55 protein-coding genes and 2 pseudogenes (2 of these 57 only partly in view) are annotated in these 55,482 nt (G+C 61.9%); 33 read left to right on the top strand and 24 right to left on the bottom strand.

All coding sequences use genetic code 11. From position 1 onward, the window contains the following. The 4 genes from V5B44_RS12460 to V5B44_RS12475 all read right to left on the bottom strand — a co-directional run. Positions 1-689, bottom strand: the 5' portion of a protein-coding gene (locus tag V5B44_RS12460) for a 2-phosphosulfolactate phosphatase (protein ID WP_332359340.1). It extends 88 nt beyond the left edge of the window; only the first 689 of its 777 coding nucleotides appear in the window; its start codon is at positions 687-689; its stop codon lies beyond the left edge, outside the window. Then, positions 665-1,522, bottom strand: coding sequence for an alpha/beta hydrolase (locus V5B44_RS12465; RefSeq protein WP_332359341.1), 858 nt, complete (start codon positions 1,520-1,522; stop codon positions 665-667). The genes V5B44_RS12460 and V5B44_RS12465 overlap by 25 nt, the downstream gene beginning before the upstream one ends. A 104-nt stretch (positions 1,523-1,626) precedes the next feature. Next, the gene (locus V5B44_RS12470) at positions 1,627-2,253 is read right to left on the bottom strand and encodes a glutathione S-transferase family protein (RefSeq protein ID WP_332359342.1); all 627 of its coding nucleotides are present in this window, start codon (positions 2,251-2,253) and stop codon (positions 1,627-1,629) included. Positions 2,254-2,318: 65 nt separating this feature from the next. Continuing rightward, entirely contained in the window at positions 2,319-3,026 is a 708-nt protein-coding gene (locus V5B44_RS12475; protein ID WP_332359343.1) for a glutathione S-transferase family protein, read from the bottom strand. A gap of 257 nt (positions 3,027-3,283) precedes the next feature. Between V5B44_RS12475 and V5B44_RS12480 the strand changes: the two genes are divergently transcribed. Beyond that, on the top strand, positions 3,284-5,857 hold the full coding sequence (locus V5B44_RS12480; RefSeq protein WP_332359344.1) for an extracellular catalytic domain type 1 short-chain-length polyhydroxyalkanoate depolymerase: 2,574 nt from the start codon (positions 3,284-3,286) through the stop codon (positions 5,855-5,857). A 79-nt stretch (positions 5,858-5,936) separates the two neighbouring features. Here the strand turns inward: V5B44_RS12480 and V5B44_RS12485 are convergent, their stop codons facing one another. Together V5B44_RS12485 and V5B44_RS12490 are read right to left on the bottom strand one after the other, a co-directional pair. Next, entirely contained in the window at positions 5,937-6,713 is a 777-nt protein-coding gene (locus V5B44_RS12485; RefSeq protein ID WP_332359345.1) for an enoyl-CoA hydratase, read from the bottom strand. Positions 6,714-6,953: 240 nt separating this feature from the next. After that, positions 6,954-8,420, bottom strand: a complete 1,467-nt coding sequence (locus V5B44_RS12490) for a metal transporter (protein ID WP_332359346.1) — start codon at positions 8,418-8,420, stop codon at positions 6,954-6,956. Between the two features lie 467 nt (positions 8,421-8,887). Between V5B44_RS12490 and V5B44_RS12495 the strand changes: the two genes are divergently transcribed. Beyond that, a complete protein-coding gene (locus tag V5B44_RS12495; RefSeq protein ID WP_332359347.1) occupies positions 8,888-10,426 on the top strand; it encodes a class I adenylate-forming enzyme family protein in 1,539 nt (512 codons plus the stop codon). Between the two features lie 152 nt (positions 10,427-10,578). Here the strand turns inward: V5B44_RS12495 and V5B44_RS12500 are convergent, their stop codons facing one another. Next, a complete protein-coding gene (locus tag V5B44_RS12500) occupies positions 10,579-12,273 on the bottom strand; it encodes a PHA/PHB synthase family protein (protein ID WP_434735453.1) in 1,695 nt (564 codons plus the stop codon). Positions 12,274-13,125: 852 nt separating this feature from the next. Between V5B44_RS12500 and V5B44_RS12505 the strand changes: the two genes are divergently transcribed. From V5B44_RS12505 to V5B44_RS12535, 7 genes are all read left to right on the top strand, one after another. Then, positions 13,126-13,893: a 3-hydroxyacyl-CoA dehydrogenase gene (locus tag V5B44_RS12505; RefSeq protein WP_332359349.1), complete on the top strand. Its 768-nt coding sequence runs from the start codon at positions 13,126-13,128 to the stop codon at positions 13,891-13,893. Between the two features lie 62 nt (positions 13,894-13,955). Further along, positions 13,956-15,137, top strand: coding sequence for an acetyl-CoA C-acyltransferase (locus V5B44_RS12510; protein ID WP_332359350.1), 1,182 nt, complete (start codon positions 13,956-13,958; stop codon positions 15,135-15,137). Between the two features lie 58 nt (positions 15,138-15,195). After that, positions 15,196-15,636: a MaoC family dehydratase N-terminal domain-containing protein gene (locus tag V5B44_RS12515; RefSeq protein ID WP_332359351.1), complete on the top strand. Its 441-nt coding sequence runs from the start codon at positions 15,196-15,198 to the stop codon at positions 15,634-15,636. Positions 15,637-15,646: 10 nt separating this feature from the next. Continuing rightward, positions 15,647-16,066, top strand: coding sequence for a MaoC/PaaZ C-terminal domain-containing protein (locus V5B44_RS12520; RefSeq protein WP_332359352.1), 420 nt, complete (start codon positions 15,647-15,649; stop codon positions 16,064-16,066). A gap of 143 nt (positions 16,067-16,209) precedes the next feature. Next, positions 16,210-17,283, top strand: a complete 1,074-nt coding sequence (locus tag V5B44_RS12525; protein ID WP_332359353.1) for a poly(R)-hydroxyalkanoic acid synthase subunit PhaE — start codon at positions 16,210-16,212, stop codon at positions 17,281-17,283. Positions 17,284-17,345: 62 nt separating this feature from the next. Then, positions 17,346-18,452, top strand: coding sequence for a class III poly(R)-hydroxyalkanoic acid synthase subunit PhaC (phaC, locus tag V5B44_RS12530; protein WP_332359354.1), 1,107 nt, complete (start codon positions 17,346-17,348; stop codon positions 18,450-18,452). 153 nt (positions 18,453-18,605) lie between these two features. Then, the gene (locus V5B44_RS12535; protein WP_332359355.1) at positions 18,606-19,844 is read left to right on the top strand and encodes an HD-GYP domain-containing protein; all 1,239 of its coding nucleotides are present in this window, start codon (positions 18,606-18,608) and stop codon (positions 19,842-19,844) included. A gap of 48 nt (positions 19,845-19,892) precedes the next feature. Here V5B44_RS12535 and glpK read toward each other — a convergent pair whose 3' ends face one another. Beyond that, positions 19,893-21,407 (bottom strand): glycerol kinase GlpK, encoded by a 1,515-nt coding sequence (gene glpK / locus V5B44_RS12540; protein ID WP_332359356.1) that lies wholly within the window; start codon positions 21,405-21,407, stop codon positions 19,893-19,895. 40 nt (positions 21,408-21,447) lie between these two features. Continuing rightward, entirely contained in the window at positions 21,448-22,050 is a 603-nt protein-coding gene (locus V5B44_RS12545; RefSeq protein WP_332359609.1) for a TetR/AcrR family transcriptional regulator, read from the bottom strand. Positions 22,051-22,270: 220 nt separating this feature from the next. Here V5B44_RS12545 and V5B44_RS12550 point away from each other — a divergent pair, with 220 nt between their 5' ends. From V5B44_RS12550 to V5B44_RS12580, 7 genes are all read left to right on the top strand, one after another. Continuing rightward, on the top strand, positions 22,271-23,020 hold the full coding sequence (locus tag V5B44_RS12550) for an electron transfer flavoprotein subunit beta/FixA family protein (protein ID WP_332359357.1): 750 nt from the start codon (positions 22,271-22,273) through the stop codon (positions 23,018-23,020). Between the two features lie 2 nt (positions 23,021-23,022). Beyond that, a complete protein-coding gene (locus V5B44_RS12555) occupies positions 23,023-23,955 on the top strand; it encodes an electron transfer flavoprotein subunit alpha/FixB family protein (protein WP_332359358.1) in 933 nt (310 codons plus the stop codon). A gap of 24 nt (positions 23,956-23,979) precedes the next feature. Beyond that, the gene (locus V5B44_RS12560; protein WP_332359359.1) at positions 23,980-24,645 is read left to right on the top strand and encodes an energy-coupling factor ABC transporter permease; all 666 of its coding nucleotides are present in this window, start codon (positions 23,980-23,982) and stop codon (positions 24,643-24,645) included. 43 nt (positions 24,646-24,688) lie between these two features. Then, complete coding sequence (locus tag V5B44_RS12565; RefSeq protein WP_332359360.1) at positions 24,689-26,443, top strand: type IV pilus assembly protein FimV; 1,755 nt, start codon at positions 24,689-24,691, stop codon at positions 26,441-26,443. Positions 26,444-26,470: 27 nt separating this feature from the next. Next, the gene (locus tag V5B44_RS12570) at positions 26,471-28,264 is read left to right on the top strand and encodes an acyl-CoA dehydrogenase (RefSeq protein ID WP_332359361.1); all 1,794 of its coding nucleotides are present in this window, start codon (positions 26,471-26,473) and stop codon (positions 28,262-28,264) included. Positions 28,265-28,379: 115 nt separating this feature from the next. Continuing rightward, positions 28,380-28,787, top strand: a complete 408-nt coding sequence (locus V5B44_RS12575; protein WP_332359362.1) for an acyl-CoA thioesterase — start codon at positions 28,380-28,382, stop codon at positions 28,785-28,787. Positions 28,788-28,808: 21 nt separating this feature from the next. Beyond that, positions 28,809-30,785: an acetoacetate--CoA ligase gene (locus tag V5B44_RS12580; protein WP_332359363.1), complete on the top strand. Its 1,977-nt coding sequence runs from the start codon at positions 28,809-28,811 to the stop codon at positions 30,783-30,785. A gap of 348 nt (positions 30,786-31,133) precedes the next feature. Here the strand turns inward: V5B44_RS12580 and V5B44_RS12585 are convergent, their stop codons facing one another. Further along, the gene (locus V5B44_RS12585) at positions 31,134-31,739 is read right to left on the bottom strand and encodes a helix-turn-helix domain-containing protein (RefSeq protein ID WP_332359364.1); all 606 of its coding nucleotides are present in this window, start codon (positions 31,737-31,739) and stop codon (positions 31,134-31,136) included. A gap of 62 nt (positions 31,740-31,801) precedes the next feature. Between V5B44_RS12585 and V5B44_RS12590 the strand changes: the two genes are divergently transcribed. The 12 genes from V5B44_RS12590 to V5B44_RS12640 all read left to right on the top strand — a co-directional run bounded on the left by V5B44_RS12590 (position 31,802) and on the right by V5B44_RS12640 (position 42,387). Next, positions 31,802-32,023: a DNA-binding protein gene (locus V5B44_RS12590; RefSeq protein WP_287632703.1), complete on the top strand. Its 222-nt coding sequence runs from the start codon at positions 31,802-31,804 to the stop codon at positions 32,021-32,023. Then, positions 32,016-32,228: a hypothetical protein gene (locus V5B44_RS12595; protein ID WP_332359365.1), complete on the top strand. Its 213-nt coding sequence runs from the start codon at positions 32,016-32,018 to the stop codon at positions 32,226-32,228. Before V5B44_RS12590 ends, V5B44_RS12595 begins: the two co-directional genes overlap by 8 nt. Next, positions 32,225-34,489 (top strand): transposase domain-containing protein, encoded by a 2,265-nt coding sequence (locus V5B44_RS12600; RefSeq protein WP_332359366.1) that lies wholly within the window; start codon positions 32,225-32,227, stop codon positions 34,487-34,489. Before V5B44_RS12595 ends, V5B44_RS12600 begins: the two co-directional genes overlap by 4 nt. A gap of 10 nt (positions 34,490-34,499) precedes the next feature. Further along, on the top strand, positions 34,500-35,561 hold the full coding sequence (locus tag V5B44_RS12605) for an AAA family ATPase (protein WP_332359367.1): 1,062 nt from the start codon (positions 34,500-34,502) through the stop codon (positions 35,559-35,561). Positions 35,562-35,563: 2 nt separating this feature from the next. After that, positions 35,564-36,010, top strand: coding sequence for a phage protein GemA/Gp16 family protein (locus tag V5B44_RS12610; RefSeq protein WP_287632693.1), 447 nt, complete (start codon positions 35,564-35,566; stop codon positions 36,008-36,010). Beyond that, a complete protein-coding gene (locus V5B44_RS12615; RefSeq protein ID WP_332359368.1) occupies positions 36,003-36,257 on the top strand; it encodes a hypothetical protein in 255 nt (84 codons plus the stop codon). The genes V5B44_RS12610 and V5B44_RS12615 overlap by 8 nt, the downstream gene beginning before the upstream one ends. After that, the gene (locus V5B44_RS12620; RefSeq protein WP_287632688.1) at positions 36,254-36,583 is read left to right on the top strand and encodes a hypothetical protein; all 330 of its coding nucleotides are present in this window, start codon (positions 36,254-36,256) and stop codon (positions 36,581-36,583) included. The genes V5B44_RS12615 and V5B44_RS12620 overlap by 4 nt, the downstream gene beginning before the upstream one ends. A gap of 532 nt (positions 36,584-37,115) precedes the next feature. Continuing rightward, positions 37,116-37,505, top strand: coding sequence for a Mor transcription activator family protein (locus tag V5B44_RS26670; protein WP_434735454.1), 390 nt, complete (start codon positions 37,116-37,118; stop codon positions 37,503-37,505). A 200-nt stretch (positions 37,506-37,705) separates the two neighbouring features. Beyond that, the gene (locus V5B44_RS12625) at positions 37,706-38,359 is read left to right on the top strand and encodes a hypothetical protein (RefSeq protein WP_332359369.1); all 654 of its coding nucleotides are present in this window, start codon (positions 37,706-37,708) and stop codon (positions 38,357-38,359) included. After that, positions 38,356-39,048 (top strand): phage protease, encoded by a 693-nt coding sequence (locus V5B44_RS12630; RefSeq protein ID WP_332359370.1) that lies wholly within the window; start codon positions 38,356-38,358, stop codon positions 39,046-39,048. Before V5B44_RS12625 ends, V5B44_RS12630 begins: the two co-directional genes overlap by 4 nt. A 908-nt stretch (positions 39,049-39,956) precedes the next feature. Then, positions 39,957-40,841: an alpha/beta fold hydrolase gene (locus V5B44_RS12635; RefSeq protein WP_332359372.1), complete on the top strand. Its 885-nt coding sequence runs from the start codon at positions 39,957-39,959 to the stop codon at positions 40,839-40,841. 97 nt (positions 40,842-40,938) lie between these two features. Continuing rightward, on the top strand, positions 40,939-42,387 hold the full coding sequence (locus tag V5B44_RS12640) for a 3'-5' exonuclease family protein (protein ID WP_332359373.1): 1,449 nt from the start codon (positions 40,939-40,941) through the stop codon (positions 42,385-42,387). Here the strand turns inward: V5B44_RS12640 and V5B44_RS12645 are convergent. Genes V5B44_RS12645 through mltG form a run of 6 tightly spaced genes read right to left on the bottom strand, consistent with a single transcriptional unit; the run spans position 42,379 to position 46,883 of the window. Then, on the bottom strand, positions 42,379-43,035 hold the full coding sequence (locus V5B44_RS12645; protein ID WP_332359374.1) for an ankyrin repeat domain-containing protein: 657 nt from the start codon (positions 43,033-43,035) through the stop codon (positions 42,379-42,381). The genes V5B44_RS12640 and V5B44_RS12645 overlap by 9 nt on opposite strands. Beyond that, entirely contained in the window at positions 43,032-43,814 is a 783-nt protein-coding gene (locus V5B44_RS12650; protein WP_332359375.1) for a TatD family hydrolase, read from the bottom strand. Before V5B44_RS12650 ends, V5B44_RS12645 begins: the two co-directional genes overlap by 4 nt. Positions 43,815-43,824: 10 nt before the next feature. Beyond that, entirely contained in the window at positions 43,825-44,205 is a 381-nt protein-coding gene (locus V5B44_RS12655) for a PilZ domain-containing protein (RefSeq protein ID WP_332359376.1), read from the bottom strand. Positions 44,206-44,212: 7 nt separating this feature from the next. Continuing rightward, positions 44,213-45,253 carry a DNA polymerase III subunit delta' gene (gene holB, locus V5B44_RS12660; protein WP_332359377.1) on the bottom strand — a complete coding sequence of 347 codons (1,041 nt, stop codon included), beginning with the start codon at positions 45,251-45,253 and terminating at the stop codon, positions 44,213-44,215. Next, positions 45,250-45,885, bottom strand: a complete 636-nt coding sequence (gene tmk, locus V5B44_RS12665; RefSeq protein WP_332359378.1) for a dTMP kinase — start codon at positions 45,883-45,885, stop codon at positions 45,250-45,252. Before tmk ends, holB begins: the two co-directional genes overlap by 4 nt. Next, positions 45,882-46,883: an endolytic transglycosylase MltG gene (gene mltG / locus V5B44_RS12670; protein WP_332359379.1), complete on the bottom strand. Its 1,002-nt coding sequence runs from the start codon at positions 46,881-46,883 to the stop codon at positions 45,882-45,884. The genes tmk and mltG overlap by 4 nt, the downstream gene beginning before the upstream one ends. 207 nt (positions 46,884-47,090) lie before the next feature. On the opposite strand from mltG, the gene V5B44_RS12675 reads away from it, so the two are divergent. Continuing rightward, complete coding sequence (locus tag V5B44_RS12675) at positions 47,091-48,122, top strand: YgfZ/GcvT domain-containing protein (protein ID WP_332359380.1); 1,032 nt, start codon at positions 47,091-47,093, stop codon at positions 48,120-48,122. A 12-nt stretch (positions 48,123-48,134) separates the two neighbouring features. Next, complete coding sequence (locus V5B44_RS12680) at positions 48,135-48,917, top strand: NRDE family protein (RefSeq protein ID WP_332359381.1); 783 nt, start codon at positions 48,135-48,137, stop codon at positions 48,915-48,917. Here the strand turns inward: V5B44_RS12680 and V5B44_RS12685 are convergent. Both V5B44_RS12685 and tadA read right to left on the bottom strand, forming a co-directional pair. Next, the gene (locus tag V5B44_RS12685) at positions 48,887-49,369 is read right to left on the bottom strand and encodes a L,D-transpeptidase (protein WP_332359610.1); all 483 of its coding nucleotides are present in this window, start codon (positions 49,367-49,369) and stop codon (positions 48,887-48,889) included. The two genes, V5B44_RS12680 and V5B44_RS12685, sit on opposite strands and share 31 nt — an antisense overlap. Before the next feature lie 2 nt (positions 49,370-49,371). Next, a complete protein-coding gene (gene tadA / locus V5B44_RS12690; RefSeq protein WP_332359382.1) occupies positions 49,372-49,833 on the bottom strand; it encodes a tRNA adenosine(34) deaminase TadA in 462 nt (153 codons plus the stop codon). Between the two features lie 192 nt (positions 49,834-50,025). Between tadA and V5B44_RS12695 the strand changes: the two genes are divergently transcribed. Beyond that, positions 50,026-50,643 carry a cyclic nucleotide-binding domain-containing protein gene (locus tag V5B44_RS12695; protein WP_332359383.1) on the top strand — a complete coding sequence of 206 codons (618 nt, stop codon included), beginning with the start codon at positions 50,026-50,028 and terminating at the stop codon, positions 50,641-50,643. 21 nt (positions 50,644-50,664) lie between these two features. Here the strand turns inward: V5B44_RS12695 and V5B44_RS12700 are convergent, their stop codons facing one another. The 3 genes from V5B44_RS12700 to V5B44_RS12710 all read right to left on the bottom strand — a co-directional run bounded on the left by V5B44_RS12700 (position 50,665) and on the right by V5B44_RS12710 (position 52,335). Continuing rightward, positions 50,665-51,063 (bottom strand): CZB domain-containing protein, encoded by a 399-nt coding sequence (locus tag V5B44_RS12700; RefSeq protein ID WP_332359384.1) that lies wholly within the window; start codon positions 51,061-51,063, stop codon positions 50,665-50,667. A gap of 269 nt (positions 51,064-51,332) precedes the next feature. Continuing rightward, a complete protein-coding gene (locus V5B44_RS12705; protein WP_332359611.1) occupies positions 51,333-51,803 on the bottom strand; it encodes a YbhB/YbcL family Raf kinase inhibitor-like protein in 471 nt (156 codons plus the stop codon). Positions 51,804-51,933: 130 nt separating this feature from the next. Beyond that, positions 51,934-52,335, bottom strand: a complete 402-nt coding sequence (locus tag V5B44_RS12710; RefSeq protein ID WP_332359385.1) for a cupin domain-containing protein — start codon at positions 52,333-52,335, stop codon at positions 51,934-51,936. A 112-nt stretch (positions 52,336-52,447) separates the two neighbouring features. Between V5B44_RS12710 and V5B44_RS12715 the strand changes: the two are divergent. Together V5B44_RS12715 and V5B44_RS12720 are read left to right on the top strand one after the other, a co-directional pair. Beyond that, positions 52,448-52,645, top strand: a pseudogene (locus V5B44_RS12715) (hypothetical protein); the annotation flags it as partial. 453 nt (positions 52,646-53,098) lie between these two features. Then, a complete protein-coding gene (locus V5B44_RS12720; protein ID WP_332359386.1) occupies positions 53,099-53,704 on the top strand; it encodes a plasmid pRiA4b ORF-3 family protein in 606 nt (201 codons plus the stop codon). On the opposite strand, the gene V5B44_RS12725 is transcribed toward V5B44_RS12720, so the two are convergent. The 3 genes and pseudogenes from V5B44_RS12725 to V5B44_RS12735 all read right to left on the bottom strand — a co-directional run. Then, a complete protein-coding gene (locus V5B44_RS12725) occupies positions 53,697-53,882 on the bottom strand; it encodes a hypothetical protein (protein WP_332359387.1) in 186 nt (61 codons plus the stop codon). The genes V5B44_RS12720 and V5B44_RS12725 overlap by 8 nt on opposite strands. 166 nt (positions 53,883-54,048) lie before the next feature. Then, positions 54,049-54,783, bottom strand: a complete 735-nt coding sequence (locus V5B44_RS12730; RefSeq protein ID WP_332359388.1) for a c-type cytochrome — start codon at positions 54,781-54,783, stop codon at positions 54,049-54,051. Between the two features lie 390 nt (positions 54,784-55,173). Continuing rightward, positions 55,174-55,482, bottom strand: a pseudogene (locus V5B44_RS12735) (hypothetical protein); its annotated part runs 120 nt beyond the window's last position; the annotation flags it as partial.

Here is a 55,482-nt window from a genome sequence, read left to right on the forward strand (position 1 = left end):
GACCGGTTGAGCTGCAGGTGACCGTCCGAGTGCGAGGCCCGCAGGGCGAAGTCGAAACGATCCGGCTGAGCGCAAAGAGCGAGATCGCCCGGTGGCAGGTTGGGGTTGTTGCCGGCCTGAAAGCGGCGACCGAAATCGGAGTCGCGCACGCGCGCTGCGTAGTGTTCAGGATCGGGGTCCTGGCCGTGCAGCAGCGCATCGAGATAGTCCGCGCAGGCCACATCTTCATCGCCGTCACGATCGACCCATTCGCCGGTGATCACGAAGCACACCTCGTCCGGCTGGAAATCGAGCAACGCCGTGGCGGTGGCCCGACCAAGGACAAGGCTGCCGGCAAAGAGCGCGCGCGCGTGGCGAAAACGGGTCAGGCCGCGCACGCCGGCTGCAGTCGTCTGAATCAGCGGCCGGCCGGCGAGACTGGCGCCCTGCAGCGCCGACGGCGAGTTGCCGAAATCGAAACCGGGTATGGGGTCGCCACCGCCGACGGCGCCGGTGGTCACTGCATCGGGCAAGCGCCGCTGCAGGCGGAAGGCGCCGGCGATCGTTTCCACCGGATAGATGGTGCTGGCGCCGGCGGCGAAAGCGTAGGCCGCGGTGGTGAAGGAACGCAGGACGTCGATCACCACCACGGCATCTTGCGGCTCGTGCGCCGGATCAAGGCGATTCAGGAAGATGCGGCGAGTGCGCATTCTGGCTCCAATCGCGTTACCGGCATCGGTTGCGGTCCTTCGAGTCGCTCCAGCCAGTCGACGATGCAGGCCGCGCAGGCTCTCCAGTGCTGATCGAGGATCATGGCGTGGCCGGCTTCGGGGATGATCTGCAGTTCGGCTTGCCAGCGTCTGGCGACACGCCGGACCATGTGCGGCGGAAACACGGCATCGAGCTCGCCGCCGACCACCAGCACTGGTCGGTCGGGCACCTTCGGCAGCCAGCGCCAGCAGAGCAGTGCCATGTCGCAGATGGCGCGCAGGGATTCGGGTTGCACCAGTTGGGCCAGACGCAGGACCACTTCGGGCCTTGTTGCGGGCGTGAAGTAGACTTCCTTGAGGACGCGAAGGCCGTCCGAGTCGAAGGCTCCCCGGGTCATCCTGGAGACTTCACGGAGGAATTGCGGGTAGCGGATGAGGAGATTCATTGCCGATTCGAGCGTGCCGTGCGGCGGCACCGGCGACATCAGGACGCCAGCGCTGGCCAGTGACTGCTCGAGCACGCGCTCGGCGAGGAAGGCGCCCATCGAGTGCCCGATGACCACCGGTGTCCTGCCGAGATCCGCGACCACCTGCAAGACGTCGGCCAGGTAATCGTCGAGGCTCAGCGTGTCGAGAGGCGCGCGCGCCTCGCTGTGGCCGTGCCCGGAAAGGTCCAGTGCGTAGCAGTCAAAGCCACGGCTGGCAAAGTAGGGAAGGAAGTGGGCCTGCCAGCACCTGGCGTCGACATAGCCGCCGTGCACGAAGAGCAGCGGTGGTCGGTTCGAGGGGGCGACTGGCGCGTGATGGAAGGTGTGAACTTGACGTCGGACCATGAGGGGTCTCCGGGAGGGGGCAGTAACGATCAGTCAGCCTGAGCGAGGTCTGGACTTGAACCTGCGGCCGTATCAGCTCGCCGGCTGCAGGTCCTGCCGGTGGGTCAGGTACCCTCGCTGGCGCTGGCGCGCCCGGCCACGCGGTCGCGCCAGGCCTGGAGATGCGGCATGCCTTCCTGGGCGGGCTGAAATCTCATCAGGCCGCGCGCAAATTCGACGGCACAGAAAGCAGTGATGTCGGCGATGGTGAAGCGTTGGCCGGCAACGAAGGGGTGATCGGCGAGTTCGCTGTCAAGCCAGCGCGCCACTTCGCGCACCTTTTCTCCCTGCGAGCGGCCGAAGTCCGGAAACTGGGGTTGTTCGAGCGGCGCCAACCCCGGGTGGGTGTGCCGGATCCAGTTGGCGATGCCTCCGAAAAGGTACAGTTCGACTCGCCGGTCCGCCATCTCGATGAAGGCACGTTCTTCAAAGTCGCTGCCCATCAGGTTGGGCAGCGGCGCCAGGCCCTCGAGATAGGTACAGATGGCGCGCGTTTCACCGAGCACGCGTCCGTCGTCCAGTTCGAGAACCGGGACTTTGGCCATTGGGTTGCGGGCGAGAAAGGCCTCGTCGCGGTGCTGACCCTTGCCAAGGTCGATGACCTCGCGCTCGATGCCGGACAGTCCCTTCTCGGCAATGAACATCAGTACCCGGCGTGGGTTGGGCGCCCGTGGTGAGACGAAAAGTTTCATCTGGTTCTCCTGGCTTGAGAATTTGCTGGATGAGCGCGGTGGGCGGGCGGTGGGGTGGGGCAGGCTCAGACGCCGCCCTGGCGCGACTGGCCCATCTCGACCATCTGGCGTGCCTCTTCGGCGAACTGCCGTGCCTTGTCGTCGTCGGCGTCGCGGTCGATCGCCAACGGGGGCGTGTTGATGCCTTTCTGCACCGCCGGGCGGGCGCGAATCTGGCCCAGCCAGCGCTGCAGGTGCGGCAGGTCATCGACGTCCACTCCCGACCAGCGATGTGTGCGAACCCAGGCCCAGTTGGCAATATCGGCAATCGAATAGTCCCCCGCCAGGAACTCATGCTCCCGGAGATGGCTGTCGAGGACGCGGAACAATCGCCTGCACTCGCCCTGGTAGCGGTCGATCGCCGGCTGGATTTTTTCGGGGAAATAGCGGAAGAAGACGTTCGCCTGCCCCATCATTGGCCCGATGCCTCCCATCTGGAACATCAACCACTGGATGACCTGCGAACGACCCCTGCGGTCTTGCGGCATCAGGCGGCCGGTCTTTTCGGCGAGATACATCAGGATGGCGCCCGACTCAAAAACGGCAAAGTCGTCCTCGGCGCGATCGACGATCGCTGGAATGCGACCGTTGGGGTTGATTGCCAGGAACCAGGGCTGCTTCTGCTCGCCCTTCGACAGGTTCAGCGTGTGCGCCGTGTAGGGCAGGGCGAGTTCCTCCAGGGCAATGGAGATCTTGTGCCCGTTAGGGGTGGCGGCGGTGTACAGGTCGATCATTGGCTTGGGTTCCCGGGCGCGACCGATGAGATCGGGTTGGGTAGCAAAAGCGGGGCAGGCGGCAACGAATCTTACCGCAATCACCCGGTCCTGGTGAGGCACACCGGGCAAGCGGCGGGTCCCGAGTGTTCGCCGCTGTCGTCCTCGGCAGCCCCGGAATCGGGCCTGGCCGGACGCAGGCCGCGGTACAAAATGATTTGTTGTCACTTACTCAATAAATACGTGCACATTTCACGGAGGCGTGTTATCGTTGCCTCATGGTAAATGGACTTGCACGCTACGATTTCAGCGAACGACTGGCCGACATTCTCGGTGAGTCGCGTCGGGACCTGCGCTTTCGGGTGACGCTGATGGTCACCGGGGGCTTGATGCTTCCCGGACCGCGGGGGCGGGGTTCGCCACCAGCGACCCCTGAGTACGCCGCGCAGCTGCTGATCGGGACGATGGCCGCGCCGCAACAGTCGCAGACGGTCGAGGCGATCAGCTGCTATGCCGGCTTGCAGCCGACGGTGGTCGCGGCGGGAGACAACAGCCCGCGGGTGCTCTTCGGCCCGGCGGTGACCGCCGCGAATGCCGAGCAGTGTGCCACCTCGTCGATCCGGCTGGAAGGGCTGTCCTTCGGTGAGGCGCTGGCCGCCTTGCTGCAGTTGGCCTGTGCCGAGGAGACGCGGCCGATAGTCGCCAGCGAACTGTTCGGCGTCTGGATCAACCGAGGCTGCCCGGTTGCCTCGCTCCAGTTCAGCAGCTGGTGGCAGGGCCGGCGGGCCGTCATCAGTCACACCTATGGCCTGGGCCCGGACGCCGCTCCGCCGGCCTGGCTTGATCCCCAGCGTGGTGGCGTGGTCGCCCCAGGCCTGTTCCACTCCGTTTTCTTGCCGGTCCGGAAGTTGATCGAGATCGGTTTGCTCACTACATTGTCCGACGACAGGAGTAATCCAATGCTGAATAAACTGGGCCATAAAGTGGCCGCCATCGCCAAAATGGCAAAACTCGCGGCGAAGACGCCGCACGGTAGCCGCTGGGAGAAACTCCTGTCGGCACTGACTGCGGTGCAGGCCTGGTCAGAACAGGTGGATTCGCAGGAGAACCGCTTGCGCGAAGTCACCAACTTTGGCTCCAACCCGGGCGAATTGCGGATGTATAGCTACGTCCCCGAACGGCTGCCGGCCAACGCACCGCTGGTCGTCGTGCTGCACGGCTGTACGCAGAGCGCCGCCTCCTACAACAAGGGCAGCGGCTGGTCGACGGTGGCCGATCGTTACGGTTTTGCGCTCTTGTTGCCGCAGCAGAACTGGAACAACAATCCGCTGCGCTGCTTCAACTGGTTCAAGCCGGAGGACAACGAGCGCGAAAAGGGTGAGCCGCTGTCGATCAGGCAAATGGTAGACAGAATGGTCGCGGATCATGGCCTTGATCGCCGCCGGGTGTACGTGACCGGGACGTCATCGGGCGGCGCGATGACGACCATCATGCTGGCGACCTATCCAGAGGTGTTTGCCGGCGGCGCTGTGCTCGCCGGGGTTCCCTACCGTACCGCCAGGGGCTTGCAGGAGGGCCTCGAGAGCATTTTCCAGGGGCGTTCCCGTTCGGCCCGGGAGTGGGGCGAACTGGTGCGGGCAGCATCGCCGCACCAGGGATCCTGGCCGAAGCTTTCGGTCTGGCACGGCGACGCCGACACCACCGTCAAGCCGGTCAACGCGGACGAAATCATCAAGCAATGGACCGACCTGCACGGCCTGGATCTGCAGCCGACCGTGCAGATGACGGTCGACGGGTATCCGCGCCGCGTCTGGCAGGGGCCGGACGGCGATGAACTGATCGAGTCCTACACGGTGACCGGCATGTCGCACGGTGCCGCGCTGGACCCGGGCGCCGAACCGCATCAGTGCGGTACGGCCGCGCCGTTCTTCAATGCGGTCGGGATTTCGTCGACACACCGGATCGCGGATTTCTGGGGCCTGCTGGCCGAACGTCCGGCCAGCGCGAAAGAGCCGGCGGCAGCCGAGCAAGCTGGGAGGAGTGCGGCCAGTGCAGCGGCTGCCGAGAGCATCGGTGGCGCGAACCGATTCAGCGGTGGCGAGCGGGTGGTCAACGACGAGAATGCTGCGGATGCTGGTCAGGGCTACGCTTCCGGACCGAAGGATCAGCGCGCTGCGACCAACCGGCCCTTCGGCCTCGACGTGCATGGCATCATTTCGGCCTCTCTGGCGGCCGCAGGACTGCTGAAGGCCGGGCGGAGCCGTCGCACGGACAGCACGGCGCCGCTCGGCATCGACGTGCCGGGGATCATTTCGACGGCGCTGGAGGCAGCTGGAGTGCTGAAAGGCGTCGGCCAGCGCGCCGGTTCGGCGGCGTCCGCAGGCAGCCTGAAGGCTGCTGGCTGGGAGGGGTCCGGCTGGGAGCTGCTGCTCGACGACCCGCGTGCCTTCCGCGGCGGCTCGATGCTCCATGGCCACGCCTCGTCAGGTGACCGTGGCGCCCTGGGAGCAAGGGCGCAGTCGATCTCGCGGCAGGTCAAACTGGGTCCGCAGCCGGAACTGAGTTACGTCCGGCGGCTCGATCTCAGCGCCGGAGTCAATGATTACACCAGCGCGAGTTTCCGAGTCCTGATCGATGGCCAGGTCGTCGACGAGGTGACGGCCCTCGGCATGGTCCACCAGGAAACCGAATGGCTGCGCCAGTCGGCGATTGATCTGTCGCGCTTTGCCAACCGCACGGTGACGCTGACCCTGGAAGTGGCAGCGTGTTCAAACATCTACAGTACGGTTCACGCCAAGGCCTGGGTGGACCAGATCACGGTTCACAACGCGGTCGATCTGGCCCACTGCTGAGAGCACTGCTACTCCGCCACTCAGCGCCGGCTCACCGGCGTCCTTGCTGGGCGCCGGTCGAAGCGGTAGCAGCCGAGGGTCAGCGGTTGGTGAAGGCGGCTTTGCGCTTTTCGACGAAAGCCGCCATACCCTCTTTCTGATCGTCGAGGGCAAAGGCCGAGTGGAAGGTGCGACGTTCGAACAGCAGGCCTTCGGACAACGAGCTTTCGTAGGAGCGATTGATGCATTCCTTGATCATCATCACGACCGGCAGCGAGAAGCCGGCGATGCGCGTGGCAGTGGACATTGCTTCGTCGAGCAGCTTGTCGGCCGGAACGACGCGTGAAACGAGGCCGGCGCGTTCGGCTTCGACAGCGTCGATGTTGCGCGAGGCAAGGCACATTTCCATCGCCTTGGCCTTCGAGATGGCGCGCGGCAGACGCTGCGTGCCGCCTGCGCCGGGAAGGATCCCCAGGCGGACTTCGGGTTGACCAAACTGGGCATTGTCAGCCGCCAGGATGATGTCGCACATCATCGCCAGTTCGCAACCGCCACCCAGGGCATAGCCGGCGACAGCCGCGATGACCGGCTTGCGGCAGTTCTTGAGCGTGTCCCAGTTGCGCGTGATGAAATCGCCCTTGTAGGCTTCCATGTAGCTGAGTGACTGCATCACGGTGATGTCGGCGCCAGCGGCGAAAGCCTTGTCCGAGCCGGTGATGACGATCGCCCCGATGTTTTCGTCAGCCTCGAAGGTGCCAAGCGCCTTGCCGAGCTCGTCCATCAGGTCATCGTTCAGGGCATTCAGCTGCTTCGGGCGGTTGAGAGTGATCAAGCCGACTTTTCCGCGCACTTCGACGTTAATGTTGTCGTAGCTCATAAAGGATCTCCGGAGTAAAAATGGGTTGATGCAAGCGCCCGCCGGGCGGGAGCTCGTCGGTGTTCTGGTCGGAACTGGCGCCGAGGACGCTGTCCTGGATGACTGATTGTTCCCAGCTCCGTACCTGGAAGAAAGCGTCGCCGGCCTGAATGCGGGATCTCAGGCCGGCGACGCCGATTGACGGCTATGGTGCGGCAGTTAGCGATGCCGCTTCGTCAGCCGCCAGGTGACTCCTGCCAATCAGGAGATGTCCATCTGGAACTTCACTGGTCCGCGGGAATCCTTGCCGTTGGCGTCCTTGAACGTGCCATTGACCGGCGCCTTCTTGCCGTACGGGCTGGTCAGGATGGCGACGTGACCGCCGAAGAAGGCAACCGACTCAAGACCATTCCAGCCCTCGAGGAACTTGTTGCCGGCGGTGGCACAGGGCGGCGTGACCAGGTCGTCCTTGATCGCGTAGTTCTGGTACCAGGGAACCTTGAGATCGATCAGGCTCTTGATGTTCAGCGGCTGGTCAAAGAGTTTCACCGGCAGCGTGCCGTCATCGCCAATCGGATCCTGGAAGGTGTGCGAACTCATGTTGGCGATCGCGCGCGGCAGGTGCACCCGTTCCTTGAGCAGCCAGCGGAAGAGGGCGGCCGGCGTCTTGCCCGGGTTCATGTCGGTGGCACGTTGCAGTGAAGCCTGGTCGAGAACCTTGACCAGCGGCGTCTCCCGGTCGATGGCGACGAAGCGCATCCCGAGACTCAGCAGGTAGCCGTTGGCGACCTTGTTGCCGCTCGGCAGCGTCGTGGTGGTGAAGTCGTGGTGCATCGTCGGCATGCCGCTGATCGCCTCACTATAGGTTCCGTCAACCGGCGTGACGTTGGTAATGAGTGCGTCGCAGACGTCCTTCAACTTGCCCGACAGGATATTCATCAGCGAGATGTAACCGCCCTGGCAGGTGCCGTTCAGCGTCACTTTCTTGCCGTCGTTGAGTTCCATGACCTTGGCGCAGAGCTGGCGTGTCTGTTCGCAGTCCTCTTCGGGCGTCATCGTCTGGACTTTCTCGTTGGTCATGATGTCCTTGACGACGCGGACGTAGGTCGGAATGCCCTCATTGGCAAACGAATGGGCATAACTCTTGTTCTCGTACGGCAGGAAGGCCAGGATGTGTACGCCCAGCATGTACGGTGGTACGAGAATGACCGGCTTGAGATGCTCATTCACCTTGACGCCTTCCTTGAGCGGTAGCACTTGGTAGAGCTCGAAGGCGTCCGTTTCGTGTACCAGCTTGTAGGCAGAGGTGTTGAAGTGGAACCCGAACTCGTCGCCGATCGCCTCGATCTGCTCGTGGAAGTTCGCGACTGCTTCCATGATTTCGGCTTCGCGCCGCATGTAGCCGCCGAGCTTTTCACCTTCGGAGTTCAGGACCGTGTTCAGGAAGGCGCGGGTCGCTTCTTCCATCTGGTCGAAAGCGTAGTCGGCCATCTTGCCTTGCGCGCCGGCCATCCCCTTGCGCATCATGCCCACGTTGTGTTCCATGATCTCGAAGGTTTCCAGCATGCTCAGCGGATTGTCGCGTGCCGCAGTCATGGCGATGTGAGCGGCAATGAAGAGATTGTCATTGAACTCGTTAATTTCTCGGTTCGATGAGCGCATCATCGCCAATGTGTAGCGCATCCAACTGGCCGTGAAATCCGGCATTTCCTTCAGCAGTGCAAACATTTTCCAACCTCCAACAATTAACGTCAGCCAAAACGGGTCAGCCCGCAGGGGCAACCCACGATTACCGTGGTTCCGCCTGGAAGGCGGATACCGGTGATTCCTCTAGAATTCCTCGCGCGACTTTGGCCACCGAAAATCGCCCTTTTGAAACCCATTCACTCGGGCACTATTGCGCGCCGCACAATGCATTCTACTCCTCCGCGCGAGATTTGTTCACATCGCTTGACGGTTCTTGACGGGATTGTTTCGATTGTGGCTGGAAGGGTTGTCATTCATGCCGGGCGGACCGTCTCGATGGTCTGGCGCGGGTCGTTGTCAGGGGGCCGTGGGGGGGTCACCAGAGGCTTGTGCCGCGGCGCAGGTCAACGCGGTATAGTAGCGCTTTGCTGCGCTGCGATGAGCCAGGGCACCTGGCTGGAGCGCGCAACCGGCAAGGTGGGGCGCAGCTATCCTGGAGGGAGAGAACGATGCTGCAACTAGCGACACTGACCAGACATCACGCGAAGTTCCGACCGGATCAGACAGCGGTCGTTTTCGAGGAGGAGCGACTGAGCTGGCGCGAGTTCGATGCGCGTGTCGGTCGTTGCGCCTGCCTGCTGCAGTGGCTCGGTGTGCGCAAGGGCGACCGGGTGGCGACCGTTCTCGCCAATTGCCGCGAACTCCTCGAGGTTTACTGGGCAGTGCCGTCAATCGGTGCGGTACTGGTGCCGTTGAGCCCGCTGCTGATGGCTTCCGGCCTGGCCAGCTTGTTGCGCGACTCGGGGGCAGTCTGTCTGATCACCCAGAGCTCGATGGCGCCGCTGGTCGACCAGGTTCGCGAGGAGCTTCCGGGCCTGCGTGCCGACCACGTGCTGATGGTCGATGGGCCAACAGCCGACTATCCTGGGTACAAAGCGCTCCTCACGATCTGTCCCGAAGGCCGGGCAAGGCCGGTCGCGCTGACCCAGGACGATCTGTTCAACGTCATGTATACCAGTGGTACCACCGGGCTGCCAAAGGGCATCATGCACAGCCACTTCGTGCGCTCGATGTACTGCACCCTGTTTGCCGCGGCCTGGCGGATGCGGCCGGAATCGGTGGTGCTGCACACCGGTGCGATCGTCTTCAACGGCGCCTTCGTGACCCTGATGCCGTGCTTCTACCTCGGCGCGCGCTACGTCCTGCAGCGGCAATTCAACGCCGAGGAGGCGATCGAGATCATTGCTCGCGAGCGGGTGACACACACCATGATGGTGCCAGCGCAGATCATTGCCTTGCTTCACTCGCCAAATTTCTCACCCGACAAGCTTGCCTCACTCGAGATGATCCTTTCACTCGGAGCCCCTCTCTACCAGGAACACAAGGACCTGCTCAACCGCCTCTTGCCGGATCGCTTTTACGAGCTCTACGGCCTTACGGAAGGTTTCTGGACCATCCTCGACAAGACCCAGTCGCTACGCAAGGCCGGCTCGGTCGGGTCGCCGCCGTGCTTCTACGAGATGCGTATCGTACGCGAGGACGGCCGCGACGCGGCAACCGGGGAAGTCGGCGAAATCGTCGGGCGTGGGCCGTCACTGATGCTCGGCTACTACGGTCGCCCGGACCTCACCGAGCAGGCAATCCGCGATGGCTGGCTATTTACCGGTGATCTCGGTTACGCCGATGGCGAGGGCTATCTCTACCTGGTTGACCGCAAGAAAGACATGATCGACAGCGGTGGGGTCAAGATCTACCCCAAGGACGTCGAAGAAGTCGCGGCCCGCCACCCGGCGGTGAGGGAAGTCGCCGTCTTCGGCGTCGCCCATGAGAAATGGGGTGAGACGCCGGTCGCGGCGGTGCTTCTGCGCGCCGGCGCGGCGGTCAGCGCGGGCGAACTGCTTGACTGGATCAACGAGCGTGTCGGTGCCCGCTACCAGCGCCTGCACGCGGTCCAGATCATGGACGACTTTCCACGCAACGCCGCTGGCAAGACGCTAAAGCGGGAAATGCGGGACGCCTACCAGATCGAACACCGGGATAGTCACTGACGGCAACTGGCAGGCACGGCCGAAACCGGCGGTGCCGCCGAAATCGATGTTCTGCCGGCGGGAAGTGCGGTGCAGAGATGAACGTGTGATCGGGGGGAACGAGTGCGAAGCGGCTCGGTCACCGTTGGCGGCGACCGAGCCAGTGCTGGTTGTCACTGTTGATGGATGTAGGTCCCCGGCGCGTCGCAGATCGGCTCGTAGCCCTTGTCGGGAGCGCCCATCGCCGGTGCTGCTTCGGCGCCAGTGGAGTGCCGTTCGAGCCATTTTTGCCAAGCTGGCCACCAGGACCCCTGGTACACTGGCGTCGTTTGCTTCCAGGTCTCGGCGTCAAGAAAACGTTCGCCTTCGCGGCAGACGCTGAGCTGGTACGACCGGCGCGGGTGGCCCGGTTCATTGACGATGCCGACGTTGTGCCCACCGCTGGTGAGGACGAAGGTGAGTTCGGTCGCGTCGCTCTGCAGGTGCAGCTTGTAGACCGAGTGCCACGGCGCCACGTGGTCGGCGCCGGCCGCCACGGCAAACATCGGCGCATGGATGTTGCTGATTGAAATCGCGCGCCCGTCGACCATGTACTTGCCCTGGAACAGCTGGTTATCGACATACAGGCGACGCAGCACCTCGGAGTGCTGACGATAGGGCATGCGCGTGCCGTCGGCATTCCAGGCCATCAGGTCGAACATCGGCTCGCGATGGCCAAGGTAGTACTCGCGGACCATTTTCGACCAGATCAGGTCGGCTGACTTGAGGAGCTGGAAGCCACCCGAAACCTGCTTGTGCCCCAGGTAACCCTTCTCCCACATCATGTCTTCGAGCAGGGTAACCTCGCTGGCATCCATGAAGACGTTGATCTCGCCGACATCGGTGAAGTCGGTCATGGTGGTGAACAAGCTGATGCTGGCCAGACGGTCGTCGCCGTCGCGAGCCATCGCGGCGGCGGCGATGGTCAGCAGGATTCCGCCCAGGCAGTAGCCAACGGTGTGAATCCTGCGTCCCGGCAGGATGTCGGAAATGGCGTCGATTGCCGCCATGGTTCCCAGCTTGCGGTAGTCCTCCATGCCCAGGTTGCGGTGCTCCGCGCGCGGGTTCATCCAGGAGATCATGAACACGGTGTGGCCCCGATCGACCAGGTACTTGACCAGCGAGTTGTGCGGCGACAGGTCCAGGATGTAATACTTCATCATCCACGCGGACTGCATCAGCACCGGTTCGCGCTGGACGGTGTCGGTGGTCGGCGAATACTGGATCAGCTCCATCAGCAGATTGCGATAAACGACCTTGCCCGGGGTAACGGCGAGGTTCTCGCCTACCCGGAAGGCCTCAATGCCGGCTGGCTTCTCGTCGCGCAGCGAACGACGGACATCCTCGCCATAGAACTCGGCCCCGCGCGCCAGGTTGGCGCCGCGCTCCTTGGTCGTCGCCTCGACGATCTCGGGGTTCAGGAAGGGGACATTGCACGGCGCCGACATGTCGAGAATCTGCTTGGCAGTAAACCAGACGGCGGCTTCGCCGTGCTTGGAAACGCCGCGGACGCCGGTGGTCGCGTTGTGCCACCACTGCTGATTGAGCAGGAAACCCTGGTAAACCACGTTGTAGGGAAAACGCTCCCAGCCCGGATGGTCGAAGCGATGGTCACCAGGCAGTGGCTTGATGCACGGTTCGGCGGTGCCGGTGACCGCGGACGAAAGGGCGTACGCTCCGAGGCGCATCGCCTTGCGCGCCGCTTTCGCCGCCAGTTGAAACTGCTTGCCGGGAGAGGCAGCCAGGTGAACTGTCCAGTCCAGATAGGCCATCGCCAGCGAGGCCGGCGACACGCCGCCACTGAACTGGCCGAGCGCGATGTTGGTCATGCGATCGATGTCTTCCAGAGCGCCGGAGTCCAGCAGGTGCCGGTCGCCGAGGCGGCGAGAGAAGTCGCCGTGGGCGTGGGAAGCCGGCGTTGCTGCAGGGGAGGGCGGCGGTGCCACTGCTGCCGGAGTTGCGGGGGGCAGATTGGCAGCGCGTTGCTCCGTTACGGGGGCGGCTGGAGTGACGGCTGCTGCTGCAGGGGCTGCAGCCTCGACGGGCTTCTTGCGACGCGCTGTACTCTGCCTGCTGCGCCGCTTCGCTGTGTCAGCAGCTCCCTCGGGGAGGGCTGCATCGGCCGTGGGGGGTTCCGGGAGTTCTTTGAGCGTTTCGACCATGGGGATTCTCCTTTTTTGCGCTGACTCAGTTCAGCCGTGGGCGCATGTTCGCCCGCATCATTGGCCATCCTAAGCCATCGGCCAGGCCAATTCCTGATCCATGTCAACAGCTTGTGCGAGACCATCGATCGTCCCGTGGTAGGGATCGGGCGGCGGCGTCTCCGCCTCGCCTGCGGTCATCCCGGGATCGGTCGAGGCGACCGGCTTTCGAATGCCATGCTGCAGTGCGTCTGGTGCTTGACTCGGCAGTGCTCCGCATTCGACAATGCCGGCACTGCTCGCAGCCTTCCGCGGCTTGCCTGGAACTCGTCTCTGTGACGATGCGTGCCGGGTCAGGGCAGCCAATCGATACTGTTGCGGGGCAGCACACCCGGGGCCTTCGCCTGATCCAGAGGAGCCTCCTCGAATCAGCACGGAGCGCGCGATTTTCTGTGACGATGTGAGTTCTCATCAATCGCCGTCGGCACAGGCCAGGAGCGCGGCATCGCGTGATGTCGCGATATTTTTTTGGGGGTAATCATGCAAATCAATGGCAGTGTGTTTGTGGTAACGGGAGCAGGATCCGGACTCGGAGCGGAAACGGCGAGCGGCCTGGTCAATGCTGGTGGGAAAGTGGTCATTGTCGACGTCGACGCCGCTGCCGGCGAGGCGCAGGCAGCGCAGTTGGGGGCCAACGCGCGCTTTGCCAAAACCGACGTGACCGATGAAGCGAGCGCACGTGCTGCCATCGAAATGGCTGTCAGTGAATTTGGCGCGCTGCACGGACTGGTCAACTGCGCCGGCGTGGCGCCACCCAAGAAGGTGCTTGGCCGGGATGGTCCGCATGACCTGGCGACCTTCTCGCGCGTCGTCAGCATCAATCTGATCGGTACCTTCAACATGATTCGTCTCGCCGCCGAGGCGATGAGCAAGAACGAGCCGAACGAAGGCGGTGAGCGTGGCGTGATCGTCAATACGGCGTCGATCGCCGCTTTTGACGGTCAGATTGGCCAGGCCGCTTATGCCTCTTCGAAGGCGGCCGTGGTAGGACTGACCCTGCCGGTGGCGCGCGAGCTGGCCGCGCACGGCATCCGCGTCGTGACGATCGCGCCGGGCATATTTGGGACACCGATGATGAAGGGATTGCCACAGCCCGTTCAGGATACCCTGAGCAAGATGGTGCCGTTCCCGTCACGCCTCGGCTATCCTGCCGAGTACGCGGCGCTGGTGCGGCATATCTGCGAGAACACCTATCTCAACGGTGAAGTCATCCGCCTCGACGGTGCCATCCGCATGCCTGGGAAGTAGTTGCCGGCAAGCAGGACACATCCAAACCGGCAGTATCCGTTGTTTTCAAGGAGTGCTTAATTATGAGTGAATCAGTTGTTATCGTCGGCGCCAAGCGTACGCCAGTGGGCGCCTTCCAGGGGCAGTTTGCGGGGATGACCGCGCCGCAGCTGGCCAGCGTTGCGATCAAGGCGGCGGTCGAACAGGCGGGCGTCAAGGGCGAAGATATCGACGAAGCGTTGATGGGTTGCTGCCTGATGGCAGGTTTGCGTCAGGCGCCGGCGCGCCAGGCGGTGCTCGGCGCCGGCCTGCCGAAGTCGGTGCCGTGCGTCACCTTGACCAAGATGTGCAGTTCGGCCCAGAAGACGGTCATGATTGCCCATGACGAACTGCTGGCCGGTTCGATCAATATCGCCGTCGCCGGTGGCATGGAGTCGATGACCAATGCACCGCACGTGCTGACCACCGCCCGCTCCGGTTATCGGTTGGGCAACGGGGTTCTGCACGACCACATGTTCCTCGATGGCCTCGAGGATGCCTATGAGCAGGGCAAGCTGATGGGCGCTTTCGCCGAGCTGTGTGTGGACAAGTACAGCTTTTCGCGCGAAGAGATGGACGCCTTCGCCATCGAATCGGTGACGCGGGCGCAGAAAGCCGTCACCTCGGGAGTCTTCAGTGCCGAGATCGCGCCAGTCACCGTCACCTCGCGCAAGGGCGAAGAGGTGATTGCCCTCGATGAGACGCCGATGAAGTGCGACGTATCGAAGATCACGAAGCTGAAGCCGGCATTCAAGAAGGATGGAGCGGTGACACCAGCCAACTCGTCGTCGATTTCCGACGGTGCAGCGGCCTTTGTCCTGATGCGCGAATCCGACGCCAAGAGCGGCGGCATCACGCCGTTGGCCCGGATTGTCGGCCATGCGACCTTTGCCCATGACCCGGCCTGGTTTACCACCGCCCCGGTCTTTGCCTTCCAGAAACTGCTGAAGAAGGTCGGCTGGCAGGCCGAGGACGTCGACCTCTGGGAGATCAACGAGGCTTTCGCAGCGGTCACGATGGCGTCCATGCGGGATCTCAAGCTGCCTGCCGACAAGGTCAACGTCAATGGCGGCGCCTGTGCTCTGGGGCATCCGATTGGTGCCACGGGTTCGCGGATCCTGGTGACGCTGCTCTACGCGCTCAAAGCGCGCGGCCTCAAGCGGGGCATCGCCGGCCTCTGCGCTGGCGGCGGTGAAGCCACTGCGATTGCCATCGAAGTTCTCTGATCAAGTCGCCAACCAGCGTTTCCACCCCGGCGTCCGGGGTGGACGAGGAGTGAATCGGATGTTGATTGACAAGAAACACATAGGCATGAAGGTGCCGCCACACTCGGTAACCCCGACGGCGTGGCAACTCAAGTGGTTCGCCAAGGCGACGGGCCAGACGGACCCGATCTACTTTGACGAGGAAGCGGCGCGCCAGGCTGATCTGCCGGGCGTGCTGGTGCCACCGACCTTCTTTTTCTGCATGGACATGGACAAGGACCATCCTTTCGATTACCTCGAGACGATGGGCTGCGACCTGATGAAGATGTTGCATGGCGAACAGTCGTTCACCTACCACAAGCCGGTCTATTCGGGCGATAAGCTCGACTTCGACGGAGAGATCACCGATATCTACGACAAGAGGAACGGCGCGCTGCAGTTCGTCGTGAAGGATGTGAAGGTGCGTCGGCAGGGCGAACTGGTGTGCGATGTGCGCTCCGTCATGGTTATTCGGGCATAGGGGAAAGTCGATGACAAAACCGAATTTTGATGCGCTGAATGTTGGCGACTGTCTTCCCTCCTTCACCACCGAGCCGGTGTCGCGACTGACGCTGGCCCTGTATGCGACGGGGTCGGGAGATCACCATCCCTTGCACCTCGACCAGGACTTTGTCCGGGCGAACGGGATTCCAGATGTTTTCGCCCATGGCATGTTGGGCATGGCGTATCTTGGCCGTCTGCTGACGCAGTGGGTGCCGCAGGACGCCATCCGCAGTTTTGGCGTGCGTTTCACCGCGATCACGCAAATTGGTGAGCGCATGGTGTGCACCGGTAAGGTAGTCGAAAAGCTGGAGCAGGGTGGGGAGAAGTGTGTCCGTCTCGAGCTGACCTGTGCCAACGAGCAGGGTGAGGCGAAGCACAAGGGAGATGCGGTTGTGGCACTGGTCTGACCAATGACAAACCCGTAAAGCTGCATCCTCGCGGCCGTCGACAGACGGCCGCAGTTTTATTGTAGAGTGCACGCCGTCTACCGCTGGGCATCCGCCTACCGTGGCGGTAGGCGTGTCCGACACACTGAAAGGAGATCACCGGAGTGGAAAACAAGAATCCGAATGAGCAATTGGGCGGCGTCGTCAACGCTTGGGCTGATATGCAGAAGCGCATGTGGGGCGACTGGTCCTCGCTGTTGCAGAATCTTCCAGGCAACGCTGAAGCCCCTGTCGAGGCGGTGAAAAAAGGTGTTGAAGCCGCCACCAAAGGTACGAACGAAGCCGCACGCATGCTGATGGATCGCATGACCGGCAGCCAGGGCGCGATGAATCGCGTCATGGATTTCTTTTTCAAGTCGATGAAGGTCGTGGCGCCAAATCTCGAGGCCAACAAGGACTGGCGCCCCGACCTCAAGGGTTTTGCCGAGCAGTGGGCCAAGGAATCGACGGCGATGCTCGAACGCAGTTTTGGCATGGGCTCGCACCTGGGTAATCTGAATACAACGCTGACCAAGGACTTGCCCGATGCCATGGGTCCCTGGCTGTCGTTCCTGATGCAGGCAGCTTCGTCGGGGCACGTCGGCGAGGCGATGCTCGGCGGCACCTCCGGAATCAATCGCCTGCTGTCGATGGAAGGCGATGCCGCCTTGGCAAGCGTCGGGGAAATTCCTCTGTTTGGTGCGTCGCGCGAGAAAAACACCAAGGTATTGCGTCTGGTCGACGCGGTCGTCGATCTGCGCAGGAACAGTCTGGCTTTCCACACGGCGTTCGCCGAAGCTCTGGCCAAGGCCGTCGAAGCGACCATCGAAGAACTCGCCAAGGTGGCTGCCAAAGGAGAGAAGATCACCGCTGTGCGTCAACTGATGGGCCTTTGGTACCGCACGGCCGACAAGTCGTTGCTGGTCACGTTCAATACGCAGGAGTTCCTCGACAAGCAGAACGCGTTTACCAAGGCGCAGCAGCAATTCAAGCTCACGCAGCGCGCGGTCGTCGAGGATATCTTTCGCGGTCTGGATATGCCCACTCGCAGCGAACTGGACGAAGCCTATCAGGTCATCCACGAACTGAAGATGGAGGTGCGAGCGCTCAAGAAGGCACTGCTTCCGCCGCCCCAGGCTGCAGCTCCCAAGGCCAGCGCTCCTCGCAAGCCGGCGGCAGCGCGCGCCAAGAGCGAATGAGCCGAGAAAGTCTGCACCTTGTAATTCGGCTGATAAGCTAATAGACCTATAGGAGGCTACCGATGTTTTCTTTCCCCATCCAGATTCTTCCCGCTGACGTCGCGGCTGAAACCGCAGCCCTGAACGAGAAACTCGCCAAGGGCATCAGCAATCTCACCAACCTGACCGACGACGATATCGATATTGGCAGCACGCCGAAGGACGTGGTTCTTGCGCAGGACGGAATCAAGGTCTATCACTACCACGCGCTGGTCGACCAGGCGAAGATCATGAAAACGCCGCTGCTGATCGTGCCGCCGCTGATCAACGGCTACGAGGTGGCCGATCTGCAGCCCGATCGTTCACTGGTCCGTAATCTCTTGAACGAGGGTATTGATGTCTACCTTAACGACTGGGGGTATCCGCGTCAGGTCGACAAGTACCGTACGGTTGACGATTACATCAACGGTTACCTCGACGACACGGTCGATTTCATTCGCAAGCGCCATGGGGTAGACAAGATCGCCCTGTTCGGTATCTGTCAGGGTGGCACCATGTCGACCACCTACTCGACGCTCAATCCGGACAAGATCAGCCATCTCACGCTGACTGTGTCGCCGATCGATTTCGATGCCTACAAGGCGAATCACAAGCCACACGAGGGCTTGATGTTCACCATGGGGGCTGACGCCGACGTCGAGAAGATGGTCGCCGTGCATGGCAACGTGCCGGCGAGTGTGCTCAACGAGTCGTTCATGATGGCTTCACCGTTCATCCTGAATTACGGAAAGTACGCCGACGTGATCGATATTCTCGACGACCGCCTGGCGCTGCAGAACTTCCTGCGCATGGAGAAGTGGCTGTTTGGTGGTCCCGATGCCGTTGGCCAGACGTTCAAGGAGTTCATCCGCGACTTCCTGAAGGGCAACAAGCTCGTCAAGGGTACCCTGGAGGTAGGCGGTCGCAAGGTCGACCTCAAGGAACTCACGATGCCGATCCTCAACATCTTTGCCGAGAAGGACCACATCGTGCCACCGCCGTGCACCGTCGCCCTCGGCAAGCATGTCGGCAGCAAGGATTACACCGAGTTTGCCATCGCGACCGGACACATCGGCATCTACACCGGTGGTCTGGCGCAAAAGGTCCTGGCACCGAAGGTTGCGAGCTGGATGCGCGAGCGAGGCGCCTGAGGTTTCTGGCCGATCGCGTCCGTTCGGACGCGAGTTGATTCTGGGGAGCGCCCTTGGACGCGACGTATCCTGCCTGCTTCGGCGGTACGGGTGTCGCGGAGGGCGTTACCCCGGTGCTTGCTCGGTTCGGCCTTCGATATTGCCTGGCCTTCGATGACTCTGAGAATCGACCTGAAAAGCGCCATTCTGGCGTTGTCCGACGCACTGGACCTGGTCGGGGTCAACGACTTTCAGCACGGCAAGCGCGTCGCCATGATCGCGCGCGAAACCGGGCTGATGCTGGGTTTGCCGGAAAAGCAGCTGGACCGCCTGGTCTGCGCCAGCCTGCTGCATGACCTTGGCGTGTCGTCTACTGCTGTGCACCGCCGGCTGCAACGCGAGGCCGACTGGGATGACCGGCAAGAACACTGCGAAAGAGGGTATCGACTGCTGCTGCCCTTTACCCACCTGTCGCTGGTGGCGAACGCTATCCGTTATCACCACACCCCGTGGCCGGAACTGCCTGGCGGGCTGAGCGAGGTAGACGCGCTCGATAGCAACCTCATCTTGCTGGCTGACCGCGTCGATGCCATGCTGCTGCAAAAGGGCCTGGAGAATCCGCTTTTCAACCGTGATGGCGTTGTCGAAGCGATTGCTACGCTTGCTGGCTCGCTATTGTCTCCGGACGCGGTAAAGGCTTTCGTCGCGGCTGCCGCTCGTGAAGCTTTCTGGATTGCCCTGGTGCCGCGCCATGTGCATAGCTACCTCAATGATCTGGCGCTGAGTGACTGGCGGATAACGATTGACTTTCCTCAGTTTGGCCACGTTGCGCGGCTGATTTCAAGCATTGTCGACGCCAAGAGCCCGTTCACAGCGGCGCATTCTCTGGGTGTAGCGCAACTGGCTCGTCATCTGGGGGAGGGAGTCGGTTTGAGCGGCGACGCATTGGCCGAGCTCCAGGTTGCCGGCCTGATGCACGATGTGGGGAAGTTGTGCGTGCCCGACGAGATCGTCGACAAGCCGGCCGGATTGACGCCTCTGGAGTTCTCGGTGATGGAGCGGCACAGCTTCGAAACCTACCAGATCTTGCGCCACATTCCTGGCCTGGGGCAGGTTGCAGAGTGGGCAGCCTTCCATCATGAGGCACTCAACGGCCACGGTTACCCCTTCCGTTGCGGCCCCGACCGCCTCGCCCGCGAGGCGCGCATTGTCGCTGTGGCGGATGTTTTTCAGGCCCTGGCACAGGACCGCCCCTACCGCGGCGCGCAGCGCGCAGAACAGATTCCGCGTTTTCTCGATGACTTCGTCAGACGGGGAGTACTGGATCGCGATATCGTCGCGCTGGCCTGCGAGGATCTGGACGGGAGTTGGCGAGCTGCAACGCAGGTTCTGCCCGAGAGCGCTGGCGAATGATGGCCAGCCATTTCTCGGACGTTTGCAGCAACCGTGCGTCATCATCGCTCACTCGGCCGGGATCCAGTGACGACAGCGTTCGACAGCACGACGCCAGCCGCCGAGCAGGGTAGCGCGTTGCTCGGCGGGCATGCCAGGTTCAAAGCGGCGTTCGGCGTGCCACAGGGAAGTCAGCTCCGCCTCGTCCCGCCAGAATCCGACCGCCAGTCCCGCAAGGTAGGCCGCGCCGAGGGCAGTGGTCTCGGTGATGCGCGGACGCACCACCGGCACGCCGAGCAGATCCGCCTGGAACTGCAGAAGGAGGTTGTTCGCCGCCGCCCCCCCGTCGACGCGCAGTTCGCGCAAGTGCTCGCCGCAATCCAGCTCCATGGCGTTCAGGACTTCGGCGCTCTGATAGGCGATCGCTTCCAGTGCGGCGCGCGCGACATGCGCCCGGTTGGTGCCGCGCGTCATGCCGAGCAGGGCGCCGCGAGCATAGGGATCCCAGTATGGCGCACCGAGGCCGGTATGCGCGGGTACCAGGTAGACGCCACCACTGTCTGGTACGGAAGCGGCCAGCGCTTCGATTTCGCTGGAACGGGAAATCATCCCGAGACCGTCTCGTAACCATTGGACGATGGCGCCGCCCATGAAGACGCTGCCTTCGAGGAGGTAGGTCGTCTGCCCATGCAGCCGCCAGCCGATGGTGGTCAGCATGCGGTGGTGCGAGTTCATCGCTCGCTGGCCGGTATTCATCATCAGGAAACAGCCTGTACCGTAGGTGTTCTTGGCCATTCCCTGTTCGAGGCAGGCCTGGCCATAGGTGGCCGCCTGCTGGTCGCCGGCGATGCCGGCCAGCGGGATCGGCGCACCGAGCAGATCACTGGCAAGCTGCGTAATCAGACCACTGCTGTCGACGACCCGCGGCAGTACGGCGGGCGGAATGTCGAGCAGGGCCAGCAATTCATCATCCCAGCAGAGGCGTCTGATGTCGAAGAGCAGGGTGCGCGAGGCGTTCGACGGATCGGTGACATGCACCCGGTCAGCCGACAGCTTCCACGCCAGCCAACTGTCGATCGTTCCGAACGCCAGTTCGCCTCGTTCGGCGCGCGCGCGCGCGCCTGGGATGTGGTCGAGCAGCCATTTCAATTTGGTGCCCGAGAAATAGGCGTCAAGGACCAGACCGGTCCGCTCGCGGAACAGTTCGGCGTGACCGGCTGCGGCGAGTTCGTCGCACAGACCGGCCGTGCGGCGATCCTGCCAAACGATCGCGCGGTGCACTGGCTCGCCGCTGGCGCGATCCCAGAGGACGCTGGTTTCGCGCTGGTTGGTCAGGCCGACAGCGGCAATCTGACTGGCCGGAATACCGTGGTCGCGGAGCACGGCACGCGCAACGGCAAGTTGCGTCTGCCAGATTTCGTCCGCGTCGTGTTCGACCCATCCAGGCTGCGGGTAATACTGCGCATATTCCTGTTGGGCAACGCCGTGGATACGGCCATCGCGTCCGAAGAGCATGGCGCGTGAGCTGGTCGTGCCCTGGTCGAGAGCAAGAATGAACTGCTGACTGGTGGGAGTTCCTGGCATGCGGCAATCTCCAGCGAAAGAGAGGGTCCTTCGGTCAATCTCAGGTGTCGCTGCTCGGGGCGCCATGCGGCTGCTTGACGATCAGTTCAGCGATCCAGCGCTTGAACTCGTTCACCCGTGGATCGTAGCTTTCGCAGGCCATCAGGCTTTGCCCGAAAACGTAAGCGTAGAGCAGCAGACTGCGGCTTTTCGCTTCTTCCTCGGAAACGCCGAGGGCGACAAACAGCTTCCGCGTGCATTCGAGACGCCAGGTATCGACCTCCGCGACAACGGCCGCAGCCTGAGCGTCTCGCCTGGCCCATTCGCGTACCGCCAGTTCGATCGAAATTCCCTTGCGGTTCCGGGTGGCACCATAGACGTCGATCAGGTGCAGGAGTTGCGCCTGCTCGCTGTCCGGTATGGCCACGCTCTGTCTCTCGATATCACGGATGCGACCATCCCGCCAGGTCTGGAGAACAGCGTCGAAGAGATCCTGGCGATCCTTGAAGTGCCAGTAAAAACTACCCTTGGTTACACCGAAGTTCTTCGCCAGAACCTCGATTCGCATCCCCTGGACACCCTGTTCTGCGAGCACCTCGATCGCTGCCAGGATCCATTCGTTGCGGTCCAGCGCGGCACGTGGCCGTGTGCTTAGGCGCTTCATCGTCATCTGGTCCTTTCCTGAATGACGCGGCTGAGGCAATATTACAAGCTCATGCGCTGTTGCCGCGGTCGACAGCGTTGACAGCCATGGCTCCATACGGTACCGTACGCTATCCATACGAGAGAGTATGGCCTATTGTCCGGTCAGAGTTGGGCAATGTCAAACGCGGCCTGCCTGAATCGCGATTGATATCGATTACTGTACTGAAAAGGAGAGAAAATTGAAGATCCTCGTTGCAGTGAAACGAGTGGTGGATTACAACGTCAAGGTTCGCGTCAAGCCTGACGCGAGCGACGTTGATCTGGCGAACGTGAAGATGTCGATGAACCCCTTTGACGAGATCGCGATTGAAGAGGCGGTGCGTCTGAAGGAAGCCGGTATCGCCACGGAAGTGATCGCTGTTTCGGCGGGCATCGCCAACTGCCAGGAGACCCTGCGCACGGCGATGGCGATTGGTGCCGACCGTGGCATCCTGATCCAGACCGATGTCGAGCTGCAACCACTGGCGGTCGCCAAGCTGCTCAAGGCGGTGTGTGAGAAGGAGCAGCCCCAGATCGTCCTGTGCGGCAAGCAGGCGATCGACGACGACGCCAACCAGACCGGGCAGATGCTGGCCGGGCTGATGAACTGGCCGCAGGCAACCTTCGCCTCGAAGATCGTCGTCGCCGGGCAACTGGCGACCGTCACGCGCGAGATCGACGGCGGCCTGGAAACCGTCGAGGTGCTCTTGCCAGCCGTGCTGACGGCCGACCTGCGCCTCAACGAACCGCGCTACGCGACGCTGCCGAACATCATGAAAGCCAAGAGGAAGCCGCTCGAGACGACCCACCCGGCGACGCTGGGGGTCGATGTCGCGCCGCGCCTGAAGACACTCAAGGTCGCCGAACCGCCGAAGCGAACGGCAGGCATCAAGGTGGCCGATGCGGCCGATCTGGTGATGAAACTCAAGACTGAAGCAAAGGTAATCTGACCATGGCCATTCTCGTCATTGCTGAACACGACCATACCTCGATCAAGCCGGCGACACGCAACGCCGTCACCGCGGCGACGAAAATCGGGGGCGAGATTCACCTGCTGGTTGCCGGCAGCGCCTGTGCCGCGGCCGCCGATGCCGCGGCAGGGCTGGCCGGCGTGAGCAAGGTGCTGGTCGCTGACGCGCCGCACTACGCCGATCAGTCACCCGAGAACCTGGCGGCGCTGGTGGTAGCCAATGCGGCAAGCCATACTCACCTGCTGGCGGCGGCGACGACCTGCGGCAAGAACTTCATGCCGCGCGTGGCCGCGCTGCTCGATGTGGCGCAGATCTCCGAGATCATCGGCGTCGAATCCGCCGACACCTTCGTCCGCCCGATCTACGCCGGCAACGTCGTCGCCACCGTGCAGTCGGCCGACCCGGTCAAGGTCATCACGGTACGGGCGACGGCCTTCGAAGCCGCCGGCGACGGGGGTAGCGCGCGCATCGAGAGCCTGAGCGCCGGCCCCGATCTCGCCCAGAACAAGCTCGTTGGTCGCGAACTGAGCAAGTCGGAACGACCGGAGCTGACCGCTGCCAAGGTGATCGTGTCGGGCGGTCGCGGCATGGGCAACGGCGAGAACTTTCACCGCTTGCTCGAACCGCTGGCCGACAGACTCGGGGCCGCCCTGGGCGCCTCGCGGGCGGCGGTGGATGCCGGTTACGTATCGAATGACTACCAGGTCGGCCAGACGGGCAAGATCGTCGCGCCGCAGCTCTACATCGCGGTCGGCATTTCGGGTGCCATACAGCACCTGGCCGGGATGAAGGACAGCAAGGTGATCGTCGCGATCAACAAGGACGCCGAAGCACCGATCTTCCAGGTCGCCGATTATGGCCTGGTCGGCGACCTCTTCGAAGTCCTGCCGGCGCTGCAGGCGGAACTCGGCTGAGCCGCGCCAGGGAGGCCAGGCCGCATGAACCTGCCCGACGGCCTGATCGATGGCTACTGGAACGTGCTGGCCTGGTGCTTGTTCGCCATCGCGGCGTCCCTGGCGGCGAGGCGTGCCCCGTGGCACGTGCTGACTGACAGTCGACGTCTGAATGCCTTCTTGGCAATGATTGTCGGCCTGATCCTGCTCTGGCACCTGAAGGCCGGGATCAAGCCCGGCCTTGCGCTGCACCTGCTTGGTGCGACGGTCTTTACCTTGTGCTTTGGCTGGGCCCTGGCGTTTATTGGCCTCTGCGCGGTCCTCGCCGGAATGACACTGAACGGAGCGGCAGGCTTCGAGGCCTTTGCTGTGAACGCCCTGCTGATGGCTGGAGTCGGCGTGTTTACGAGTCATTGGCTTCATCGACTGGTCGATCGGGTGCTGCCAAGACACCTGTTCGTCTATATTTTTTGCAAGGGTTTCTTTGCCTCGGCGCTGGCAGTGATGGCTGTTGGGGTGGTCTCCTGCATGCTACTGGTACTGGCGGGGGCATACGACAGCGACTACCTGACCAGCGAGTACCTGCCGTACTTTCTTCTGCTGGGCTTTTCCGAGGCCTGGTTGTCGGGTATGTTGAGCACGCTGTTTGCCGTCTATCGGCCGGAGTTGCTGGCGGATTTTGAAGATGCGCAGTTTTTCGGAAGAAGATGACTGTCCCGCTGAAGCGGTTTCAACGACAAGGTGGCCTTTGCTGATGGCATCGAGAGTCCCCGGTTGGCTACTGATTGTTGCAGCCGTGTTGTCGTCTCTTGCGACGCCTGAGGCGAGTGCGGTCATCCTTGGCGAGATTCGCAGCAGTTCACGGTTGGGCCAGATCCTGTATGCTGAAATCGACGTGGATGAGCACCCGGCAGAGCGCTTCAACCCCGCCTGCCTCAAGCTCTACCAACCAGAATCGGTCAGCGATGACTTTCCCTGGATCACGGCGGCGCGCCTGGACTACCAGCGGGAACGCGGCAAGGGCAGGCTGAACATCGTCTCAGCAGCCCCCGTACATGATCCGGTGATACAGCTCGGGGTCCGGTCGACCTGTGCTGACGGTGCTTCGCGTCGATACACGCTGTTGCTCTCGCCGCCGTCCGGTGAAGCATCCGCTCAAGCGCCGCGCACAACTGCCATGGCCCGGTCAGTGCAGCGGCCAGCGGACCCGCCGCCTGCCGCAGAGCGCGGGCGAACGATAGCGCCAGCGGCGGCGCGCAGCCAGCCGCCGGCAGCCAAGCGCCCGGAGCCGGAGACATCGGGAAGCGTTGGGTCTGAAAAGGCAGCATCGTTACGCCTGAGCGAGCAGCTGGCTGCCTCCGGGCAGAGCAGCGTTCTCGGTCGTGAATTATTGCGTCTGGAACATCGCACGCTGGAGATGCTCAATGAAGCGAATGACGATCCGAAAGCCCTGAGCGAGAAGCTTGCCTGGCTGGAAGCAAATGTGGCCGAACTCAAGAGGGCAGAGGAACGGCTGGAAGGCGTGGCAACGGCACTTCCTTCGACTCCGCCCGCACCGGGCAGCGATTTCGCTCTCGCCACGGCCAAGGCGCCCACGATTCCGCTTGCGCCAGCGTCGTCATATCGGGCAGCGGATGTGCCAAGCACTTCCCCGGCCGCGGCGGTACAAACTGGCGGTTTGGCTTCGCCGCCAGACCTGCGCCAGCAACTGGCCGCAGCGGCGGCAGATTCTGACCCGTGGCTGCTGGTTGCCGGGCTTGCCCCGGTGGCGGTACTGGTCTTGCTCCTGGTGCTCCGCCGTCAAGGTCTCGCGGTAGAAGCTCGCGCTCGCGGACCCGCCGCTTTCCCGGTGTCGGCCCCGGGTAACCCCGAGTTCTTGCAAACGGAGCCGACGACGACCGGCGCGATCAAGCCGCGTGGGCATGCCACCGAGCCGACGCTCCGCGCGGCTCCGGTTCCGCAGCCGACTGCACTGCCGGCTCCGGCTCCGTTGACCGCGCACACCGGGCCGGAAATTGCCGGCGCCGCTCCCGCGCTCGAACTGGCTGAGATCATGCTCTCCTTCGGTCGCGTGACCGGAGCGGCCAGAACCCTGGAGGAATACCTCGCAGCTCTGCCGCAGGAGTCATTGCGACCCTGGATCCGGCTACTGCAGATTTACGAGCGCAACGGCATGCGCAAGGAGTTCGAAGCATTGACCTTGAAGCTGAACCGGAACTTCAACGTCGAAGTCATTCGTTGGAGTGGTGGAGAACCAAGCGAGGAACTCGAGCTCCTGCCGGTCGAGGGCGTACCGGGAAAAGCAGTTACGCTGGAAGAGATCCCGCGCATTCGCGACCAGATCATATCCCTCTGGGGAAGACCGGAGTGTTCCGACTATCTCGAGAAGCTGTTGCGCGACAATCGTGACGGACTGCGCAGCGGCTTCACCTTGCCCATCGTCGAGGAATTGTTGTTCTTGATTGACCTTTCGGGAGCTCGCGAAGCAACCCGGGAGTTTCCACAGTAGCCATAGAAGCCATAGAAGGAGAAGCACATGAGTGAATACATTGCCCCGATCCGTGACATGCGGTTTGTGCTCAAGGAACTCGCCGGGGTGGAACAGGTGGCCCAGTTGCCGGGTTGCGAAGAGGCGACGCTCGACCTGGTTGATGCGGTGCTCGAGGAAGCCGCGAGGTTTGCCCAGGAGGTCTTGTCACCGCTCAACTGGCCTGGCGACCAGGAAGGGGCCAGATGGCACGACAAGGCCGTGACGATGCCGGCTGGTTTCAAGGAGGCCTACAAGCTGTTCGCCGACAGTGGATGGACGGCGCTGGCCAGCGAACCCGAGTGGGGTGGCCAGGGGCTGCCCAAAGTGGTGGCGGCGGCCGTCGGGGAAATGTGGAAGTCGGCCAACCACTCCTTTTCACTGTGTCCGCTGCTGACGACTGGTGCCATCGAGGCACTGGTGCTGTCGGGCACCGACGAATTGAAGAAGACTTACCTCGAAAAGATGGTCAGCGGCGTGTGGACGGGGACGATGAATCTGACCGAGCCGAACGCCGGCTCCGATCTTGCCGCCGTGCGTACGCGTGCCGAGCCGCAGGCCGATGGCAGCTACCGAATCTTCGGCCAGAAGATCTTCATCACCTACGGCGAGCACGACATGGCGGAGAACATCATCCACCTCGTCCTGGCCCGTACGCCAACGGCACCCGAGGGGGTCAAGGGCATCTCGCTGTTCGTGGTGCCGAAGTTCATGGTCAATGGCGACGGCAGCCTGGGTGACCGCAACGACGCCTATTGTGTGTCGATCGAGCACAAGCTCGGCATTCACGCCAGCCCGACCGCGATCATGGCCTTCGGCGACCACAGGGGTGCCGCAGGCTACCTCGTCGGCGAGGAGAATCGGGGTCTCGAGTACATGTTCATCATGATGAACGCGGCGCGTTTCGGGGTCGGACTGGAAGGGGTTGCGGCTTGCGAGCGGGCCTATCAACGGGCGAGGGACTACGCACGCGACCGCATCCAGTGTACGGATATCGGAGTGCGCGGCGGCCCCAAGGTGCCGATCATCAATCACCCTGACGTGCGCCGCATGCTGATGATCATGAAATCACGCGCCGAGGCCACGCGAGCCTTGGCCTACGTGGTGGCAGCAGCCCACGACGCAGCCTCCCGTCATCCGGACAGCGAGGTACGCAAGCACAATCAGGCCTTCGTCGACCTGATGATCCCGGTGGTGAAGGGCTGGAGTACCGAATCCGGGGTGACCATCGCCTCGATCGGGGTGCAAGTGCATGGCGGCATGGGTTATGTCGAAGAAACCGGCGCTGCACAGCACCTGCGTGACGCACAGATCTCGACGATCTACGAGGGCACCACCGGCATCCAGGCTAACGACCTGATCGGCCGCAAGATGGCGCGCGAGGGTGGTGCTACCCTCAAGTCTGTGATTGCTGCGATGCGTGCCCTCGACGCCGACCTGGCCAAGCAGAACGGGGCTAACTTTGCTGCCATTCGCAGCCGTTTCTCGGCTGGCGTGGATGCGCTGGCTGAGGCTGGTGAGTGGCTGGTCGCCACTTACGGCGCGGACGTTCGAGCCGCATCGGCTGGTGCCGTTCCCTTCCTGACGCTGCTCGGGATCGTGGCCGGCGGTTGGCAGATGGCGCGCGCTGCGCTGATCGCACAAGCGAAGATCGACGGTGGCGACAATGATCCGTTCTACAAGGCAAAAGTGGTGACCACGCGCTTCTATGCCGACCACGTGCTGTCGCAGGCCGCTGGCCTGGCGAGTAGCGTGACCGAGGGGGCTGAGGGCGTGCTGGCGCTAGCGGAAGACATGTTCTGATAGCGGGCAGGAACACCCGGCGGCGCGCGTGAAGTGCCGTCGCCGGACCCCTGGACACGGGCCGCTGACGGTCAGCAACGCGGCCGAGCATACAAGATCGAGAACCGGAGCGCCAATGCCAAGCCAACGCAAACTCGTCCAGAGCAGCCTGATTCCTATTCGATGGGGAGACATGGACGCTTATGGACACGTTAACAACACCGTCTACTTCCGGTACATGGAGCAGTCCCGCGTCGAGTATCTGGAGAAGCTCGGCTTCAAGGTGATGCCACGTGGCTCGGCGCCGGTAATTATCAACGCCAGTTGCACCTTTCTGGTGCCGCTAAACTACCCTGGCGTCGTCGAAGTGAGGATGTTTTGCGGACCTCCTGGCCGGAGCAGTGTGCCGACCCACTACGAAATCCGCCTGCAGGGAGACGATACCGTCTACGCGACAGGCGATTCAAAGATCGTCTGGATGGATGTGGCAACAGGGAAGTCGGTGCCCATTCCGGAGGACCTGCGCGCGGATTTGACCGCATGACGACAGCGGGGAGGAGGGGAGATGAACCGCGACGCACTCTGGCGCCCTAGCGCCGAACGTATCGCTGCTGCCAGGCTCGGCAGCTTCATGGCGGCGGTGAACAGCTGCTGGCGTGTGGGCTGCTCGGACTACGCCAGTCTCTGGCGCTGGTCGGTGGCTCAGCCCGAAGCTTTCTGGACCTCGATATGGGACGAATGCCAGGTGATCGGCGAGCGCGGCACGACGGTGCTCGAAAATGGCGACCGGATGCCCGGCGCACGCTGGTTTCCGGAAGCCAGCGTCAACTACGCCGAGAACCTGCTGCGCCGCTGTGATGACTCTGACGCGCTGGTTTTCTGGGGTGAAGACAAGCTCAGGCGCCGCCTCTCGCATGGCGAACTCTACGCGCAGGTCTCGCGCTGTGCGCAGGCCCTCAAGACCGCCGGGGTCGGGCAGGGGGATCGCGTCGCCGCCTATCTGCCAAACATGCCAGAGGCGTTGATCGCCATGCTCGCCGCCACCTCGCTCGGGGCGGTCTGGTCATCCGCCTCGCCCGATTTTGGGGTCCAGGGCGTGCTGGATCGGTTCGGGCAGATCGAACCCAGGGTCCTGTTCTGCGTTGATGCCTACTGGTACAACGGCAAGCCGGTTGATTGCATGGCCAGGAACGCCGAAATCGCCGCCCAGATGCCAAGTGTGACCCACACCGTGGTGGTTTCCTACCTCGCCGAGTCCCCCAACGTGAGGGGGGTCAGAAACGGCTTGCGCTATGCGGACTTCGTCGCCCCCTTTGCTGCCACCCAAATCGATTTTGCGCCGCTGCCCTTCGATTACCCGCTGTTCATCATGTTCTCGTCTGGCACCACCGGTGTTCCGAAGTGCATCGTGCACTGCCATGGCGGTGCCCTGCTGCAACATCTCAAGGAGCACCAGCTGCATGGGGACGTCAGGGCCGATGACCGGATTTTTTACTTCACCACCTGCGGCTGGATGATGTGGAACTGGCTGGCTTCCGGCCTTGCCTCGGGGGCAACGCTGCTGCTCTACGATGGCTCGCCGTTTGTGGCGGGCGCCACCGGCCGACCCGGAACGATCCTCTTCGACTACGCCGACGTCGAGGGCATGACCCACTTCGGCACCTCGGCCAAGTTCATCGATGCGATTGCCAAGGCGGGTCTGAAGCCGCGTGAGACCCACCGCCTGGAGGCCCTGCGGGCGATGTTCTCGACCGGCAGCCCACTGGCACCGGAAAGCTTCGACTACGTCTATCGCGACATCAAACCCGACCTTCTGCTGGCCTCGATATCCGGCGGCACCGATATCCTTTCGTGTTTCGCGCTCGGGTGTCCTATCCTACCGGTTTACCGCGGTGAACTGCAATGTCGCGGGCTGGGTATGGCGGTCAACGTCTTCGACGACGACGGCCAGCCGATTCCGGCTGGCCAGGGTGGGCGCGGCGAACTGGTATGCACCGCAGCTTTCCCGGCGATGCCGGTGCGCTTCTGGAATGATCCCGGCGGTGCAAAGTACCACGCGGCGTATTTCGACCGCTTCGCCAATGTCTGGTGCCATGGCGATTTTGTGGAGTTGACGGCCAATGAAGGCATGATCATCTACGGCCGCTCGGACGCCGTTCTCAACCCTGGGGGCGTGCGAATCGGCACTGCCGAGATCTACCGCCAGGTCGAGCAAATGCCCGAGGTGCTGGAGTCGCTGGTGATTGGCCAGGAATGGGAGCACGACGTGCGCGTCGTTCTCTTCGTCAAGCTGCGTGAAGGAATGTCCCTAGACGAGCCGCTGACCGGCCGAATCAGGCAACAGATTCGTGAGAACACCACCCCTCGGCACGTACCAGCCAAGGTGCTGCAGGTGGTCGATATCCCGCGCACCAAGAGCGGCAAGATCGTCGAACTCGCAGTGCGCAACGTCGTGCACGGCCGGCCGGTGAAGAACCTCGAAGCGCTGGCCAACCCCGAGGCGCTGGAGTTTTTCCGTGCGCGGGTCGAACTTCAGGACTGAAGTGGAGTGGTCCGCTGAGGGGGAGCAGGGCATTTGAAACAACACGGAGCGAGAGGGTAGACGCCGCAAGCCCAGACGGGGCAAGGGTTTGAGGGCTGCTAGAGATTTCAGGCAGGTTTGAAACTTCTAGACGAAAATGCCCGGTTTACCAAAATATCTGAAACAGGAATGCCCTCCGTTTGGGCTGTTTCAAACCTTTTCGCAAACGAGGCGTCGAGCCGGGGGAAACCTGGCCGGCGCTTCGTCATTTCTGGCCCGGATCTTGGCTTCCTGGCCGAACCCCTGGTGTTCTTGGTCGGGAGGTTGCGCGGTATTTGGCACAGCCAGATCCGACGCGTTAAAAAGGGGTCACGAAGCAGCCAGCTTAACGGCTTCCTCGATCATGGCGGGATCTACCTTGCCGCTGGCCTTGAAGGAACGGTAGAGCATGGCCACGGCTTGAGCCTTCTTGTCAGGCACCATCGTCAGTTGGCGCAGATGTAAGGCTGATTCAACGCCCATCAAAATGCCAGCAAGCAAGACCGTATCGAGGCCGCTTTCCCGCTCAATGAGAACCCGAATGACGGGGCTATGCCGTCTCAGTTCGAGAAACAAGATTTCAGGATCAAAAACGCACAGATCATCGTTTACTAGGGATAGTTCAACCGCTTGTTCAAAGTCTTCATGCTTGATCCCAAATGCCTTTTCTAAAGCGATGACGTAAGAAACATCGTTCCATTCAAAGTGTTCTTGGCGAGTCGCCTCCTCACCGTGCAAGAGGACAATTAGGTCGACACCGATTCTTGACGCGGCCATCAAGTATTCCGCATCCGGAACGCGCGTTCCTGTTTCGTAGTTCCTCTGAGATCTCGCTGTGATGCCTAATTTTTCGGCCATTTCGACTTGAGATAAGCCAAGAGCCTCCCGTTCTTGCCTCAAGCGAGACCCGAACGTTCCTGTTTTTTTCGGTTCCATCGTTTACATAGGAACATTTGTTCCTGTATGATTTGTGTGCATCAATCATAACAGGAGCCAACATGAGACAGGAAAAACTAAGGACGCGGGAAGAAGTCATCGAGGAGTTCTCCCGCACGGGGCAGAGCATGCGTGGTTGGGCCATAGCCAATGGGCTATCTACTTCAGTGGTTGCCGGCGTGCTGAAAGGGAGATTTAGCGGGCGGATCGGGAAAAGTCACAAAGCGGCCGTGCTCCTGGGCATCAAGGAAGGCGAAATAGTGGAGGAATTCAGCCATGAGTGATCTCTACCTGGTGCGCTGCACCGACGTAGTAGGCCGCGCAATGGCAGGCATTTACGCCGCCGCCTTGACGTCTACCGGCATGGCTGCCACCTGGAAACAGGACCGGGCAGCCCGGTACGAATCGGAGGCCGCCGCCAATGCCGTTGCTTCTCGACTGGGAAAGAAGTTTTCCGGCACGGTGTGGTCTGCTGAGGTCGTGCAATGAGGGCATCAAACAGCCATGAAATGCACGACCCTGGTGTAAATAGGTCGTGCATTCCAGATGCACCGCACGGTAACGTGCACGACCAGGCTAGAAGCCTTGCCGTTACTGGCTTTTGCGAAAAAACACGGGAAGGCGGTGCACGCCGTATGCACGACCTAGGTTCGTGCAAGGTTCCGGAATTTTTGGGAGCGCCAGAGGCAGCGAAGCTACTTCAGCGAGTTTCTTCGACCATTACCCGACAGTGTGAATCCGGCAAGTTCGAGGGCGCAATCAAGGCCCGAGTCAACGGCATTGACGCCTGGCAGATCCCCGTTGCCAGCCTGCCGGCCCCCGCTCAACGGAAGCTGCACGCCGAGATCCTCAAGGCCCAAGCCGCGCACCTGGCAGCGACCCTGCCAACGATCGCCGCCCCGGCACCGGTGAAGCCGGCAGGGGTAGAGGCTGGCGTGATGTGGGATGCCTTCGAGCGAAGCCCAGCGGACCAGAAACGCCGCGCACAAGACGCGTTCGAGGCATTGTCTTTCTTCCACGATCTGGTGGCCAGCGGGCGAACCATCGGCGAGGCAGAAAAGGCCGTAGCCTCTGAGTTTGGAGTCAGCAAGGCCACCTTGTGGCGTTACCGGACGGTCACCGATGGGCAACCCAAGTTGAACTGGTTGCCGCTCCTGCGGCCGCGTTACAAGGGTGGACGGCCTTGGGCGGATTTCACGCCGGCAGCTTACGAGTACATCCGAGCCAAATTCCTCAACACCTCAGAAACGTCGTTGGCCGTAGTGCTCGAAGACGCGCGCACCGTGGCCCCCGGCAAGGGCTGGTTGATCCCCAGCTATCACGCGGTGCAGTATCGCTTGGAGAAGGAGCCGGCATGGCTGATGACCGTCGGGCGCAAGGGACCGAAAGCCCTGGAGCAAAGCTATCCCTCGGTCGAACGGGACTACACAAGCTTGGCCCTGCATGAGTTATGGGAGTCAGACGGGCGCAAGGCCGACGTGGTTTGCCGGTGGCCAGACGGCAGCATCGCCCGGCCTTTCATCATCGCCTGGCGGGAGGTTCGTTCACGCCTTGTCCTGGGGGTCAAAGGCTACCTGAATCCATCGGCAGATGGCGTGCTGGCAGCATTCGGCATGGCCCTTGAGCGGGCAGGATGCGCGCCAGACTTCGCCAAGATCGACAACGGGCGAGAATATGCCGCCAAGTCGGTCAGTGGTGGACAGGCAAACCGCTATCGCTTCAAGGTGATGCCGGGCGAACAGCCTGGAATCATGACCTTGGTCGGCACCAAGGCCGAATGGTCGAAGCCGGGGAGGGGGCAGGACAAGCCGATTGAGTCAGGCTGGCGCTTCTATGCCGACCGATGCGACAAAGCGCCGGAGTTTCAGGGCGCGTACTGTGGCCGCAACCCGGTTGCAAAACCAGAAGACTTTGACCGCGAGAAGGCCATTCCGATTGCGCTCTACGAGCAAAAACTGGCCGCTGTTCTGGAGTACTTCAACATGCAACACCGGCACACCGGCAGCGGCATGGATGGTCGCACGCCGATGGAAGTCTACACGACGCTCAGCGCCGAAAACCCCCGTCCACCGGTTCAGGCTGCCCATTTGCGCCTGTGCAAGATGGGTAGCGCTCAGATCAAGCCGGACAAGAAGGAAACCACGTACACACTGCAGATCCCCGGCTATGGCCGGTGCCGTTACTGGAGCGAGAAGATCGCCAACTCGCCGCTTGAAGTGCTGTCAAGGAAGCACAACGTCTATTACGAGCTGGAAGATCCAAAGCGCCCGGTGGCCATCTATGACGGCGAAAAATGGCTGGACGACGCGAGGCTGATTGAGGCGATTGATTTTCGAGAGCAAGGGGGCGCGAGCTCCGCCGCGCACGTTGCCGCCAAGAATGCCTTCATGAAGCCGAAAAAAGCGGCATTGAAGGCCATCGGCGAGGCTGGCCAACTGGATCAGCCCTCATTGCCTGGCGTGACCAGCCTGACCCCCCTGCCATCACCGATTCACGCCGTCACCTGCGAAGGCAAGCGGATCGCCGCACCGGCCCCTGTAACCGAAATAGAGGATCTGCTGATTCCGACGGGCAACCCTGCGGAGTGGAGGCACCGGGACACCGGGAAGATTTCTCAGGGAAGAACCGCCGCCGTCCCTCAAGCGACCGCCACCACGCAAGAGGATGAGGAACGGCTTTCCGCAATGGCCCGGAAAATACAAGCGGAAAAAGACAAAGCGCGGCCCCACATGAGATTGATGAACTGCTGAAGGGCAAACAATGATACAGGAAAAAGAAAATCACGTACTCGATTCCGCTTGGCTTTTTGCTGCTCAACAGACACCCTTGGACACGGAACTCTGGAAATCTCTCCGTGATCGCACTGCGGATGAACTGAAGAAAAACCCTGGGCAAGGCGTCGAAACCATCGCGCGAGCCGCCGGCGTTGATCCGGAACGCCTTGACATGTGGCTACGGAAGCCGAATTGCTTTCAATCGGCAAGGCGTGTCGGCGAGAAGCCAACTTCGTTCTTGATCGCTGAAGCGCTCGAACGCTACTTCGAGGCGCTTGACAAGGCCGGCAGGAATCCCAAAGACCGGTGTCCGTTTCGGGTCGAAACGAGCGTGACACAAGCTGTTATCAAGGGCATTGAGCTGGCCAGATTCATGCGCGAGACCGTTCTGATTGACGCCGCTTCCGGCCTGGGAAAAACGGAGTCGGTCAACGAATACATCGCGCGGGCTCGCAAAGGGGAGGGCTTTGATTGTCCGGTGTGGACCATCGAGTTGAACGAATACTGCATTTCGCCGAAAGCCATTCTCAGCTTGATCTGCACTTCAATCCTGGGGGAAGACCGGTACGAATCGCGCCCCGAGTTCGAGCTGTCGCGCGCCATTCTTGGGGCGACAGAAGGCAAGAATGGCGTGTTGATCATCGATGAGGGGCAGCATACGGCCGATGCTACGAAACGGCTTGGAATGAGTATTCTCAACGGGCTTCGCAGCTTTCCAGACAAGGGCGCATTCGGTATCGCCATTCTCGGCAGTGGCGAAACTTACCGCCGCTTGAAGACTGCCAAATATGCGCAACTTCTCAGCCGGGTTGAGGATTTCCGAGTAGACATTGCCGGTCTTGGGCAAGGCAAGAACGGGCAGCATGCCTTGACTGAAAACGACGTTTTCGCCGTCATGTCTGCCTGGGGAGCGGAAGACAAGGAGTATTGCCTCAATGCGGCGAGACAATCCGGCGCACTGCGGACAATGACGAACATTTTTCGCATGTCCATGGACCTTTACGGCACCGTGGATTCTGCCGCACTCCGCAAGATCAGGAGGTTTTAGTCATGCCCACCCGTCAAGATTATTACGGCCTGATTCACATGGGCGCTGCGCGCTTGGGGTTTGGCGCAGGGTCGGAGGAGTATCAAGCCTTCCTGGAAAAACACACCGGCAAGCGGAGTTGCAAGGATTGCACTGACCAAGAGCTGGCCCGCGTGGCGGACGTGCTTCGCAATACCTGCAAGGTCATGGATAACCCCCGCCTCAAGCGCGTTCGTGGCGGTCAAGGGGAGGGCAACCGCCCGAGTACCGCGCAATGGAACACGGCGGACAAGCTGTGCCGACGGCTTGGCATGTCTGGTTGCAACGATGCCAGATTCGCCGCGTTCGTCAAGCGTAACGCCAAGCTTGACCACCCGCGATTCCTGACCACCAACAGCATGCGGCTGTTGATTGCAGCGCTCAATTGCTGGCTTCGCAACCTCGAAACGAAGGAGAAACAGAATGGATAACTGCCCCGTGAAACATGCAAAAGAGCTATTCAGACAAGTCGAATTCGCCAGCGTTGGCCTTTATGCACTGGCGGATCTGGTGCGAGCGGCTGGCGATGAGGTGACGGGAAATGATGGCTTTATCGACTCCCTCGGGCATCTCTTGCGTATCGTCGCCAGAGACCTCATGAACTCTGCCAGTGAGGGGTACTTGCTCAAGAACCCCGCAAATCCCCCCCGGTACGACTCCCCGAAGGAATCCGCATGAGCGCGACACCACAGAACTTCGGAGCGCTGCCGGGTGCCTACTGGGATCTGCAGGGGCACCTGCACAGCCTTCGCTGCGTTGCCGAGTGTATCCCGCTGATCGAAACCGAAAATACCGACGCGCTTCGCATGGCGTGGCAAATTGACATAGTCAATCACCTGGTGTCGGTCGTGGATGAGCTGGTAAGAATGGCGCTCAAGGATGCCTCGCGGATGGAGATTCAACTGTCAGGGGGCGATGAGGCGGTCAGGTCTGGCTATCCCTGCAAATCGCTATCTCTCGCCGTAGCGTCAAAGCCTCCAGGAGCAAAGTTACCGTCTACTTAACGCGGTTATTTTTCGCGGGGAATAGCTGAGGCTACCCCGGCCAGTCCGAAGCCTTAAAACGCGATTCTGAGCCCCGGCCCTGTGCCGGGGTTTTTTTCCCTGCGAGGGGATCTATACTGACAGGGCTGTGACCGGCTAGAGGATCTGGAAAAGCGTCGTCAGATATCAGCGCGCGCAAGCGCCGTGGTCATGCGGGGGTGCTGCTTCGAGCAGGATGGCGTCCCGCCCGTCGGTTACAGCGTCCCTTGCTGACCATGCCGATACAAATCGTATCGGCATATTGCCCTGGGGGAACGGCTTATCCACCCTGCGTTACCAATTTGGTTGCGCAGGTAATCCATGTTGCCCTGCGGGAACGGCTTGACCCCGGCGAGTCTTTGAGGGTACGCCCGGCCCGGCGTGTCGACACCCGCACCCCCGCCCGTGCCTGGCTATTTTGTGCTCGTGAAGCCCTTCAAGGCCATCGGCCCTGGTGCCGTCTCGGTAAGGTGCCAGGATGGAATCAATTCATCATTTGGGGCTGCCAACCTCCATGGTTGAGCTAAGCGAAGTCATAGGTTTGCGCCATGCGCTAGCCATCGCTGAAGCCGCCGGGGGAACGCTAATCAGGATACCGTTAGGGCGCGGCCCGAGGGCTTCAACTGCGCAACGTCTTCAATCGTTGATCGGGGAAGCCGCTTACGTCACGCTGGTTGCCCATTATGGCGGATGCGCGATTAACGTGCCTCGCTGCGTAAAGGCGAGGCGCCTCGCCCGGAATTGGCTGATTCTCTCAGCGTATGACGAGGGTCAATCCGTCACTTCCCTGGCAAAACAATATGCACTGACAGAACGTCAGATCAGAACCATCCTCAATCGATCCTGGGATCAGATTGACCTACCCGGCCTTTCAATCCAAGCGCCTGGCCAGAATTCAGAATGAAAATTCAGGGAGTAATACAGGGTTTCCGAAAAGGTCCAAACGACCCGCGAGAGGCGCATAGCCGGGAATCCGGGGCTCTTCACCCCGCTCCGCCCCATGTCCCGAGATCCCCTCTGCCATGCACGAGGCAGGAGGGGATCACCTACAACGGTCGTGACCACATAGCAACCAACCCCGAGTCTTCAGAAGGAAACCAACCCATGCCCCCCCAAAACATCGCAGACGTTCGCGCAGCTTACGAGCTGCTACGGAAAACCGCCGATGATCTGCGCCAAGAGCATTCGCAAGTCACTGCGTCGCTAGCCGCTGTGCAAGAAGAGCTGAAAGCCCTGCCTTTGGCCTATCTGCCACCGGAAGACCTGAAGGCCGGAATATTCGAGCTGATCGAGGCTTGTGGCCATCGATACAGCGCGTCGGTTCGAGAGTCGATTGCCGCTTTCGCCACGGGCAATATGCGCGGGTTTGAACACCCGTGTGTTGCTTCCGATTTGGGTAAGCCGCTGCGTTTTTGTGACCTGGAGGCCGCCATTGAAGGCACGGACCCAACATTGGGCAGAGCGCAGTTTCTCACGCGCGGGCAGGTCAAGTGCGATGATCAAATGATCTACCTCTTCTTCGGTGACTTGATCCGGGAAGGGCTGAAAAATATCATGGCAGCCATGCCGGCAGCCGAACTCGGATACGACAAAATCCACCCTGGCAAGATCGGAACCACCCGCCAAGAGCGACGCCAAGCGCTCGCAGAACTGAACGTTCAAGCGGTCAATCTGCAACAGCGCAAGGCCGATCTAGAGCGTGATCTTCGCGAGATCGGCTTCCCTGTTCGCACCGATCCGAAAGGCAAAGCGTCATGATGACCAGCCCGACGTCAACCGCCGAGCCCCTGAAAGCCGCCGGGAAGGAAATTCGCATCATGCCGGCTGGGGTCTTTCGCGCCAACGATGGACGCCCCGCCGGGCTGCCTGGCTGGCGGATTGATGCCGCAATTGCAGCCCGCATCGTGGCCGACCTTGCCTCCCGCGATGAGCTGGTGATCGACTACGAACACCAATCGCTGCTGGCGAAGCAGAACGGCCACCCTGTTCCGGCAGCAGGATGGTTTGGCCGTGTCGCCTGGCGCGAAGGGCAAGGCTTATTTGCTGTCGACGTCAAATGGACGGCCAAGGCGCGCCAAATGATTGCCGCCAGCGAATACCGTTACATTTCCCCGGTTTTCACGTACAACGACGCAACGGGGGAGGTTGATCGCCTCCTCAATATCTCCTTGACCAACACGCCCGGCCTGAACAGTCTGACGGACTTGGCCGGGCTTTCATCGAGCCGGCCCGCTGGCGCTGCGACCGGCCCACGCGAGTCTGACCGGGGGATTGACGCATTCAACAGCGCATTCGGTGGGGCTGGCGTCTTCCACCCGGATACCCCGTCAGAAAGCCTTGCCGGTTTGGCCGGGACTGTGCAAAAGCCGCATATCCCGCCGTCGACGCCCCCCGACGATGCCGAAGTATTGCGGCGATCGTTCCCGAACGTCTTCGCAGGCCGATAGCGCTCGCACCTGGTAGGCCGGTGCTTGCTCGTCAGTGGGGCTGATCTGCCGGCCCTGGCGTCATCTGTCTTCTTGACGTTGGCGCGTTAAGTCTCGCTTCTTGGCCCCAGATTTAACGCGGTGGCCAGCCGCCGCCGATGGAAAACGAGGATGCCCGCCAGCCGGCATTGCCCGCGCAGGATTCAGCATGCAAACTTCCGTCCTGGCCGGGTGATCTATACTGACAGGGCTGTGACCGGCAAGAGGATCTGGAAAAGCGTCGTCAGATATCGTAGGGCTTCGGGCCTGACGGTCATGCGGGGGTGCTGCTGCGAGCAGGATGGCGTCCCGCCCGTCGGTTACAGCGACCCGACCCACAAGGTAAATTCCTGCCCTGGCATATTGCCCAACGTAACCGGCTTGACCCCGGCGAGTCTTTGAGGGTGCGCATTTCGGGTGATAGTTGGCAGAAATCCTGTTTCAAACGTTTCGGGAATGTTTCAAACGTTTCGGAAAAATGTTTCAAACGTTTTGCAAACCATCAGCGGATCAAAGCTCAGGGCGAGGCAAGGCCCCGCATGTTGCCATGAGTTTACATAATACGAATTATCGGTAATTCAGCATACCAAGCAGACGTCCAGACAGCAAACTGATGAGCACACGCCATGACCGATGAAGCCGACTGTCGCTCCGCCGTCACTCGCCTGAACGACGATCTTGACCAGCGGGTTGTCAGCAATGTTGCACAAGCGTAATGAAATCAGTGCATTGCATGGCTAACCTAATCCCGTTTATTGATTTTCACAATCGCCGGCTCTTCGTCCGCAAGGGCTCCATTTGGCCAATTCTCAGGCCCGTTCAATCGATTCGGTGGTAGATTGCCAGAACGATGGCTCGCGTCGTCTTACTCACTTTTTGAGCTTTTCCCAATGCCACAAATCACTGCCAACAATCTTCAGATCGAATATGAAGCCTTGGGTGCCGAGTCGGCGCCTGCCATCCTGCTGATCATGGGGCTTGGTGCGCAACTCGCTCGCTGGAACATCGAACTCTGCGAAGCGCTCGTCGACCGCGGTTATCGCGTGATCCGTTTTGACAACCGCGACTGTGGTCTGTCGAGCAAACTCGACCAGGCCGGCGTTCCGGATGTGGGTCGCGCGCTACGCACGGGGACGCCGCTGGTAGCGCCCTATACGCTCGAAGACATGGCCGCCGATTGCATCGGTCTGCTCGATGCGCTGGGTATCGCGAAGGCCCATGTCGTTGGCGCCTCGATGGGCGGTGCGATTGCGCAGATCGTCGCCGCGCTCTATCCGCAGCGCACACTGTCGCTGACCAGCATCATGTCTACCAGCAGCCATCCTGACCTGCCACCGCCCACACCCGCGGCGGCGCAGGCGCTGATGGCGCCGTTGCCGCCGACGCGAGACAAGGAAGCGTTGATCGAAGACGCCATCAGGCGCCAACTGGCCGTCGCCAGCCCGGAATTTCCAAGCTGTCCGCAGCGCTTGCGAAACCTGTTCACCGAGGAACATGAGCGTGGTTTTTACCCGCGCGGGGTGACGCGTCAACTGGCCGCCTTTCTCGCCAGCGGTGATCGGCGTGCTCTGCTGGCGACGATCACGGCGCCGACGCTTGTGCTGCACGGTGCCGACGACCCGTTGATCCCGATCGCCTGCGGTTACGATGTGGCGGCGCACATCCCGGGTGCCGAGATGCGGGTGATCGAAGGGATGGCACACGACTTTCCCGTGGCGCTCACCGACGTGTTTGCCGACGCGATTGCGTCAGTGGCGCAGGCAGCGGCAGCCTGATGCCCGGTCTGTTGACCCGCGAGAATGAGTTTGCAGTGGCCCGTTGCCAGTCTGTTGTCCATCGGCCCCGGTTCGTGGCGGCGTTGACCCTCCAGAGATGACAGCCCTCCTCGCGCCCGAACCCCTTGTCTTTGTCGATCTTGAAACCAGCGGGGCCAACTTTGCCAACGACCGCATCATCGAAATCGGGCTGATCGAAGTCGACGAGAACGGTGTCCGTGAATGGAGCACGCTGGTCAATCCAGAAACGCCGCTTTCGTCCTTCATCACCGGGCTCACTGGCATCGATGACGCAATGGTCTGTTCCGCCGCCACTTTTCGCGAGCTGGCACCCACTCTGCTCGACCGCTTGCGGGGGCGCTTGCTCATCGCCCACAACGCCCGGTTCGATTACGGCTTCCTGAAAGGCGAGTTCAGCCGGATCGGGGTGGATTTCCGTACGCCGAAACTGTGTACCGTCAAGCTCTCGCGCAAGCTGTTTCCGCAGCATCACCGGCATAACCTGGACACCCTGATGGCGCGTCATGGGCTGAGCGTCGCCGGTACGCGTCACCGAGCGCTGGCCGACGCGCGACTGCTGTGGGACCTGTGGCAATGCTGGCACCAGCAACTGCCGGCGGCAACGATCCGGAGCGCCGTGGCGGTGATCGTCGGGCGCCCCGAATTGCCGCCCCAGATCGATCCCATGCTGATCGACGATCTACCCGAAGCGGCCGGTGCCTATGCGTTCTACGGTGAGGATGGTCGCCTGCTCCTGAGCCGGCACAGCAGCAACCTGCGCCAGCAGGTACTGGCACACTTCAGCGTGGACAAGCGCGAGAGCACTCTGATCCGCGGCACCTGGAGAATCGACTGGCGTGAAGCGGCGGGCGAGTTGGGTGCACGCCTGCACGCGATCGACCTGGCTCGTTCGGGATCCCCTGCCGCACCTGAACAGGCTGCCGGGAGGACCTCTTCCAGGCTGCCCGTTGCGGCCAGCCAGCTCTGTTCGTGGCAACTGGAAAAAGGCGCTGAGGGCGACTTCCGGCCGCTACTCGCTCTCGCTGATGACATCGATTTTGCGCTGACCGATGATCTCTTCGGCTTGTACCCCAGTCGTCGCGAGGCCTTGCGAAGCCTGCGCACACTGGCTGACGCTCACCGTCTGTGCCACAAGCTGCTAGGTCTCGAGGAAGGGGCCAGAGGCGCGGCGTGTACCGCTTACCGGCAGAAGAATTGCCGGGGCGTCTGCATTGGCAAGGAAGCGCCGGCGCTGCACAGCGCCCGCCTGATGACCGCGCTGGCCAGGTTGAAAGTCAGGGTCTGGCCCTACAGGGGACCGCTGGTGCTGATCGAGCGAGACGAGTTCGGTATGCGCGAGGATCTCCATTTGATCGACCGTTGGCGCCTGATCGGCACGGAGCACAGCGAAGAAGCGCTGCAGGCGCGCCTTGCCGACGGACCGAGCGGGGGCGGCTTCGACCCCGACATCTACCGGATCATCAACCGCTTCCTCCAGGCAGGCAGGGTGCAGGTGCGTCCCCTGCCCCCATTTTTCTCACCTTGAACGCGCGCCAGCCGCCGACTCACCGGCGCGCCCGCCAGCTTTGCGCAAGAGGTCTGCGATATCGGTGTTCTCGGTCTTCAGCGCCCAGTCGATGGCGGTCGCACCGCGCTCGTTGGCAATGTTCGGATTGGCATTGTTCTGCAGCAGCAACTCGACCACTTCGAGGTGCCCGAAGCGCGCGGCAAACAGCAGCGCCGTTGAGCCATTCGCGGTTGTCGCATTGATCTCGGCGCCCTTCTTCAGCAGGTAGTCGACCACCGCGGCATGACCGTTGAAGGCTGCGTAGATCAGCGGCGGCCAGCCGTACAGGTTAACATCTGCGCCTGCTTCGACCAGGCGTGTCACAAACGGTAGTTTGCCTTGGTACGCTGCCAGGCTCAGCGCGGTCTCGCCGTTGCGGTTACGGGTGTTCAGCCGCGCGCGCCGCTTGAGAAGAAAGTCGAAGAAATCCATGTTGTCGCGCTGGACGCTCTGCATCAACAGCGTGTTACCCGTCGCGTCAACCGAATTGACGTCCATGCCACGGTTGATCAACTGGATGGCCCAGGAAGTGTTGGCGGAGATCAGCGCCTCCTCCATGTCTTCGTACGCTCCGGCTGAGGCCAGGGCGGGCAGGAGCAAGGCAAACAATAGAACGAGGATCTTCATTGAGTAACTTTCGAACGGGCGGAAGGGAACAGACGGAAGAAATTGGCTGTTGTGGCGTCGACGAGGGCCTCATAGCTCAGGCCACGCAGGCGTGCCACTTCTTCCGCGACCTGCTTGACATAGCCTGGCTGGTTGGTTTTTCCACGATAGGGCACCGGGGCGAGATAGGGTGAATCGGTTTCCACCAACAGGCGGTCGAGCGGCACGCGCTGTGCCACCTCCCTCACCGTGAGCGCTTTCTTGAAGGTGACGATACCGGACAGCGAAATGTAGAAACCCTGATCGAGTGCGGCTTCGGCAACCGTCCAGGTCTCGGTGAAACAGTGCATGACGCCGCCAGCCTCGCCGGCACCCTCCTCCTCCATCAGGCGCAGCGTGTCTGCCGCCGCCTCACGGGTATGAACGACCAGAGGTTTCTGCGCCTGGCGGGCAGCGCGAATGTGGGTCCGGAACCGCTCCCGCTGCCACTCGGGCGCATCCTTGTGCCAGTAGTAGTCCAGCCCGGTCTCCCCGATGGCAATCACCCGCGGGTGGCCTGCCAACTCGACGAGTTCGGCAACCGTCGGTTCGCGCACCTCGGTCGCCTCCGGATGAACGCCAACCGAGGCCAGAAGCAGTGGCCATGCCTCGGCCAGAGCCAGCACGCGCGGCAGATCTTCCAGGGTGACACCGATGCACAGCGCGCAGCCAACCCCATTGGCCTGCATCAAGTCAACGACCTGCTCGATGCTGTCCGACAACTGCGGAAAATCGAGGTGACAGTGGGAATCAACCAGCATTAAACCACCATCAGATGGTATGCGTCGGCCGACCGGACTGCATCACCCCGCCGAGTAGCCCTTCGATACGTCGGCGCGCCTCGCTGCCGCTTTCGTCGCTCTTGAAGTGAACGCCGATTCCTTGGGCCTTGTTGTTCTGGGCGCCAACAGGGGTGATCCAGACGACCGTCCCGGCGATCGGGAGTTTCGCCGGGTCGTCCATCAGCGACAGCAGCATGAACACCTCATCGCCGATCGAATAGTTGCGTGTCGTCGGAATGAAGATACCGGCATTCCGCAACAGCGGCATGTACGCCGCGTACAGTGCCGATTTCGAGTTGATGTTCAGCGACAATACGCTCGGGCGCGGGGGGGCGGGAGCCACTGACCTGGTGGTGTCTGCGTCTGCCATATCCTTCTCAGGAGGTTCGGAACAGTCTTGCGTAGCTCAGGAAAAAGTCTTCAAGAAACAGGCGGCTATTCAAGGGTTGCTCACACTGGGCCTTGTATTGTATCGCTTTTCGACTGAATGCCAAGAGCTTGCGGCTGTCAGTGCCTTGCGCCAGGCGTTGCAGCAGCGCTGCCTGCGCCAGGAAGTAGCGTGGGGCCAGACCTTCGCTCGCCAGTGTCAGGTCGAACAACCACTTCTGCGCCCAATCGAAGGCGCGCTTCAAAGGTGCCGGACGCTTGTCAGCCTTGACCACCTTGTCTATCTCCGCGGCCGCCGCCAGAGGATCGAGTCCCTGAGCGCGTGACACCTGCGCGAGTAACGAGTCGAGCAGGGCGCGCTCGCCGCTACCGTTCAGTTCAAGCGCCAGCAGCGGCGAACCACCGGCCAGTGCCAGCCAGTTCTCGGCATTACGAACCCCGGCATCGTGCAGCCACTGGATCGCGACCGCTTGCGTCGGCCGGCCGACGGGCAACAGCTGGCAGCGGCTGCGGATCGTTGGCAGCAGACGGTGCGGCTCACTGGATACCAATATAAACAATGTAGATGCGATTGGTTCCTCTAGTGATTTAAGAAGAGCGTTGGCGGTTGCACGATTCATTGCTTCGGCCGGATTGAGCAAGACCAGGCGCGCGCCGTGACGATGCGTACCCACATGCAGGAAGTCATCCAGCGCGCGCACCTGATCAATCGTGATCTGCTGGCTTGGCTTCTTCTTGCCCACTTCTTCGCCCTCACCCGCCTCGCTGCTCTCGCCGCTGGCGAGCGCCTGCGGCTGCAGCAGGCGGAGGTCTGGGTGGTTTCCCTGCGCCAGCCAGCCACAGGCCAGGCACTTGCCGCAGGCCGTGCCGGACTCGCCAGCGTTTTCACAGAGCAGCGACTCGGCGAATGAACGCGCCAGATCAAACTTGCCAATCCCGCGCTGACCCGAAATCAACAGCGCATGCGGCAATTGTGCCCGCCTCGCCTGCAGTTGATTCCAGACCGGCGAGTGCAATTCAATTAAATTCATAAACAATTAGTTAAAATAGTTTGTAGAACCACTTTCTCGATTACTTCGGCAGCCTGATCGGCATTAACCGCGGCAAAGCGCCGAGGCGCAGCGGCTGCGCGCTCGAGATAGGCCAATCGCACACGCTCGTGAAAATCAGTCCGCTCCTGCTCGAACCGGTCCCGGTCACGCGCCTGTGCAGTGATCCGGAGGCCAGCGACCGCCGACGGCAGATCGAAGAGCAGCGTCAGGTCAGGCTGCAGATGACCATGCACCCACTGTTCAAGTTGCGCGAACTTCTCTCGATCAAGGCCCCGTCCGCCGCTCTGGTAAGCGTAGGTGGCATCGCTGAAGCGGTCACAGATGACCCAGTCACCGCGTTCGAGTGCCGGTTCGATCACCTGTGCGAGGTGCTCTCGGCGCGCAGCGAACATCAGCAAGGCTTCTGTTTCGAGATGCATGGCCTCGTGCAGCAGCAGTTCGCGGAGCTTCTCGCCAAGCGGTGTGCCACCTGGTTCGCGGGTGGCCACCACCTTCAGCCCGTGGTCGCGAACGAAAGCCGCGGCGGCGGCAATATGACTACTCTTGCCGGCGCCATCGATGCCCTCGAAGGTGATGAATTTTCCTCGGAGCTTGTTCTCGGGCTGACTCAAGGTTTCCCGCCTTTCTGATAGCGCATCACGGCCTGGTTGTGCTCAGCCAGGGTACGCGAGAAATGACTGCTGCCATCGCCACGTGCAACGAAATACAGCGCATCGCTGGGCGCCGGATGCAGTGCAGCCTGAAGGGAAGCCAGACCAGCCATCGCGATCGGCGTCGGCGGCAGACCCCGGCGCCTGTAGGTATTGTAGGGCGTATCGGCAAGGAGGTCGCGCTTGCGCAGGTTGCCGTCGAAGCCCTCACCAAGGCCGTAGATGACCGTCGGATCGGTCTGCAACGGCATTCCCTGGCGCAGGCGATTCACGAACACCGCCGCCACCAGCGAACGATCCTCGTCACGACCGGTTTCCTTTTCGACGATCGACGCCATGATCAAGGCTTCGTAAGGCTCACGATACGGAAGTCCAGCCGCCCTCGCCTGCCATTCGCTTGCCAGATGCCGCTCCAGCGCGCGGCGAGCCCGCGCCAGCAACTCGATATCGCTGCTGCGCTTGGCAAAAAGATAGGTATCCGGAAACAACGAACCCTCGGCGGCCACGCCTGGTGCACCAAGCAGGCGCATGATCTCGGCCTCCGGCAGGCCGGTCGTGTCATGGCGCAGATCCGGGTGGGCATCGAGGCGTTGCCTGATTTGCCGGAACGTCGATCCTTCGATGAACGTCACTTCAGCTTGCGTGAAGTCGCCACGGGTAAGCTTCTTCAGCAATTCCAGCGGCGTGATGCCGCGGTGGATCTCGTAGCTGCCGGCCTTGATCGAAGCTTCAACGCCCGTCAGCCTGGCGAGGATGAGCAGAACCCAGGGATCGATTCCAGCCCCCGCGGCAGCGATCTCGCGGCCTGCGGCTCGTAGGCTGCTGCCGGGCGGTATCGTGAACTCGACCGTGTCGCGCGCCAGACTGATCGGCGCCAGGAACCTGGCGGCGAGCAGAGCCGTCGATAGCACCAGCACAACCAGGGCGAGAGTGAACAGCTTGCGGAGGAATTTGCGCATCAGTCCGGCGCAGCCGCGAGGCTGCTGGGCGGGAACGAGGGAATGGACTTCGAGTGGCCCTATAATAGCCGAAACCTATGGTTCTGAAGCGAACATGAGCGCTCTGCCGAGCGCTCGTCCACTACCGGTCACCGTCCAGAGCGGGCGAGCACGCCCCGCTGGCGGCCGGCGCCTTTCAGATCACTATCCGATGGAATAGACGAAACGATGAACTTGAACTGGCAGGAATTTCTTGGTGGCACCGGCGCACGCATTGACAGGGGACTGGTCACGGATTTCGGCGAACCCGCGGCGGAACTGGCGAACGCCAGCGAAGCGACACTCGTCTCACCCCTGACACACCTCGGCCTGATCGAGGTGGCGGGGCCTGACGCGGCGGCTTTTCTGCACAATCAGTTGACCAGCGACGTGAAGCACCTGGCCAGCGAGATGGCGCAGCATTCGGCCTGGTGCTCGGCGAAGGGCAGGATGCTCGCCAGCTTTCTGCTTTTTCACCACGGGCCGGACTACCGCCTGCAACTCTCGGCCGACCTGCTGCCGGCGATTCACAAGCGCCTGCAGATGTTCGTCCTGCGTAGCAGGGTGAAGATCACCGACCTGTCGGGCACTCACCCACTTATCGGCCTGGCCGGCCCGCAAGCCGAAATCGCATTGCAGTCCGCCCGCCTGCCGGTTCCACCGACGCCGCTGAGCGCTGCTGTATTCGCCGAGGGCGTCGTCATCCGGCTCGATAGCAGACGCTTTGAAATCGTCGTCAGCCTGGGGGCGGCTCCCGGTCTATGGCAGGAATTGCAGTCGCACGCTCGTCCAGTCGGGACCCCTGTCTGGCAGTGGCTGGATATCCAGGCCGGCCTGCCGCTGATCACCGAGGACACCAAAGAGCAGTTTGTGCCGCAAATGGCGAATTTTGAGCAAATGGGCGCGGTCAGTTTCCACAAGGGCTGTTACCCCGGTCAGGAAATTGTCGCCCGCACGCAGTATCTCGGCAAGGTCAAGCGCCACCTCTATCGCGCGCACTCGGCCAGCCCGATGGCCGCGGGGCAAGCGATCTATTCGCCGCTCCATGCCGAGCAGCCTTGCGGCATGGTCGTCAATGCCGCGCCGGCGCCGGCTGGCGGTCACGATGCCCTGGCGGTTGTCCAGGAGAGCTTCGTCGGTGCCGGTGCTCTTCAACTCGCTACTGCTGGTGGTTCGCAGATCGACATCGAACCCGTGGGGCCCGGCTTCCCGATTCCCTGAGGCCAGCCGACGATGTGCCTGATCCTGCTCGCCTGGCAGGCGCACCCTGACTATCCCCTGGTGGTCGCCGCCAACCGCGATGAGTTCTTCGCCCGCCCCTCGGCGCCTGCCGCTTTCTGGTCCGAAGCCCCGCAGGTCCTCGCCGGGCGCGACCTCGAAGCCGGCGGCACCTGGCTCGGCGTCAGCCGCGGGCAGCGCTTCGCCGCCCTGACCAACTATCGTGAGGGCGGCAAACCACTCCCCCATGCCCGCTCACGCGGTGCCCTGGTAGCCGATTTCGTTGCCGGCCACGACGGCCCGGCAGCGTATCTGGCACAGCTCGCGACCCATGCTGGCGATTACAACGGCTTCAACCTCTTCATCGCCGACGGCGAGCGTCTCGGCTACGGTACGAACCGTGGCGACCGCCGGACACGCTGGCTGGGCCCCGGCATCTACGGACTCTCGAACCATCTGCTCGACACCCCCTGGCCCAAGCTGGCGAGCGCCAAGGCGGCTTTTGCCGAGGCCCTGGCAACGCTACCGGCACCGGCAGCGTTCCTTGAACTGCTCGCCGACCAGGAAATCGTGCCCGATTCCCACCTGCCGGAAACCGGTGTCCCGATCGAATGGGAACGTATCCTCTCGGCCGTCTTCGTCCGTTCGGAAAACTACGGAACGCGGGCGTCGACCCTGCTCACCAGGCATCGGGATGGGCGGACCACCTTGCTCGAACGCAGTTTCGATGCCGGCGCACGCGCGCTTGGCGACGTCTGCGAGAGCTTTCAGTCCTCGCTGATATCGACCACCGTGTAAGGCGGCACCTGGTCGAACAGGTCGATGATATCGGCGTTATGCATGCGGATGCAGCCAATCGACCCCGGGCGACCCATCGGCGCCGTATCCGGGCTGCCGTGGATGTAAACGTAACGGCGCATGGTGTCGACCGGGCCAAGGCGGTTACGGCCGGGCTCGCAGCCGGACAGCCAGAGAATTCGCGTCAGAATCCAGTCGCGCCCGGGAAAGCGCTCGGCCAGTTCTCGCGAGTAGACCTCGCCGCTCGGCCGACGACCGATGAACACCGTATTCTCCGGTTGTCCCGTACCTATCCTGGCGCGCACCAAGTGCCGCCCGCGCGGCGTGCAGAAGCTGCCCCTGAGTTCGCCTGCCCCCTTGGTCGCCGTAGATACGGTATAGGTACGCAGCACCCGCCCCGAGTCATTCGACAGAGTCAGCGTCTGTTTGCCGATGGAGATCTGGATGCGCACACTCATTGCCCGCTGCGGCTGCGGCGAGCCGCAAAGAAATCCGACAGCAACTGACCGCACTCCCGTGCCAGAACGCCACCCAGGACCTCGGTGTGATGGTTGAGCCGCTCAACGGCAAAGATGTCGACCACGCTCCCGTGGACGCCCGTCTTGGGGTCACGGGCGCCATAGATCAGGCGAGCAATGCGCGCCTGCATCAGTGCGCCGGCACACATCACGCAAGGCTCAAGGGTCACGAACAGCTCGCAGCCGGGTAGGCGATAGTTACGCAGATTGCGCGCTGCATCGCGCAATGCGGCAATTTCGGCATGGGCCGTCGGATCATGGTCGCCGATCGGCGAATTGAAGCCACGACCAACGATGACGCCATCGCGAACCACCAGCGCGCCAACCGGAACCTCCCCAAGGCATTCGGCAGCAAGCGCCAGAGAAATCGCCTCGCGCATGAAGAATTCGTCGTTCATTGACCACATTTTACTCCAGCAGGACGTATCACCGTGGAGCAGCCATTGCCTGATCCTGGCATGCTGCCCAGCAGATCGTATCCGGCGATTGCAACGGATCGAGAACTGGCCGTCAACAGCAGGATTCAAGCGGCCGGTTCGGTCTGCTGAAGGAAAGCAGATCCCAGCCATGATCGCTGGTGGCTCATGGTCATGGTACTGGCCAACTTCCGCCGTGCCGACCGTCGCCTACCCGCCGGGTTTCTTCTGTTTTTCTTCCGGGTGGTGCAAAATGACGTCAAGGCGACGCCCGCTATGGGCGATTGGTTGTTGCCGCAGGAGTGTTCCGTGAAGACAGCGCGCTTCCTTCAGGATCAACCACTGTTCGGTGGGGTTGACGATCAGGCGATGACGGCGATCATGCCGTTGATGCGCGAGCTGGATTTTGCTGCCGGAGAGGTCATTGTTGAGGAAGGCGACGACGGTGACTCGCTGTTCGTGATCTGCAGCGGGTCCGTCGAGGTCCTGAAGGCCAGCCCTGAGTCGGCAGGCCTGTTCGGCAAGCGGATCGCGGTTCTGAAAACGGGCGATGTTTTCGGCGAAATGGAGTTGATCGACACGCAGCACCGGTCGGCCACGGTGCGCGCGCTCGAGCCGGTCTCGACGCTGGCCTTGACCAACGGCGATCTATTCTGTATTCACGAGTTTGACCCGCCAACCTTCACGCTGATCGTCATGAACCTGGCAAGGGAACTCAGCCGCCGCCTGCGCAGCATTGACGATCTGGCAGTCCGTTGCATGGCATCAAACAATGTCGCGGATTCGTCGTGACCTCGGTTCACTCAAGGCCCTTCAGCAGGCGCTAGCCAGCCAGCCGGCCGGACATCGTGACGTACTCGTCGTAGAGCATGGCTGCCACGCCCGCATGGCAAGAGCCAGCCGGCCGGACATCGTGACGTACTCGTCGTAGAGCAGAGCGTAAGCCTCGACTATCCTGCCAGCCGCTGCCCTTTCGACCAACAGCGCTGCCAGATCGTGGAATTCGGCGTGCAGGCGGCGGACCTCCTGGTAACTCTCGGTCATTCGGTCCGCCGCCGACAGGCGAGAGCCGTACAACCACTGGCCGAATTCACATTGGTCGTCTGCCCGAATGCCTCCCACCTCAACGCCCGGACGAGCATCGAGAATGGCCTGCCGAAGCTCCGACATCCATAGGGCATGAGCGCCAATGGCCTCTTCAATGTCCCTCACTTTGTCCACTCCTTGGCTCCCGTTGATTGTCTGCGAAGCTGACAGTGCATTTTACATCCTTAACAACGCTGCAAGACCTGGACCGAGCAGCACTGACGACGGGTCATGAGACGATTTCACGTCACGACAGCCGACCATACTCACCGCCGGGCGCAGAGTGGCCTGCCTATGGCTTCCGTACCAGGGGACCCTTTCCTCCTCGCAGCGGTTTCGCCCAGCCGCGGTCTCACCAACCAGACAGTTCGCGCTGGTGTACCTGCGCAGCGAGATCAATGCCCCTTCTGATAGTTGCCGACCAACTGCGCTTCCGCAACGATATGTCCTTGCATGGCTTGTTCCAGCGACTTCTTGTTTGGCATCTTCAAGTCAGGCAACACGACGTCAAGCGCGTAGAGCTTGTGGAAATAGCGGTGCCGACCGATGGGAGGACAGGGGCCACCGTAGCCGGCGCGCTGCCAATCATTGAGTCCTGCCAGCGTGCCGGCAGGAAACGACTGTGCGGCCTCGGGCAGCCCGGTGGTGTCCGGAGGCAGGTTGTAGAGCAGCCAATGAACCCAGGTCATGCGGGGTGCTGCCGGATCGGGTGCATCGGGATCGTCCACGATCAGGACCAGGCTCCTTGCTGTCGCAGGCACGCCACTCCAGGTCAGTGCTGGGGAAACATTCCTGCCTTCGCATGTATGAAGGCTCGGGATCGGCCCGTTAGGCGCAAACGCACTTGAAGCAATGCTCATCTCCATGATCTTGTCTCCAGCGTAAGTGGTTGCTGACAAGGCGCAAAGAAGGGGCAGGCACGACATCCGGGGCAACCGGACCGGCTTCTCGCGGTCCTGTGGGACATCCCAACGGATCGTCGAGCCGATGGTCGCTTCATCCTTGATCATCCTGGCCCGTTTCGAGGATCTCCGTATCCGCGTCGGAATAGGCTGGTGAACAACAGCAGAGCAGTGTCAGGGCGCCCTTGCTCGATGCTTCAATGCAGTGTGCCGTTCCCGGCGGGATGCCGATGGTGTCGCCAACTCCGACCATGAACCTGGCCGCTCCCAGAGTCATCAGTCCCACGCCTGCCGTGATGTGGTAGATCTCTTCCGTCACCAGATGCCTGTGCAACAGCGTTCTTGTTCCAGGAGGAATCGTGGCTTCGGCCAGACTCTGCTTCCGGTTACCCTGAACGGCGGGATGCATCAGCTCGCGGATTTCGGACCCATCCTTGGTGATATACGCTGGGACAGCAGCATAGGGCTGGTAGAGTGGCTTGACCGGGACCCGCATTTCAATTTCCTTGATGCTCTTGCAGCCGAAGTTTCGCCTCCTGAGAAGCGCCTTGCTCCTGTACCCTTCACCCACGTCATCTTACCAATCGCAGAGTCCGCCGCAAACCAGAATGTGCCGCAGGGCACTCGCACAAACCCGGAAAGGGCGGCCATCAGCTGACTTCAGGCAACTCATCCCACCGTGGCGCATAATCGAAGCCCTCGGCGTGCCCCACACCGAGGTCGAGCTGATTCTGGTCAATGGTGTCTCAGTCGACTTCGCCCACCGCCTGCGACAGGGCAACCGCGTTGCTGTCGACCCGAAGTTCTGGACGAACCGGGGTTTTCCGACGACCCGGCGCACCTTCCTCGTCGTTGACCGTGACGCCCAATTCTTGGGCAGCGCAAGGTCTCCCTTGTCTGAGGCCGGTCCAAGGCAGCTTTCCACAGTTTGTCCACCCCTTGCCCACAGTGTTGCCAGCAAATTCTGTGGACAGCGGCCGACTCTCCCGGACTTGTCCACAGCACCATGGCCCGCTGCCCACATCAACCCGCTACTGAAGAGCCTTCGTCTTGAGACGCTTGGCATGGCTTGCCGAAACCCACTGCCACCGCAGACGCTCTCATGAGCGGCGGGCACCGCTCAACGGCGCAAGGTGGCACGCGGCTGGCCGCCGGTTGGTCCAGGCTCGCCACGCCCGTCTGGGCCATCTGCTTGCGGATCGTTCGGGTCAGAGACGGAGCTTCCGTAGTCTGCTCAAGCAACTGATCAAGGAACCGCCATGCCCACTGCGCCGAAGAAGCCGCCCTCGACCCTGTTCACCCTCAAGGTCGAACTGGTGGACACCAAGCCGCTAATCTGGCGCCGGATCGTGATCAGCGGTCAGGCGAACTTCGGCATGCTCCACCACGTCATTCAGGCGGCGATGGGCTGGCATGACGCGCACTTGCATGAGTTCCGGGTCGGCGACCAGAACATCGGCGTTCCGGACCCGGAAGGCGACAACTCCGACCGACCCACCGCCATCGAACGACGCGTCCGGCTCAACCGCCTGCTCGGCGCCGGCAGCACCTTTACCTACCTCTACGACTTTGGTGACAACTGGGAGCATTGCCTGAGCGTGGAGCAAGTCCGGGATGCTGACGATCGCTACGGCGACGGACCCATCGCCTGGGTCCAGGCGGGGGAACGTGCTTGCCCACCCGAGGATGCCGGAGGCGTTGATGCCTACCAGGACTTCCTCGAGCGCTGGGAGCACGATCCCTACGGCACGGAGACAGAGGAACTTCGCACCTGGGCCGGGCTTGACTTCGATCCCGACCGTTTCGACCGACCAGCCGCGAACGCGGCGATCGACCGCATGCTCTGGAACCGCTGGGTCAAATGAGGCGATGGGCGTCGCGCGACTTGCCCAGCCGTTGCCGATCGCGGTGATTCTGCGCACCAGCGAGCTGGCCGGCGAGCTTCACGCGGCCACCCGCCGCGAAGTCGGCAGGCGAGAAACCGGGTAGCAGATCGCGAACCGCACAAGTCACGCCGCAGCCACCCAGACCGTTGTAACGCATGGCGCTGGCAGTTGACCGACGATTTGCGGCCGGTCAGGCGCAAAGCACATGCGTTCTGGGTGCCCTTGCCCCATCCGTGCTCGCCGGATACCAGGCAGTTGTTCAAGCTGTGTGTACCATCGGGAGCAGGCCGCTGATCGACGGTCGTCGTGCCCGGACGGCGTGGCTATGGCTTCCTGGCCGGCGCCTTGGCCTTGCACATTTTTCCAGGCATCACCAGACTCGACTGATAAGCCGAAATCGCGATCAGTTGATCGTCGTTGTACTTGCTGATGATCCTGACCATCTCTGGGTTGGCGTTGCGGCGCTTGCCGTCACGGATGTCGGTCATCTGCTGCAGCAGGTACTTATAGTGCTGTCCAGCGATCACCGGATAGAGCCTGTACCTGGAACCTTCGCCGTTGGCTCCGTGGCACACCCGGCACTCGTTTTCGTAGAGGGCTTTGCCTTTCGCCACTTGCTGAACTGCGTCCTGAGCATCGTGGCGACCGTGGTCGACGGGAATGCACAGCCCTTCGAGATAGGCTGCGAGATCAGCCAGGTCCTGCGGATCGGACAGTACTGCGGCAAACGGATACATCGTCGGGCTGTCGCGCAAACCGGCGCGGATATCGGCCATCTGCTTGATCAGCACGCTGCTGTGCTGACCTGCGAGTTGAGGGATGCTGCCGTCGGAGTGCCCACCCCCCGACGGCTGGTGGCAACTGCGGCACAAGGCGTAAAGTACCTCACCGCGCTTCCCGTTACCCTTGCGTTCAAGCGCTTCGCTTTTCTCGCCCGCTACCGCCTGCCATTGGTAATTCTTGATCCCGATGCCCGTAGAGCCAGGCGCCGACGGCTCGGCATTGGCAAGCGCCGCGGCCCCTATCGCCAGGAAGAGCGCCAGAACCAGTTTATTCATCGCCAACTCCTTGCTGTTCGAGATTTGCCGGTTCCCAGTCCGGCAGGCAAGCCCGCCTGTTGATCGCTGTCAGGACCCCCCGCAGCGGTTCGCTTGTTTCCGGTTGACCGGCAGCACCGCCGCTCATGTTGCCATATCGGAAGGGTCCCTGCACCTGACTATTGCGCCAGCAGCAGTTCTCACTTCAAACCCACGCAAGGCAGCTGTTGGCGTAGGTTGGCGCACGAGGATTGGCAGACTTGGGCGATGAAGCTTGAGAGAAACCTCGGCTGCTCTCATAATAATGCGTGGCAACAGTGTGTTATGGTGCTAACCTCGAACTTGCTCGAAGTATCGATGATTTATTTTTTCAGGTGCCCAGCCCATTTCGACCGTTGCCCCCATTCCCCTGCCGATCGCGGCCACCCACTGATGAACGATCCGGGCGCACTGACGAGTCGAAACATGGGGCGATCTCGCCAACCGACTGGAGAACAAGAACTTCTCCGGTCTCAGTCCCGCCTTCTCGATCCACGCCGCGACAGCGGTCCTCGTGGGCTCCGTCAGCTCAAACTGGACTGGCCGCTAGGTCTTTCGTTGCACGATCATCGCCCGCGCCAAGACCTTGTTGCCGTGCATGATGTCGCGAACGCGCAGATTCACGAGACTGCAACCACGCAGTTTGCCGTCTATGGCAAGATTGAACATGGTCAGATGGCG

The sequence above is a fragment of the Candidatus Accumulibacter necessarius genome (genome assembly GCF_036625085.1).

What these genes read in the sequence shown, in the direction of transcription:
- V5B44_RS12640 (WP_332359373.1), top strand. Translation starts at nt 40,939, where the DNA reads ATGACAGCCCTCCTCGCGCCCGAACCCCTTGTCTTTGTCGATCTTGAA.
- V5B44_RS12575 (WP_332359362.1), top strand. Translation starts at nt 28,380, where the DNA reads ATGCCAAGCCAACGCAAACTCGTCCAGAGCAGCCTGATTCCTATTCGA.
- V5B44_RS12545 (WP_332359609.1), bottom strand. Translation starts at nt 22,050, where the DNA reads ATGAAGCGCCTAAGCACACGGCCACGTGCCGCGCTGGACCGCAACGAA.
- mltG (WP_332359379.1), bottom strand. Translation starts at nt 46,883, where the DNA reads ATGCGCAAATTCCTCCGCAAGCTGTTCACTCTCGCCCTGGTTGTGCTG.
- V5B44_RS12475 (WP_332359343.1), bottom strand. Translation starts at nt 3,026, where the DNA reads ATGATCGACCTGTACACCGCCGCCACCCCTAACGGGCACAAGATCTCC.
- V5B44_RS12590 (WP_287632703.1), top strand. Translation starts at nt 31,802, where the DNA reads ATGAGACAGGAAAAACTAAGGACGCGGGAAGAAGTCATCGAGGAGTTC.
- V5B44_RS12565 (WP_332359360.1), top strand. Translation starts at nt 24,689, where the DNA reads ATGGCATCGAGAGTCCCCGGTTGGCTACTGATTGTTGCAGCCGTGTTG.
- V5B44_RS12680 (WP_332359381.1), top strand. Translation starts at nt 48,135, where the DNA reads ATGTGCCTGATCCTGCTCGCCTGGCAGGCGCACCCTGACTATCCCCTG.
- V5B44_RS12515 (WP_332359351.1), top strand. Translation starts at nt 15,196, where the DNA reads ATGTTGATTGACAAGAAACACATAGGCATGAAGGTGCCGCCACACTCG.
- V5B44_RS12695 (WP_332359383.1), top strand. Translation starts at nt 50,026, where the DNA reads ATGGTACTGGCCAACTTCCGCCGTGCCGACCGTCGCCTACCCGCCGGG.
- V5B44_RS12705 (WP_332359611.1), bottom strand. Translation starts at nt 51,803, where the DNA reads ATGGAGATGAGCATTGCTTCAAGTGCGTTTGCGCCTAACGGGCCGATC.
- V5B44_RS12605 (WP_332359367.1), top strand. Translation starts at nt 34,500, where the DNA reads ATGATACAGGAAAAAGAAAATCACGTACTCGATTCCGCTTGGCTTTTT.
- V5B44_RS12600 (WP_332359366.1), top strand. Translation starts at nt 32,225, where the DNA reads ATGAGGGCATCAAACAGCCATGAAATGCACGACCCTGGTGTAAATAGG.
- V5B44_RS12645 (WP_332359374.1), bottom strand. Translation starts at nt 43,035, where the DNA reads ATGAAGATCCTCGTTCTATTGTTTGCCTTGCTCCTGCCCGCCCTGGCC.
- V5B44_RS12535 (WP_332359355.1), top strand. Translation starts at nt 18,606, where the DNA reads ATGACTCTGAGAATCGACCTGAAAAGCGCCATTCTGGCGTTGTCCGAC.
- V5B44_RS12655 (WP_332359376.1), bottom strand. Translation starts at nt 44,205, where the DNA reads ATGGCAGACGCAGACACCACCAGGTCAGTGGCTCCCGCCCCCCCGCGC.
- V5B44_RS12555 (WP_332359358.1), top strand. Translation starts at nt 23,023, where the DNA reads ATGGCCATTCTCGTCATTGCTGAACACGACCATACCTCGATCAAGCCG.
- V5B44_RS12730 (WP_332359388.1), bottom strand. Translation starts at nt 54,783, where the DNA reads ATGAATAAACTGGTTCTGGCGCTCTTCCTGGCGATAGGGGCCGCGGCG.
- V5B44_RS12570 (WP_332359361.1), top strand. Translation starts at nt 26,471, where the DNA reads ATGAGTGAATACATTGCCCCGATCCGTGACATGCGGTTTGTGCTCAAG.
- V5B44_RS12500 (WP_434735453.1), bottom strand. Translation starts at nt 12,273, where the DNA reads ATGACCAACATCGCGCTCGGCCAGTTCAGTGGCGGCGTGTCGCCGGCC.
- V5B44_RS12625 (WP_332359369.1), top strand. Translation starts at nt 37,706, where the DNA reads ATGCCCCCCCAAAACATCGCAGACGTTCGCGCAGCTTACGAGCTGCTA.
- V5B44_RS12470 (WP_332359342.1), bottom strand. Translation starts at nt 2,253, where the DNA reads ATGAAACTTTTCGTCTCACCACGGGCGCCCAACCCACGCCGGGTACTG.
- tadA (WP_332359382.1), bottom strand. Translation starts at nt 49,833, where the DNA reads ATGAACGACGAATTCTTCATGCGCGAGGCGATTTCTCTGGCGCTTGCT.
- V5B44_RS26670 (WP_434735454.1), top strand. Translation starts at nt 37,116, where the DNA reads ATGGTTGAGCTAAGCGAAGTCATAGGTTTGCGCCATGCGCTAGCCATC.
- V5B44_RS12585 (WP_332359364.1), bottom strand. Translation starts at nt 31,739, where the DNA reads ATGGAACCGAAAAAAACAGGAACGTTCGGGTCTCGCTTGAGGCAAGAA.
- phaC (WP_332359354.1), top strand. Translation starts at nt 17,346, where the DNA reads ATGTTTTCTTTCCCCATCCAGATTCTTCCCGCTGACGTCGCGGCTGAA.
- V5B44_RS12465 (WP_332359341.1), bottom strand. Translation starts at nt 1,522, where the DNA reads ATGGTCCGACGTCAAGTTCACACCTTCCATCACGCGCCAGTCGCCCCC.
- V5B44_RS12480 (WP_332359344.1), top strand. Translation starts at nt 3,284, where the DNA reads ATGGTAAATGGACTTGCACGCTACGATTTCAGCGAACGACTGGCCGAC.
- V5B44_RS12520 (WP_332359352.1), top strand. Translation starts at nt 15,647, where the DNA reads ATGACAAAACCGAATTTTGATGCGCTGAATGTTGGCGACTGTCTTCCC.
- V5B44_RS12630 (WP_332359370.1), top strand. Translation starts at nt 38,356, where the DNA reads ATGATGACCAGCCCGACGTCAACCGCCGAGCCCCTGAAAGCCGCCGGG.
- V5B44_RS12675 (WP_332359380.1), top strand. Translation starts at nt 47,091, where the DNA reads ATGAACTTGAACTGGCAGGAATTTCTTGGTGGCACCGGCGCACGCATT.
- V5B44_RS12710 (WP_332359385.1), bottom strand. Translation starts at nt 52,335, where the DNA reads ATGCGGGTCCCGGTCAAGCCACTCTACCAGCCCTATGCTGCTGTCCCA.
- V5B44_RS12485 (WP_332359345.1), bottom strand. Translation starts at nt 6,713, where the DNA reads ATGAGCTACGACAACATTAACGTCGAAGTGCGCGGAAAAGTCGGCTTG.
- V5B44_RS12560 (WP_332359359.1), top strand. Translation starts at nt 23,980, where the DNA reads ATGAACCTGCCCGACGGCCTGATCGATGGCTACTGGAACGTGCTGGCC.
- V5B44_RS12510 (WP_332359350.1), top strand. Translation starts at nt 13,956, where the DNA reads ATGAGTGAATCAGTTGTTATCGTCGGCGCCAAGCGTACGCCAGTGGGC.
- V5B44_RS12495 (WP_332359347.1), top strand. Translation starts at nt 8,888, where the DNA reads ATGCTGCAACTAGCGACACTGACCAGACATCACGCGAAGTTCCGACCG.
- V5B44_RS12610 (WP_287632693.1), top strand. Translation starts at nt 35,564, where the DNA reads ATGCCCACCCGTCAAGATTATTACGGCCTGATTCACATGGGCGCTGCG.
- V5B44_RS12615 (WP_332359368.1), top strand. Translation starts at nt 36,003, where the DNA reads ATGGATAACTGCCCCGTGAAACATGCAAAAGAGCTATTCAGACAAGTC.
- V5B44_RS12595 (WP_332359365.1), top strand. Translation starts at nt 32,016, where the DNA reads ATGAGTGATCTCTACCTGGTGCGCTGCACCGACGTAGTAGGCCGCGCA.
- V5B44_RS12490 (WP_332359346.1), bottom strand. Translation starts at nt 8,420, where the DNA reads ATGTTTGCACTGCTGAAGGAAATGCCGGATTTCACGGCCAGTTGGATG.
- V5B44_RS12505 (WP_332359349.1), top strand. Translation starts at nt 13,126, where the DNA reads ATGCAAATCAATGGCAGTGTGTTTGTGGTAACGGGAGCAGGATCCGGA.
- holB (WP_332359377.1), bottom strand. Translation starts at nt 45,253, where the DNA reads ATGAATTTAATTGAATTGCACTCGCCGGTCTGGAATCAACTGCAGGCG.
- V5B44_RS12650 (WP_332359375.1), bottom strand. Translation starts at nt 43,814, where the DNA reads ATGCTGGTTGATTCCCACTGTCACCTCGATTTTCCGCAGTTGTCGGAC.
- V5B44_RS12720 (WP_332359386.1), top strand. Translation starts at nt 53,099, where the DNA reads ATGCCCACTGCGCCGAAGAAGCCGCCCTCGACCCTGTTCACCCTCAAG.
- V5B44_RS12725 (WP_332359387.1), bottom strand. Translation starts at nt 53,882, where the DNA reads ATGCGTTACAACGGTCTGGGTGGCTGCGGCGTGACTTGTGCGGTTCGC.
- glpK (WP_332359356.1), bottom strand. Translation starts at nt 21,407, where the DNA reads ATGCCAGGAACTCCCACCAGTCAGCAGTTCATTCTTGCTCTCGACCAG.
- V5B44_RS12635 (WP_332359372.1), top strand. Translation starts at nt 39,957, where the DNA reads ATGCCACAAATCACTGCCAACAATCTTCAGATCGAATATGAAGCCTTG.
- V5B44_RS12580 (WP_332359363.1), top strand. Translation starts at nt 28,809, where the DNA reads ATGAACCGCGACGCACTCTGGCGCCCTAGCGCCGAACGTATCGCTGCT.
- V5B44_RS12620 (WP_287632688.1), top strand. Translation starts at nt 36,254, where the DNA reads ATGAGCGCGACACCACAGAACTTCGGAGCGCTGCCGGGTGCCTACTGG.